A 42,930-nucleotide genomic window follows, 5' to 3' on the forward strand; every position below is an offset into this window, starting at 1 on the left:
GCCCGTGTTCTTCTTGCCAATGGGCGTGCCCTGCGGGCGAGCCGCAATATCAGGCACAGCGAAGCCGATGCTGCCAGGGCCCTCGGACAGTCCCCGGACCCGGGTCTGCTGCCAGACCCTCGCGCCCGGTTACGCATCCTGCCCCCACCTGCGGCGGTAAAGCCAATCCGGCACCCTGGCGGGTCACACGGAAAGCGTCAGCGCCCCGGTCGGCGTGACGTTCCGCACCCGTAACCGCTCGGAGCCCGCCACGCGCGGTGGCCGGCCGATTGCCGTCCGCCACCCTAGGGGCCACCCGACGCAGCCCGTCCGCGACGCGCCGTGCCCGGGAGGCCCCGTGGGGCGTCAGAGCGCCGTGGCGGCCGTCACAGTCGCGCCCCCGGCCTTCGCCGCGTCCTTCACCGCATCGGCCACGGCACCCGCGACCTTGTCGTGGAAGACGCTCGGGATGATGTAGTTCGGGTTGACCTCGTCCTCCTGGACGACGCCGGCGAGGGCGCGGGCGGCGGCCAGCATCATCTCGGTGTTCACCGTACGGGACTGGGCGTCCAGCAGGCCGCGGAAGACGCCGGGGAAGACCAGCACGTTGTTGATCTGGTTGGGGAAGTCGGAACGGCCGGTGGCCACGACGGCGGCGGTCTGCCGGGCGATGGCCGGGTCGACCTCCGGGTCGGGGTTGGCCAGCGCGAAGACGATCGCACCGTCGGCCATCTTCGCGACGTCGTCGCCGTCCAGGACGTTCGGGGCGGAGACGCCGATGAAGACGTCCGCGCCGACGACGGCGTCCTTGAGGGTGCCGGTGACGCCCTCGGGGTTGGTGTTGTCGGCGATCCAGCGCAGCGGGGAGTCCGGGTCGGCGGAGACCAGGTCCTCGCGGCCCGCGTCGACGACGCCGTGGATGTCGGCGACGACGGCGTGCTTGACCCCGGCGGCGATCAGCAGCTTGAGGATGGCGGTACCGGCGGCACCCGCACCGGACATGACGACGCGGACGTCCCCGATGTCCTTGCCGACCACGCGCAGCGCGTTGGTCAGGGCGGCGAGCACGACGATGGCGGTGCCGTGCTGGTCGTCGTGGAAGACCGGGATGTCGAGGGCCTCGCGCAGCCGGGCCTCGATCTCGAAGCAGCGGGGCGCGGAGATGTCCTCCAGGTTGATGCCCGCGAAGCCCGGCGCGATGGCCTTGACGATCTCCACGATGGCGTCGGAGTCCTGGGTGTCCAGGCAGATCGGCCAGGCGTCGATCCCGGCGAACCGCTTGAACAGGGCCGCCTTGCCCTCCATGACCGGCAGCGCGGCCTTGGGGCCGATGTTGCCGAGACCGAGGACGGCGGAGCCGTCGGTGACCACCGCGACGCTGTTGCGCTTGATGGTCAGACGGCGGGCGTCCTCGGGGTTGTCCGCGATGGCCTGGCAGACGCGGGCGACGCCGGGCGTGTAGACCATGGAGAGGTCGTCACGGTTGCGGATGGGGTGCTTCGACGACATCTCGATCTTGCCGCCGAGGTGCATCAGGAACGTACGGTCGGAAACCTTGCCGAGCGAGACGCCCTCGATGCCGCGCAGCTTTCCGACGATCTCGTCGGCGTGCGCGGTGGACGTCGCGGCGATGGTGACGTCGATCCGGAGTTTTTCGTGGCCGGAGGCGGTCACGTCGAGGCCGGTGACCGACCCGCCGGAGGACTCCACGGCCGTGGTGAGCTGGCTGACGGCGGTGCCGCTCGCGGGAACTTCCAGTCGCACCGTCATCGAATACGAGACGCTAGGCGCCGTTGCCATGGCCGACTTCCTCTGCTTTCCCTTGTTGCCTATGCGCTGTCCCAGGAGCTCGGATGCCCTGCGCATCGTCCGATCGTCCCACCTACCAGCCGGTAGACGGTAACCAGCCCCGCCTTACGGAAAGATTCTTCCACCGTACGAGAGGGTGAGGGCGGGTGGAAGTCCCGTCGGGCGGGCGCCGCTCGGGGAGCGGTGCGGCGTGTGTCACTCGCCGGGAGCGCCCCGGGAACGGCAACGGGCGCCCCTCCCGGAGGAGGAGCGCCCGTCACTGCGGTCTGAGACACCGACCCGCCATGCTCGCCTCGCGGCAAGTGGTCGCTCGTAGCGACGATGGTTGGGCCCGGGGGCTTGGATCGAGCCGGTGCCACGGACAAGGCTAACAAACCCTCCCCGGAAGCGAATCCCGTGGCCCGCCACCTTTTTCCGGTACGGCCCGGACCACCCGGGCGGCGGTCAGTCGCGCAGCAGGTCGGGGACCCCGTCGGCGTCCGGCTCGTCGCGGTGGCCGGAGAGCACCGTCAGCCGCTGGGTGGCGCGGGTCAGGGCGACGTAGAGCACCCGCAGCCCGGCCGGGGACTCGTCGGCGATCTCGGCGGGCGCCACCACCAGCGCCGCGTCGTACTCCAGCCCCTTCGCCTCCAGAGAGCCGAGGGCGACCACCCGGTCGCCGAGACCGGCCAGCCAGGCGCGGGCCTGCTCGCGGCGGGCCATCGCCACGATCACGCCGACGGTGCCGTCCGCCTCGGCCAGCAGCCGCCGGGCCTCCTCGACCGTGGCGGCGGCCAGCGCCTCCCCGACGGCCGCGGCATCCCGGCCGTCCGGGGACGCCACCGCGAACCGCGGCCGCAGGCCCGTCGAACGGACCGCGTCCGGCGCCGTCATCCCGGGCATCGCCAGCGCCAGGACCTTGGCGGACAGCTCGGCGATCTCGGCCGGGTTGCGGTAGTTGACGGTGAGCGAGAAGCGGCGGCGCGGGCGGGCGCCCAGCGCCTCGTCGCGCGCCTCGGCGGCCTCGTCCGGGTCGGACCACGACGACTGCGCCGGGTCGCCGACGACCGTCCAGGTGGCGTGGCGGCCGCGGCGGCCGACCATCCGCCACTGCATCGGCGTGAGGTCCTGCGCCTCGTCGACGATCACATGGGCGTAGTCGGTGCGCTCCTCCTCCAGGCGCTCGCGGCGGCTGCGGCCCGAGGAGGCGCGGTCGGCGGCCGTGGTCAGCTCGTCCAGGCCGGTGAGCTGGTCCAGTGGATCGGCCTCGCGGGGGCGCGCCGGACGGGCCGGGGCGCCGAGGATCAGCTGGAGCTCGTCGAGGAGCGCCACGTCGTGGACGGAGAGCGGGCCCTGCCCCCGGGCGTCGAGGCGGCCGAGCGACCGGGCCAGCCGCCGCACCTCGCGCGGGTTGAGGACGCGGCGCGCCCAGCGGCCGAGGGTGCGTTCGTCGGCCATCGCGGCGAGCACCCCGCGCGGGGTCAGCTCCGGCCACCAGGCGTCCAGGAACTCCTGGAAGACCGGTTCGGTGCTGACGTCCTCGTCGAAGCCCTGGCGCGCCTCGGCGGCCAGCTCCGGGTCGTGGTAGCGGCGGCCGGCCCCGGACTTCGTCCACAGGGCGTCCAGGAGGAGCCGCCGGGCGCGGGGGCGGAGCAGGTTGACGGGCGCGGTGCCGCCGAGGGCGATGCGGCGGATGCGGCTCAGGTCGGACGCGTCCAGCTCGATGCGGCCTCCGAAGGCCACCACGCGGAGCCGGTCCGGCGGGCCGGACGGTGCGGGGGCGGCGTCCTCGTCCAGGAAGGAGAGCTGGGTGTCGCGCTCCGGCGCCGGGGTGGCGGGGCCGGCCGCGTCCAGGGCGCCGCGGGCCGCCTTGCGCAGCAGCTTCTGCATCCGGCTGGAGCCCTTGACCCGGGCCACGTCCGGCGGGTCGTAGGCCCCGCCGTCTCCCGGCCGCCGCCCCTCATCGAGGCCCTTCGGGCCGCCCCCGCTCGTGGCCTCCGCGCCGTCGACGAGGGAGCCGAGCGCGCGGATCGCGACCTGCCCCTCCTCGCCCAGGGACGGCAGGACGCCCTCGGTGTAGGCGACCAGCAGCGGGGTGGGCGAGACGATGAGGATGCCGCCCGCGTAGCGGCGGCGGTCCTGGTAGAGGAGGTAGGCGGCGCGGTGCAGGGCGACGGCGGTCTTGCCGGTGCCGGGGCCGCCCTCGACCTCGGTGACGGACGCGGCGGGCGCCCGGACGACCAGGTCCTGCTCGGCCTGGATGGAGGCGACGATGTCGCGCATGGTGTGGCTGCGGGCCCGGCCCAGCGCGGCCATCAGGGCACCGTCACCGATGGCGGGCAGCTCGTCACCGTCGAGGGTGGCGGTGACGTCGGGGCGCATCAGGTCGTCCTCGACGCCCAGGACCCGGCGGCCCTTGGAGCGGATGACGCGGCGGCGTACCACGCGGCCCGGTGCGACGGGCGTGGCCCGGTAGAAGGGGGCGGCGGCCGGGGCGCGCCAGTCGATGACCAGCGGGGAGTAGTCCGCGTCGAGGACGCCGAGGCGGCCGATGTGCAGCGTCTCGGCGATGGTGGCGCGGCCGTCGGTGACGGCTCCGTCGGCGGGCTCGACGGAGGTGAAGGCGCCGTCGAGCCCCTTCTTGCCGTCCTTGCCTGGGAGCAGGTCGATGCGGCCGAAGAGGAAGTCCTCGTACTCGGAGTTGAGCCGGTTGAGGTGGACGCCCGCCTGGAAGACCTGGGCGTCCCGCTCGGCGAACGCGCCGGGCGTGCCGACCTGGCCGCGCTTGGCGGCATCGTCCATGAGGAACTCCGCCTCGTGGATCTTCTCCTCCAGGCGCCGGTAGACCCGGTCCAGGTGCGTCTGCTCCGCGGCGATCTCCCGCTCGCGGAGTCCGGCGGGCACGGCGGCGGAGCCGGAGTCCGTGGCGGGCTCCGGGGCGACGGCGTCCGAAGAAGTGTGCTCCGGTGTGTGATCCGGTGCGTGCGTGGCGTTCTGCGCGGCCACCCAGGCCCCCTTCTGGTGTGCGTAGGGCAGCCGTCAACCGTACGCGAATCGGGCACCGTACGCATCCGATCCCCCGCGCGACGGGGCGGGGAAGGGCTGGTGGGGACGGGCGAGGGGGCCGTTGGGGTGGGGTCGTGGGACGCCTGGAGGGCGCCCGCTCGGTGCGCCGAGGGCGGTCGCTCGGGGTACGGGGCCGGGCCGGGGCCGAGCCGGACCCGGTCAGGTGTGCGGGGTGGCGCCCGGGGCGTCGGGGGGCCGGCGGGCGCCGGGCTCGTCGGGCGCCGGGGACACGCCGGGCGCCGGGGACGCGCCGGGCTCGTCGGGCGCCCGGGGCTCGTCGGGCGCCCGGGACGCGCCGGGCACCGGGAACGCGCCGGGCTCGTCAGGCGGCGGGCCCGCCGACCCGGGCCCGCCGGCCCCCGGCGGCGACACCCCCGCCGCTCCCCCGTCCCGATCCGCCGCCGCCCGTTTGCGATGGCGGGCGACCCGCTCACGGTTCCCGCAGACGCCGCTGGAGCACCAGCGACGGCGTCGGCCGCGGGAGGTGTCCAGGAAGAGGAGGCGGCAGCGGGCGCCCTCGCAGCGGCGGAGCCGGTCGCGGGTGGCGTGGTCGGTGAGCAGGTCGACGGCGTCGCGGGCGACGGCGGCGAGCAGCGCCGCGCGGTCGGCCGGGCGGGCGAGCCGCGGGGCGAGCGCGCCGTCCGGGCCCCGGACCGCCTCGACGGCGGGCGGACCGGCGGCCGCGGCGGTGGCGTTGAGCAGGTCCAGGTCGATCACGGCCTCGCCGCCGGACAGCTCGGCATGGAGCACCCGGCGCACCACCTCGCGCAGCCCCCGGAAGCGCACCACCCAGCGGCCGTTGACCCCGTCCAGCGCGGTGTCCGGGGGCACCGCCCCGGACCCGGCCAGCCAGCTTCTCAACTGCTCGGGTCCGGTGAGGAGTTCACCCGGCGGACCGGAGGTGGCCAGCAGGTCCAGGCAGATCCGCCCGCAGTCGAACCGCAGGCCCTCATCAGGCGCCGCCATGCTCCTGATCACTCCTTCGGAATCGAGGATGCGACACCAGAGTGCCCGCCACGGCGGGCCGCCGTCACCTCCCGCGCCCGCGCGACCACTCCCCGCCCGGCAGGCCCGGTCCGCGGCCCGCCCCTTCCCCGTACCGGCGAACGGATCCCGTAGGTAAGGCCGTTGACGCCCATCCTTCCTGCTCGTCGCCGGACGCGCCCCATCTATACATTCCGCGTATACAGCTGATGTACAGTCCGGCCGTGGCGCCGCGGAGGGCCCCGCCTCCGCCCGGCCCGGCGTGCCGTGTCGCCCACCGGCGCCCGCCCTGCCCGCCCGCACCCGAAGGACGAAGGTCACCTATGTCGCGCACCACTTTGCACACCAACCGGTCGAGCCTGTCCCACAAGGTCGGCTACGCGGTCCGCAACCCGGCGAAGATCGCCCCGTACGTCCGGCGCACCGCGCGCGACACCTGGCTGCGGCTGCGCCACCCCGGACACGTCGCCTACTACCGCGCCGTGATGGCGTCCGACGCGGGCCGCAACCCCGAGGCCGCGGTGGGCAGCCACACACACGAACGCTGGCTGGCGCTGGGGCAGATGCAGTTCGACTACCTCATGGAGCACGGGCTGACGCCGAGGCACCGGATGCTCGACATAGGCTGCGGCAACCTCCGGGCCGGCTGGCGCTTCATCGCCCACCTCGACCCGGGCCACTACTACGGCATCGACATCTCGCCCGACATCCTGATCTCCGCGAAGAAGACCCTGACCACCTACGAACTCCAGGACAAGCTGCCGCACCTGACGATCACCCAGGACCTGAAGCTGGAATTCCTGCCGTCCGGCCACTTCGACGTCGTCCACGCGCACAGCGTCTTCTCCCACTCGCCGCTCCCCGTCATCGACGAGTGCTTCGCGCACGTCGGCCGCATCCTCGCACCCGGCGGCTTCTTCGACTTCACCTTCGACCGCACCGAGGGCACCGAACACCAGGTGCTGCGCGAGGACTTCTACTACCGCACCGAAACGCTGATCCGCCTCGCCGAGAAGCACGGCCTCCAGGCCCGCTTCATGGACGACTGGGAGACCCGCAAGCACGGCCAGTCCAAGATCCGGGTGACGAACGCGGAATGAGGCCGGGAGCACGCCCCGGGGTGTGTGCCGGGGCGCGCCCGGGGGTGTCGGGGCGTGCCCTTACGGGTGGTCGGCGCTGCCCGTAAGGGGCGCTCCTGATGCCTTACGGGGCCGATGCCGGTCCCGTAAGGGACGCCCCCCGATCCCGTACGGGAGGGAGTCCGGGGCCGGGCGGGCCGGGCGGGCCGGGCGGGCCGAGCCGGGCCGGGCCCTACGCTCCCCCGTACCTGTCCGTGTCCGCCCGCGGGTCGAGCGCCAGGCGATATCCCCGTTTCACGACCGTATGGATCAGCTTCGGGTCGCCCATCGCCGTCCGCAGCCGGGCCATCGCCGTCTCGACCGCGTGCTCGTCCCGCCCGGCGCCGGGCAGCGCGCGCAACAGGTCGGCTCGGGAGACCACCCAGCCCGGGCGCCGGGCCAGCGCCCGCAGCAGCGCCATCCCGGCCAGGGGCACCGGCCGCAGCGCGCCGTCGACCAGCACCGCCCGCCCGCGGATCTCCAGCCGCCGCCCGGCCACCGGCAACCTCCGCGCCCGGCCCGGCAGTTCCCGGCACAGCAGCTGCACCAGCGGCCCGATCCGGAAGCGCTCGGGCTGGAGGGTGGGGATGCCGTACGCCTGGAGCGGCAGCGCGGTGACCGGCCCCACGCACGCCGCCGGGACCTCCCGCCCCAGCGCCGCCACCACCGCGTCGCGCATCCCGCGCCCGGCCGCCCGGCGCAGCAGCGAACTGGCCGCCGGTGCGCTGGTGAACGTCACCGCGTCCAGCCCGTGCCCGGTCAGCGCGTCCAGCAGCCGGTCCACCGGGCCCAGGTCCGCCGGCGGCAGCCAGCGGTAGACCGGCACCCCGACGACCTCCGCACCGGCCGCCCGCAGCGCCTCGACGAACCCGGGCAGCGGCTCGCCGTGCAGCTGGACCGCGATCCGCTGCCCGCGCACCCCGTCCGCCAGCAGCCGGTCGAGGACCTCCGCCATGGACTCGGACGCCGGTGACCACTTCTCGGTCAGCCCGGCGGCCCGGATCGCGCCGCGCACCTTGGGCCCGCGCGCCAGCAGCTCCACCCGGGCCAGCCGGTCGAGCAGTTCCTCGCCCAGGCCCCAGCCCTCGGCTGCCTCGATCCAGCCGCGGAACCCGATGCCCGTGGTGGCGACGACGACGTCCGGCAGGCGCGCGAGCAGACCGCGGGTGGCGGACAGCAGCTCGGAGTCGTCGGAGAGCGGCACGATGCGCAGCGCCGGTGCGTACACCACCTGCGCCCCGCGCCGCTCCAGCAGTGCCCCCAGCTCCTGCGCCCGCCGCGCCGCGGTCACCCCTACGGTGAACCCGGCCAGCGGCGGCACCTCGCCCGTCCCGTAGGGGTCGTTCCGTCCGGCACCCGCGTCGGCCGCCCCGCCCGGCCGCCCGGCGTCCGCGCCCGCATCGGCGTCCGGCCCCGTCCCCGTGTCCCGCTGTGCCTCGTCCATGGTCGTCGTCCCGCTCCGCCCCGCGTGGTGTGGTGCCCCCGTCCGCCCCCGGACCGCCACGGCTCGGGCGGTACCGGAACACCGAGTCTGCCAACGTCCCGTGTCGGCCACGGACCACCGGGATTTCCCACCTGTTACGGGACGATTGCCGCAACCGGCACCGCTACCCCTCCCCCGCCCCGCGTCCGGGCCCGGCCGCCCCCCGGACACCGCGCCGGACGTATACGACCCGCCTCCCCGCGGCATCCGCCCGGGAGGCAGGCAACAAGACATCAATTCACCCGAAAACAACGGATATTTGGGGACGGGCGGCGAAGGGGACGGCCGGTAGACTCCCTCCCCGGCCGGACCGGCCCATAGGACCAGCCGGTCGGACCAGCCGGTCGGACCGGCCGGTCGGATCCGCACCCTGGGGGAAGCACATGAAGTGGTGGGAGTGGGCGCTCTGCGGTCTCGCCCTGGTGATCCTCGGCTGGTTCGCCGTCGGGCATCTCGTCCGGTCGGTGCGGCACACGGCCGGTTCGCTGACCGACACCTACCGCAGGCTCCGCGAACTGTTCCGCTGATCCGCTGATCCGCCACGTCCCGTAGGGGACACGTCCGAGAGAAATCAGGGGGACGCGTGATTCCGTTTCTGGGGATCTTCCTCGTCGGTCTGGGCGTGGTGAGCGCCTTCCAGCTGCTGCGCGCGAGGAAGCGCGTCCGCACCATGATCACCACCGAGACGCTGTCGGCGCAGGAGCTGTCGCAGCTGCACCGGGCGGCGCTCGACGCGGTCGGACCGGGCGCGTTCCGGCAGATCGCCGAGGTCGCCGGCGTCGCCCGCCCGTCCGCCGCGGGCCCGCTGACCTCGCAGCTCACCAAGACCGAGTGCGTCTGGTACCGCACCCGCATCACCCGCAGGTTCGAGACCCGCGGCAGCCGGCCCCAGCAGCGGCGGCGGCGCAGCGAGGTGGTGTCGGACTTCCTCAGCCCGACCCCGTTCCTCGTCGAGGACGCCTCGGGCCGCACCACCGTGCTGCCCGGGGACGCGCTGATCGACCACGCCCCGAAGACCCACCACCGCTTCGAGGTCTACGGGCCCGGCCACGACGAGCCGCTCGGCCTGATCGACATCCCCGGCATCACCCGCAACGAGCGCACCCTCGGCTTCCAGCAGGAGGAGTGGACGGTCGCCGCCGGGTCCCGCTTCTACGCACGCGGCGAGGCCCGCGACGACGAGCGCGGCGAGCTGGCGGTCGGCGCCCCCGAGGACGGCAGCCCGTTCCTGATGGCCGCCGTGTCCGAGCAGGACCTCCTCGCCGCCGAACGCCGCAAGGCCACCGTCTTCCGCGCCCTGACCCTCTCCTGCATCCCGGTCGGCGCCGTGCTGCTCGGCCTGGCGTACGCGCTGTAGCGGACGGTCGCCGCAGACCTCGCGGAGGGCGGGCGCCCCGGAATTCCCGGGCGCGCGCCCTTCCCGTTTCCCCAGCGCCCGCCCTCCTCGCGCGCGCCGGCCCCGTCTCGCGCGCGCCGGCCCCGTCTCGCTGCGCTGGCCCCGTCTCGCATGCGCTGGCCCCGTCTCGAATGCGTCGGCCCCGTCTCGAATGCGTCGGCCCCGTCTCGCGCGCGCCGGCCCCGGGGCCGTGCCGACCTCTCCCGCGGCCGTGCCCACCGTCCGGCCCCGGCGCCCCGAACCGCCGCGCAGGGGCCCGCCCCCGCCGTCCGGCCGCAGGACCCGCCGCCGGGCACCCGACTACCCCCGCACCGAACCGCCCGTCGCCGCCCCCGCCCCGGCCGGCGGCCGCCCGGCCCGCGCCCCGCTCCGTACGCCGGGCCTGCCGCCGCTGCTGGCGGTCTTCGTCGCCACCGGCGCGGTCTTCGGCTCGATGGAGGTGGTCACCGTCGCGTACGCCGACGGGCACGGCGCACGGTCCGCCGCCGGGGCGATGCTCGCGCTCCAGGCGGCCGGGTCCTGCGTCGCGGGGCTGCTGTGCGGGCTGCGGCCGCCCGCCGGGAATCCCCGCCGGCGCCTGGTGGCCGCGCTCACCGCGATGGCCGCGCTGCTGGTGGCGGTGGAGCTCGCCGCCGCCACCGGACGGCTGCCGCTCGTCGCCGGGGCGCTCCTCGTCGCCGGGCTGGCCACCGCCCCCGCCATGATCGCCGGAATGGCACTGTTGACTGCCCGGACGCCCGCGGAACGGCTGAACGAGGGGATGACGCTGGCGGTGACGGCGCTGCTGACCGGCATCGCGGCCGGTTCGGGACCGGCGGCCGCACCGTGGACCTGCTGCCGCCCGGCGCCGCGGGCCCGTACGCCGTGCCCGTCGCGGCGGCCACGCTCGCCCTCGCGGTGGTGCCGGTGACGATGCGGCGCCCGGCAGTGGCCGACGCGGCCCCGGAAACGACTCAGGCCCCGGCGTCCTGACGGACATCCGGGGCCTGGGCCTCACATGGGAACTGTGGAGATGGCGGGAATCGAACCCGCGTCCAACGGTGCGGAATCAGGGCTTCTCCGAGTGCAGTCCGCTGCGATTTTCTCGGCCCCGGAGATCACGCGGACAAGTCTCCGACGGGCTCAGTCACTGTTTGATTTCCTTCTGAACCCCGTGACCGGGATCAGAAGTTTAGTCCCCTAGCTGATGCCAGGATCCGGGTCGGGAACATCCCCGGGCTGACACTTCGCAGGTCGCTACTTAGGCAGCGAGGGCGAAGGAATCGCGCTTGGTATTGGCGATTATTGGTTGCGACACATGGTTAACGAGATCATTGCCGCTTCCTCGACTCGCTTCCCCTGCTTCGACATCCGCTGTCGAAACCGATCATCCCCATGTTGTTTTTTCAAAAGCACCGCAACCCGCCCGACGGAAGCCGGACAACGGTCACGGGACCGCACACCCTCCCTGGGGTGCATGGCCATCGTACGTGAACAACGCACGACGGTGCCAGCGTATTCCGGGGCCAGCGGCGGGTGGCCGGCCCGGGACGTCAACCGCGCTGGCGGCGGCGTACCGCGGAGACCGCGCGGTCCGTCTCGCGGCGGTCCTGCTGCTCGCGGAGCGTCTGCCGCTTGTCGTACTCCTTCTTGCCCTTGGCGAGCGCGATCTCGACCTTCGCCCGGCCGTCCTTGTTGAAGTAGAGCGCCAGCGGCACGACCGTATGACCGGATTCCTGGCTCTTCGCCTCCAGCTTGTCGATCTCCGCGCGGTGCATCAGCAGCTTCCGCTTCCGGCGGGCCGCGTGGTTGGTCCAGGTGCCCTGTGCGTATTCGGGAATGTGCACGTTGTGCAGCCACGCCTCGTTACCGTCGATGTGGACGAAACCGTCGACGAGCGACGCGCGGCCCTGCCGGAGCGACTTCACCTCGGTGCCGCTCAGCACCAGACCGCACTCGTAGGTGTCCAGAATGTGGTAATCATGGCGCGCTTTCTTGTGCTGCGCGACGAGCTTGCGCCCGGGATCCTTGTCCTTGCCCTTTTGCTTAGCCATAGTGCAGCCATTTTCGCACTACGTCCCGGTGCCCAGGCCACTCAATACCGTGACGGCCCGCGCGGTCGCCCCGTCCTCGACGGTGAGATCCGGGGTGATGCCGTGCCCGTCGACCGTCCGCCCGGCCGGAGTGCGGTAATGGCCGACGGTCAGCTCCGCGACCGAACCGTCCGGCAGCGTGCTGGGCATCTGCACCGACCCCTTCCCGAAGGTCGGCGAACCGACGACCACCGCCCGGCCCCGGTCCTGAAGCGCCCCGGCCAGCAGCTCGGCCGCGCTCATCGTGCCGCCGTCGACCAGCACCACCAGCGGCACCCGGGTGTTCCCGCCGTCGCCCGCGTACAGCGCCCGCTGGCGGCCGTGCACGTCGTACGTGGCGACCAGACCGCCGTCGAGGAACGCGGAGGCGGCGGTGACGGCCTCGTCGACCAGGCCGCCGGTGTTGCCGCGCAGGTCCAGCAGGAGACCGGCGTCCGGCGGCGCGGCGCGCACCGCGTCCCGGATCGCCGCGCCGCTGCCCTTCGTGAACGCCTCGGCCCGGATCCGGACCGGGCCGGACGCCCCGGCCGGGCGGTCCGTGGTGACGTCCTGGCTGCGCAGCCGGGCGCGGTGGACGACGGCGCTCCACCTCCGGGCGCCGCGCTGGAACGCCAGCTCCACGGGGGTACCGGCGCGGCCCCGGCCGGCCTCGTCGTCGCCGCGCAGCAGGGCCACGACCTCGGTGACCGGGCGGCCCCGGACCGGGCGGCCGTCGACCGCCACGAGCCGGTCACCCCGGGCCGTCCCGGCGCGGGCCGCCGGGCCGCCCGGCCGCACCCGCGAGACCTCCATCCGGCCGCCGCGCGCCTGCCGCAGCCAGAGCCCGACGCCGACGTAGCCCCCGTCGAGCTGCCGCTGGAAGTCCTCGAACTCCCCGGCAGTGTAGATCGTCGACCAGCGGTCGCCGCTGCGGCTGACCACCTCGGCCGCCGCCTGCGCCCCGGACTTCCCGGCGGCCATCGCCTCGGCCGCCGCCCTCTCGACCGCCGCCCGGTCGGCCGTACGGCTGCCGGACGCGGCGGACGGTTCGGGGCGGGGACGCGCGGTGTGACCGGCGTGCCAGCTGCCCGCCGCGGCACCGGTCGCCAGGACGGTCGCGAGGGTCAACGTCAGCGCCGTCCCACGGCGGATGCGGCGGGGCCTGACGGACAGACACGGGCGCGACATGGCGGTGAGTCTAGGCGACACAAAGGCGCCGCACGGTGAGTTGACCGTACGGCGCCTGTTGTCAGGGGTGGGCGGGTGTCACACCTTGAGGTACTTACGCAAGGCGAAGAACGCGGCGAAGGCGGGCATCACCAGACCGATGAGGAGGATCAGCGGCAGCACGGAGACGACCGAATCCCAGCCGATGAAGTCGACGACCTTGATCTTCTCCGCCAGCCAGTTGTTGATCAGGGCGTACTTGCCGCCGATGATCAGCACACAGGCGAACGCGGCACCGATCAGGCCCGCGATGGCCGCCTCCATGATGAACGGCATCTGGATGTAGAAACTGGAGGCGCCGACCAGCCGCATGATGCCGGTCTCGCGACGACGGCTGAACGCCGACACCCGCACGGTGTTGACGATCAGCAGCAGCGCCACGATGAGCATCAGCCCCATGACGCAGAGCGCCGCGATGCGCATACCGTCGAGGAGGTTGAACAGCGGCTCGACGGTGTCGCGTTGGTCCTGGACCTCCTGGACACCGGGCCGCTCGGAGAACGCCGACTTGATGACCTCGTACTTCGTCGGGTCCTTGAGCTTGACCCGGAAGGACTCCGGCAGTTGGTCGGGCGTGACCAGACCGGCGACGGGCGTGTCGCCGAACTGCTCCTTGTAGTGCTTGTACGCCTGGTCGCTGGACTCGTAGAGGACCGGCTTCTGCACGATCGGCAGCCGCTCCAGGTCCGCTTTGATCTCCGCCTTCTGCTGCTCGGTCGCGGCACCCTTGGCGCAGTTGGCGCCGGAGGTGTCGTTCTTGTTGCAGAAGAAGATGGAAACGTTGACCTTGTCGTACCAGTAGCCCTTCATGGTGTCGACCTGGTCGCTCATCAGGAGCGAGGCGCCGAACAGACCGAGCGAGAGGGCTACGGAGACGATGACGGCGAAGGTCATCGTGAGGTTACGGCGGAGACCGACGCCGATCTCCGACAGGACGAACTGGGCGCGCATGGCGTCCTTTCAGTGCTGGTAGCCGTACACGCCGCGCGACTGGTCGCGTACGAGCCGGCCCTTCTCTAGTTCCATGACCCGCTTACGCATCTGGTCGACGATCTGCTGATCGTGGGTGGCCATGACCACCGTCGTACCGGTCCTGTTGATCCGGTCCAGCAGCTTCATGATGCCGACGGAGGTCTGCGGGTCGAGGTTGCCGGTCGGCTCGTCCGCGATGAGGAGCATGGGGCGGTTGACGAAGGCGCGCGCGATGGCGACGCGCTGCTGCTCACCACCGGACAGCTCGCCCGGCATGCGGTCCTCCTTGCCCCCCAGACCGACGAGTTCGAGGACTTCGGGGACCGTCTTGCGGATCTGGCCGCGCGGCTTGCCGATGACTTCGAGGGCGAACGCGACGTTCTGGCCGACCGTCTTGTTGGGGAGGAGCCGGAAGTCCTGGAAGACGGTGCCCAACTGGCGGCGCATCTGCGGCACCTTCCAGTTGGACAGCTTCGCGAGGTCCTTCCCCAGCACGTGCACGGCACCGTGGCTGGCGCATTCCTCGCGCAACAGCAGCCGCAGGAAGGTGGACTTACCGGAGCCCGAGGAGCCCACCAGGAAGACGAACTCGCCACGCTCGATCTCCAGGGAGACATCCCTGAGTGCGGGGCGGTTCTGCTTCGGGTAAGTCTTGGAGACGTTGTCGAATCGGATCACTGAGACACCACGGTCGACCTGGATAGGGGCACGGGTTGCCGGGCTGCGGCTCCCGTCGGTGTGCGTGACCCTACGCGAACCTCATACGGCGGCGTAGTCGGCATCCGCGGTTGGTGCGTTTGCTCACGGCGCCTACGGGACAAAACCAGTCCATTCCGGCAGGGCGCGCCGTTCCGTGACCGAGCTGGCACAGTGGTAGAGGGAACACTCACGCCCCCCGGAACGTTGGGGCGGAGGAGAAGGAGGTCGCATGACGTACGACCGATTGGTGTGCGCCAACTGCGCGGCCCCTGTGAACGAGGGCCGCTGCCCCGTGTGCCGCGCCAGCAGGGAGCGGCTCCAGCAGCAGGGCCTGTTCGCCCAGGTCAACCCGGCACTGCTGGTGGCGCTGCTGGTGGCCCTCGTCGCGGTGGGGCTGCTGCTGCACCAGGCCGTCTGAGGCGGCGCGCCCGCGCCCCCATGGGCGGTGACGCCGGGTGAGGTGTCCGATACGGCCCGAGGGGGGCGGGGGGGGGGGGCGGGGGGCCGCGGGGGCGGGGGGGGGGGGGCGGGGGCGCGGGGTGGGGGGGGGGGCCCGCCCGCCGGGGGGGGGGGGGGGGGGGGGGGGGCGGCGCGCGGGGGGGGGGGGGCGGGGGGGCCCCCCCCCCCCCGGGCCCTCGGTCGTGGTGCGACGGGTCGGCGTCAGGCCGCGGCCGCGCCGCCACCGTTCTTGTTGATCAGGCGGGGCATCAGACGGAAGCCGATACCACCGGCGATCATCGTCGCGGCGCCCACGAGCAGGAAGGTCGTGCCGGAGGCACCGGTCTCGGCCAGCTCGCCGCCCTTGGGCTGCTGCCTGGCGGCACCCGGGGTGTCCCCGATCTGCTCCCTGGCCTGGCCCGGCTGCTCGATCGGCTTGCTGCCGGCGTTGTCGGTGCCGGTGCCGTCGCCGGTGGAACCACCGGTGCCGTGACCACCGGTGCTGCCACCGTTACCGTGGCCACCGGTGGAGCCGCCGTTGCCGTGACCGCCGGTGTTGCCACCGTTGCCGTGACCACCGTCGGTGCCGCCGTTGTCCTGGCCGCCATTGGTCGTACCACCATCGGTGGTGCCGCCATTGGTCGTACCACCGTCAGTGGTGCCGCCATCGGTCGTACCACCGTCAGTGGTGCCGCCATCGGTCGTACCACCGTCAGTGGTGCCGCCATCGGTCGTACCACCGTCAGTGGTGCCGCCGTCCGTGGTGCCGCCGCTGTCCTGGCCACCGTCGGTGGCGCCGCCGTCGGTACCGGCGATCGAGCCGCCATCAGTACCGGCGATGGAGCCGCCGTCGGTACCCGCGATGGAGCCACCGTCGGTACCGCCGTTGTCCTCACCGCCGGTGGTGCCGCCGTTGTCGCCGCAGAACCAGTGCAGCGGGTCCAGCGGGCTGCACTGCTCGGGCTTGTCCGCACCCGCGGGCGTCGCCGCGGAGGCCGCACCGGCGGCCGTGAGCGACGCACCGGCCGCGATCACCGCACTGGCCGCAATGCGCGCCACGCGCAGCCGTGTCTTCTTGGTCATATGTCTGCTACCCCCAGTAGCTGAACTCGTCATGGGAGCACCGCTGTACGGGGGTGCGGACCGGGGCGTACGTCCTGGCACCGCTCTCGGGCGGGCCCGCCGTTTCCCCGTTCGACGCACGCCCCGGACAGACGCATGCCGCGTCCAGCCTTCCGAGTTCTCCCGGCATCGTCAAGGTCGAATAAAGTACCGACGCCCGAAAGAGTGGGAATTGTGCGTTACATGGACGTACGACTGTGACCTAACCGCCCAAAGCAAAAACAACTGCCCTCCGGGGAGGAGCAGTTGTTTCCGCGTCACAACGGGAGGGAGCAGGCGGAAGCCGATGGATGCGGCGACGCCGGCGAACGGGGCGCGGGCGCCCTACTTCCCGGCCTCCTGCTCCTGCTGCTTGCGCCAGCGGATGCCCGCCTCCAGGAAGCCGTCGATGTCACCGTCGAGGACGCCCGTCGGGTTGCCGACCTCGAACTCCGTCCGCAGGTCCTTGACCATCTGGTACGGGTGCAGGACGTACGAACGCATCTGGTTGCCCCAGGAGTTGCCGCCGTCGCCCTTGAGCGCGTCCATCTTCGCCTGCTCCTCCTGGCGGCGGCGCTCAAGGAGCTTGGCCTGGAGGACGTTCATCGCGGTCGCCTTGTTCTGGATCTGCGAGCGCTCGTTCTGGCAGGAGACGACGATGCCGGTGGGGAGGTGCGTCAGGCGGACCGCGGAGTCCGTGGTGTTGACGCCCTGGCCGCCGGGGCCGGAGGAGCGGTAGACGTCGACGCGCAGCTCGGACTCGTCGATCTCGATGTGGTCGGTCTGCTCGACGACCGGCAGCACCTCGACACCGGCGAACGACGTCTGGCGGCGGCCCTGGTTGTCGAACGGCGAGATACGCACCAGGCGGTGGGTGCCCTGCTCGACCGAGAGGGTGCCGTAGGCGTACGGGACGTTGACCGCGAAGGTGGTCGACTTGATGCCGGCCTCTTCGGCGTACGACGTTTCGTACAGCTCGGTCTTGTAGCCGTGGCGCTCGGCCCAGCGGAGGTACATGCGCTGGAGCTTCTCCGCGAAGTCCGCGGCGTCCACGCCGCCGGCCTCGGCACGGATGTTGACCAGGGCCTCACGGGAGTCGTACTCGCCGGAGAGCAGGGTGCGGACCTCCAGCTCGTCGACCGCCTTGCGGACGGCGGTCAGCTCGCTCTCGGCCTCGGCGCGGGTGTCCTCGTCGCCCTCGTCCTCGGCCAGCTCGAAGAGGACCTCCAGGTCGTCGACGCGGCCGCGCAGCTCCTCGGCGCGGCGCAGCTGGCCCTGGAGGTACGAGAGCCGGCTGGTGATCTTCTGTGCGCTCTCCGGGTCGTCCCACAGGGACGGGGCCGCGGCCTGCTCCTCAAGCACGGCGATATCGGCCCTCATCTTGTCGAGGTCCAGGACGGCCTCGATCGACCCCATGGTCGAGGAGAGGGACTTCAGCTCTTCGGAAACATCGACGACTGCCACGCACCCAGCCTAACGGCTGCCGCCGAGAGTGTGCCCCGGCCCCGTCAGGGAGCGGCGGGATCGGGCTGCTCGATCCCGGGACCGGCATCGCCCGGATCGCCCTCGCCCGAGGCCAGCCAGGTGCCCAGGCCCACCGCGAGGAGCAGGGCGGCGGCCGCGGTGCCGAGCCGGACCCGACGGCGGCGCACCACCTCCGGTGACGACCGGTGACGGGCCGACCCCGCACGGCGCTCGCCCGCCGCCCGGGGGGCGCGCGCCGTGCCGTGCGCGCCGCCGGCCAGCTCGTCCGGGCCGGGGACCCGCATGCTGGTGTGCGTCTCGCGGTTCGAGTCGGGCGCCGCGCCCTGGACGAGCGCCACGGAGCCGCGCGGCGGGGTGACCTCGCCCACGGCGGACGGCCCGGCGTCGGCGTCCTTGGGGGCGGCCTCGGCCTCGGCCACGCCGTCCGGGCCCTCCTCGTCGTCCGGCTCGTCGATGTCGAGGGGCGGCATCCCGGCCAGCCCCGGGAGCAGCTCGCGCAGCCGGGCGGCCAGCTCGGGGGCGCGCAGCCGGGAGGCGGGCGCCTTCGCGAGGCACTGCAGGAGCAGCTGCCACAGCTCGTCCGGGATGCCGGGCAGCGGCGCCACCCGCTCGGTGACATGGCGCCGCAGCACGGCGCCGGGGTGCCCGCCGCCGAACGGCGTGAACCCGGCCAGCAGCTCGTACAGGACGGTGGCCAACGCGTAGACGTCGACGGAGGCGCGCGGCGGGAGGCCCTCGATGATCTCGGGGGCGAGGTAGTCGGGGGTACCGATGACCTTGGTCGAGCGGAGCGTGGCGGCCCCGCCCCCGGTGGGGGGCTGGGGCAGGCGGCGCGGGGAGTCGACGAGGCGGGCGATGCCGAAGTCGGTGAGCAGCGCGGGGTGCGCTCCCCCGGGGCCGAGGGGGCCCTGCATGTCCAGGAGGACGTTCTCCGGCTTGACGTCGCGGTGGACGATCCGGGCGGCGTGCGCGGCGGCGAGGGCGTCGGCGACGTCGGCGGCGATGGCGACGGCGGCCTCCGGGGCCAGCCGCCGTTCGCGCTCCAGCCGGGTGCGCAGGTCGGTGCCGCGGACGAGGTCCATGACCAGGGCCAGGTCGTTGCCGTCGACCACCAGGTCGCGTACGCCGACGACCCGCGGGTGGTCCAGGCTCAGCAGCGCCGCCCGTTCCTGGACGAAGCGGCCCACCAGCTCCTGGTCGGAGGCGAGGTCCTCACGCAACAGCTTGATGGCCACGGCCCCTTCGGGGCCCTCGCCCAGCCATACCGTGCCCGCACTGCCGCGTCCCAGGATCTGGTGGGCGGTGTACCGGCTGCCGATCTTCCGTGCCAAGACTGCTCCGACGTGTCGGGCCCCCGAGCGTCCTGCGGGGGCTGAGGTTGACGTCAAAGCTACGCGGACGGCGGGGTGTTCCGTGCCCGGGACGGTGGCAACCTTCCGTTCTGGGGGAGAAATCACCGCCGGAAGTCGATAAATCCACCGGATGACCCGGGGTGCGGTCAGCGGAAAGGCCGGTGCCCCGGGCGCGTCACCCGGGGCACCGGCCTCGTCAGATCCCGTTGATGAAGTGTTCGACGTCGTGGTAGATCGAGTTGATCTGCTCGAAGAAGCCCTTGGTCGTGCCGATCCACTCCTGGGGGATCATCTGCCAGATCAGCCAGGCGGCGACGAAGAGGATCACGAGGGTGAACAGGCAGCCCTTGAGGCAGCCGAGGCCCGGGATCCGCATCGGGTTGGCGCTGCGGCGGCGCGGCTCCCGGGGCTCGCGGGCCGGCGGGCGCTCCGGTTCGTAGCGCTGCGGCGGCGGCTCCTGGCGGCGCTGCGGGGCCGGCGGGCGCTGCTGCTGCGGGGGCTGCTGCTGGGCGTACGGCACCGGCACGGGCTGCGGGTGGTACGGCTGCTGGTGCTGCGGCGGCTGCTGCGGGGCCGGGCGGCGCTGCGGGCGGCGGCGCAGCGGGTCCTCGCTCGGGTCGAGGTACTGCACCTGCGTCTGGTCGTTGCGGTCGCGCGCGGCCCGCATCTGGGACTCCCAGGGGTGCGGCCCATCGGGCTCCTGGGGGCCGCCCACGGGGGGCACGCCGGGCATCGGCGGCACGGGCGGCATGGCGCGCGTCGGGGCGGGCCCGCCGGGGGCGCCGGTCGAGGGCAGCACGCTGGTGGCGGCGGCCGGGTCGACGGCGGCGGCACCGGTGGGCAGCACCTGGGTGGGTTCCGCGTCGCCGCTGCCGCCGGCGTCCGTGCCGGGGACCTGCGCCGGGGACGGGTCGGGGGCGAGCAGCGCGGCGACGCCGAGCGCCGCCTCGGCCTGCTCCGGGGTGGCGTGCGCGCCGACGCCGGCGGCGACGGCGCGCAGCGCGCGGGCGAGGTTCTCGGCGCTCGGCCGCTCCTCGGGGCGCTTGCGCAGACAGCGCTCGATGACCGTCCACAAGGGCTCGGGGACGGACCCGGGGCGCTGCGGCTCCTCGCTGAGGTGGCGGTGCAGCACCTCCAGGGCGGTCGATCCGGCGAACGGCGGGCGGCCGGTGACCAGTTCGTACAGCAGGATCCCGGCGCCGTAGATGTCGACGGCGGAGGTCTGCGGGCGGCCCTCGGCGGACTCCGGGGCGACGTAGGCGGGGGTGCCGACGAACTCGTGGGTGCGGGTCAGGCCCGGGGAGTCGGCGAGGCGGGCGATGCCGAAGTCGGTCAGCATCGGGTGCATCTCGCCGTCGCCGTCGGACCCGGAGAGCAGGACGTTGGCGGGCTTGAGGTCGCGGTGGACGACGCCGTCGGCGTGGCTGGCGGCGAGGGCGTCGGCGATCTGCGCGGTGAGCAGCGAGGCGGCCACCGGGCTGAGCGGACCGTTGTCCCGGAGGTAACGGTGCAGGTCGGGGCCGTCGACGAGGTCCATGACCAGGGCCAGCAGATCGCCTTCGACCACGAGGTCGCGGGTGCGGACGATGTTGGGGTGGGTCAGGCGCAGCAGGACGGAACGCTCCCGCAGGAAGCGCATCACCACGTCCGCGTCGTTCGCCAGCTCCTCCTTGAGGACCTTGATCGCGACCGTCTCGCCGGGCTCACCGGCGACGGCCGCCTCGGCGCCCGCCGTCTCCCGCTGGCGCGCACGCCAGACGGTGCCCGTGGCGCCGCGTCCCAGCGGCTCGTCGAGCAGGTACTTGCTGCCTACCGGCCGCACGTCATGCGCTCCCTGGTCGGTGATCAACTGTTGCCGGTCCGCTGGGTCGTCCGCGGCCCGTCGCCCCACTGTAGTTGCCGTGGCTCCCGCCGTCGGCGTTGCGCTGCCGCGCCGCCCGGGGTGGCCGGCCGTCGGTGGTGGCTCGTGGGGAAGACGCGAGGTGCGGACGGATGGTTGCGCGGGGTGTCCGCGCCGCGGCGGGGGCGGTTTTCGGCCGGACCGGGCGAACGGGGCAGGGACGGAGCCCGCCGTCATCCCCCGCCCACACGGCGTCACGGGCCCCGAGCAAGATCATTACGCCCCGGTCGGCGGACGGGTTGTCAGCGGCAGGTGCGAGGATGCACCCAGCACACGTGCCGTGGGGGACGTTCCGGCCCGCGGCGTGACAGGTGGGACTTGTACGAGCCGATGCGCTCGGGCGCGGTGGGGGGTTGAGCGGACCCGTCGCCGAACTCCCCGGGCAGAAGGGACCGTTGACGGTGATGCAGATCCGGCTGACCGTCCTGGGGCCGCGCGGCGGCCACCCCGCACGCGCCTGTGACGTGCTCGTGACGGCCCCCGCCGGGACCGCGCTCGCGGCGGTGGCCGGTTCGCTCGCGGCAGCGGTCGCCGGGCCCGGCGCGGACGCCGGTGGCCCGGTCGTGCTGTACGCCGGGGCCGAGCGTCTCGACCCGCAGCGGGCGGCGCTCGGCGAGCCGCCGCTGATCGACGGCGTGGTCCTCTCCCTCCAGTCCCCCGGCCCCGACCCCGCGCACGGCCTGCCGCACGGTCCGGCGCGGCTGCGGGTGGTCTCCGGGCCGGACGCGGGCGGCGTCCATCTGCTGCACGGCGGCCAGATCCGCGTCGGCCGCTCCGCCGACGCCGATGTACCGCTGGACGACCCGGACGTCTCCCGGATGCACTGCGCGGTGACGGTCGAGCCGGACGGCGCGGTCTTCGTCGCCGATCTGCGCTCCACCAACGGCACGACGGTGGACGGCGCCGAGATCTCCGGCGGGCCCGCACGGCTGGGCCCGGGCGCCCTGCTGCGCGTCGGCGAGTCGGCGCTGCGCCTCCAGCCCCCGGCCGGCGCGCCGGATCCGGCGCTGGCGACGACCCCGGACGGCGAGGGCCATCTGCGGCTGCGCCCGGGCGCGCCGTCCGGGCCCGCCGGTTCCGCCCCGGGCGAGGACGGCCCCGTTCTCCCGGGGGGCGCCACGGCCCCGACGGTGTACGGCCGGGGCGCGGGCACGCCCGGTCACGGCGGGCAGGGCGCCCCGGAGGTGTTCGTGCCCGACAGCCGCCACCCGGAGCCGTTGCCGCCCGCCGCCCCGGTGCCGCCCGCCCACGCGGACGGCGCCCCGGCCGCGTACGACTACGACGCGTACGGCGCGCACCACCCCTACGGCACGGCGCCCGGGGACGGGCCGGAGCGGGCCCGGCAGCGGCGGGACACCCCGCTGCACGGCACCCGCCCGGACGCCTTCGACCCCTCGGACGCCACCTCGTCCGGGGAGGGCACGCACGGCGGGCAGCTGTCGCTGGCCCCGCCCGACGAGGCGGCGCGGCGGGCCGGGCGGCGCGGCGGGATCGGCGCCTGGGCGCGGCGGCTCGCGGGCGGCCGCCCGGCGGTGGATGGCCCGGAGGAGCCCGACGCCCCGGAGCCGCTGGCGGGGGCCGAGGCCGCGGCGGGCCCGGTGCCCGCGGATCCCGGTGCGGCGGAGCGGTGGCCGGACGCCGCCGCGGTGCTGCTGACGGCGCTCGGCCCCGGCCCGCGCCTGTGGGAGCGCGACCGGGGCCATCCGGATGCGCTGACCGTCCGCCTCGGGACGGCGTCGCGCGCCGGTGGCCGGGTGGCGGAGCCGGTCGCCGTGGAGCTGCGGCGGGCCGGTTCCCTGGGGCTGGCCGGTCCGCGGGAGCGGCTGGCCGGGCTGGCACGTTCGGCCCTCGCCCAGCTGGCCGCGCTGCACGCCCCCGGCAGCCTGGAGATCGTACTGCTCAGTACGGACCGGACGCGCACCGCCGAGGAACGGGTCGCCGACTGGTCGTGGCTGGGCTGGCTGCCGCACGTCCGCCCGGCCCATGGGCAGGACTGCCGGTTGCTGCTGGCGTACGACAAGGAGCAGGCGGCGGCGCGTACGGCGGAGCTGGTGCGGCGGCTCGACGACGGGCCGCTGGGCCCGGGCTGGGCGAGCGCCGAGCGGGCGGAGATCGCCGCGGCGGCCGCGCAGCACCAGGGGCCGTTCACCGTCGTGCTGGTCGACGGCGATCTCGGGTCGTCGGCGCTGCGGGAGACCGCGGCGCGGCTGGCGGCCGGGGGGCCGGCGGCCGGTATCCATCTGCTGTGTCTGGCCGAGACGCCCGCGGCGTCCCCGGCGTTCCCGCTGGCCGCGACGTACGAGGCGGCCAGGGTGGCGTCGCCCGCGTTCGGGGAGTGCGGGGCGGTCGCGGTGCTCAGCGGTGATGTGGCGACGGCGCTGCGGGTGGTGCAGCCCGGTTCGGGGCCCAACGGCACGGTCGCCACGCTGGACGCGGTCTCCGGCGCGTGGGCGGAGCGCTTCGCGCGGGCGCTGGCGCCGCTGCGCGAGACGGACGCGGCGGGCGGTGGCCGGGCGGCGCCCCGGGTGGTGGCACCGCTGCCCGGCTCCTCCCGTCTGCTGGACGAGTTGGGGCTGGCCCGCGCCACCCCGGCGTCGCTGATGGCCCGGTGGGCGGCGGCGCTCGACGGCGGGGCGTCCGGGGCGGCGGCCGTGCTCGGCGCCGGGCCGCACGGTCCGCTCGCCGCCGATCTCGCCGTCGACGGCAGCCATCTGCTGCTGGAGGGCGCGCCCGGTACGGGCAAGACGGAGCTGCTGCGGTCGCTGGCCGCCTCGCTGGCCGCCGCCGACCGGCCCGATCTGCAGTCGCTGGTGCTGGTGGACGGCGGCGGCACCGAGCGCGGCGAGGGCCTGCGGCTCTGCACCGAGCTGCCGCATGTCACGACGTATCTGGCGGCGTCGGACCCGGTTCGGATGCGGGAGTTCGCGCAGGCACTGTCGTCGGAGCTGAAGCGGCGCGCGGAGGTCCTGGGCGGTACGCCGTTCGCCGAGTGGCGGGCGAAGCACCTGCCCGCGCCGCGGATCGTCGCGCAGCGCCGCACGCCCGAGGGCGCCGAGCCGGACCCGTCGAGCACCGGCACGCTGCGGTTGCGCTCGCGCGGCGGGGCGCCGTCCGGGGAGGCGGCGGCGCCGGACGTGGTGCCGATGCCCCGGCTGTTCGTGCTGGTCGACGACTTCGACGCGCTGGTCGCGCCCGCGCTGGGCAGTACGGGCCGTCCGTCGGCGGGTTCGGTGGTGCGGGCCCTGGAGGCGGTGGCGCGGGGCGGCGCGGAGCTGGGCGTCCATCTGATCGCCGCGACCGGCCACCCGGAGCGGACCGCGGAGACGGCGACCAGCGAACGGGCCGGACTGCGGGCCGTGCTGGGGGAGCCGGACGATCCGTCGGAGCCGGTCCCGCCGGGCCGGGGCGTGCTGCACCGCGCCCGGGACGGCGCGTCGACCCCGTTCCAGGCGGGCCGGGTGACCGGCCGGATACCGCGGACGGCCACGCTCCGCCCGACGGTCGTCCCCCTGGAGTGGTCCCGGATGGGCGACCCGCCGACCCGCCGCCCGCTGCGCGAACTGGGCAACGGCCCCACGGACCTGGCCCTCCTGGCCAGCGCCCTGCAACGCGCCGCGCAGTCGTCGGGGGCGGCGGCGGGGCCACCGCTGGTGTGAGGGGGCGGGCGGGGGCTGCCTTCGCCCTGCCCGGGACCGGCCGCTACGGGGCCCGCGCCGCGTACGGTCGATGCGGCCGGGGGCGCAATCCTGCGACGACGGGCGGCCCAAGCGGGCCGACGTGCATCAACTCCCTTGTGTATCACCGGAGTTGAAGGCAAACCGAGGGGCGCCGAGCCCCGCCCCGAGAATCCGCGCGCCTACGCGCCCGCGCCACCGGGGGCGGTCCCGTCCCGCCCGGCTCGCGATGCCCTCCGGGCGAACGACGGGGCGTTACGCCCCCCCGGCGCACGTGGCCGCCCGCGCGCCCCGGCGGGTCCGGAGCGCGCCGTCCAGGTTCAGCCCGGCAGCCGCTCCGTCGGCACCCGCGCGGCCAGCACGAACGCGTTGGCGCCCAGGACCTTCCCGGCGGGGCGCGGCAGCGGGAACGAGTAGGTGCGGCGGACCGACAGTCCGGCGGATTCGGCGTAGGCACGCAGCAACGTGAAGTCGGTGAAACGGCCGGCACCGCGGTGGCCGGCCTCCTGCGGGGTGATCAGCACGACCCCGCCGCCCGGCCGCACGTACGGCAGATAGGCCCGCAGCAGGCCCTCGACCTGTTCGTCGTCGAGGTGCTGGAGGACCTGCGCGGACAGCAGGGTGTCGAAGCCGCCGGGCCGGGCGTGGGCGCTGGTGAGGAAGGCGTCGGCGGTGTACGCGGTCAGGCCCCGGGCGCGGCAGATGTCGGCGGAGTGCGCGTCGTGGGCGATCCCGACGCTGCCCGGCGCACAACCGGCCAGGGTGTCGCCGGTACCGCAGCCGATGTCCAGCACCCGCCCGGCGCCGATGCGGCGCAGGGCCCGGCGGTAGGGCGCGCGCGGCGGGCGCAGCCAGGGCAGCAGCGGCCGGGGGGCGTCCTGCGCGCGGGCCGGTGGACCGGTGCGGACCGGCGGGGCGGCGTCCGCGGCGAGGCGGGTGGCCGGTGTCCGGCGGGCGGCGGGAGCGGTGGGGGCGGCGGGGGTTTCGGTCCGTCCGGGCATCCCGGGCATCGAGGTCACCTTTCCCTGGGGACCCGGCGACGACCGGGCCCGCTACGGCATCGGCACCGGTCTACGGCATCGCCCCGGGCCACGGCGCACACCACGCCGACCGGCGGCGGGCGGTCCCCGGCACGGAGGCGTCGGGGGCAACGGGGCGACGGGGCGACGGGGCGACGGGGCGACGGGGGGACGGGGGGACGGGGGGCAACGGGGCAGGGGATCCGGCCCGCCCGCATGTCGCACGCGCGCCCGCCCGGTGTCGCACGCGCGCGAAACGACCGCCGCGCCGCGCGAGCGGTCGGCGTCCGGCGCGGCCGGGGCCCTGCGGAACCGCGGGCCCGGCCGCACCGGGGACACATACGCCCCGGCCACGGCGCGAGCGCCGTCCACCGGGCCGGGCCCCTCACCCTTTCAGCGCAGATCCGGTGACCGGGGCGGGGCCGGACGAGTTGTCCACCTCAGTTCCCCGCCCCGGTTCCGGCGCGGTGGTTCCGGTCCCGGAGTACCCGGCTCCGGGCCACCCGGGTTCCCCGTTCGGAAAGGCTTGGTCGCGCGCATGAAGCCACGGCTCACCGTCGTCATCCCCGTGCACCGCACCGCAGGGCCCCTGCGGCACACCGAGGAGTGCCTGGAGTCGGTCGCGGCGCAGACCCCGGCCGCGCTGGATGTGGTGATGGTGGACGGCGCGCCCGAACCGGACGGGCCCGGTGCCGCGCTGGCCCGCCGTTTCACCGCCCGCGATCCGCGCTTCCGCCTGGTCCGCGCCGCCGGGGCGGGGCCCGGCGCGGCCCGGAACGCCGGGGCCCGGCACGCCTATCCGGACACGCCGTACCTCGCCTTCCCGGGGCCCGACGACGTCCTGCTGCCGCGCGCGTACGAGGAGCTGCCGGCGCTGCTCGACGCGTCCGGCGCGGACCTGGCGACCGGGGGCGTCCGGCTGCTCGGGGCGGACGGGCGGCCCGCGGCGCGGCAACCGGACGCCCGGACCGGCGCGTCCCGTACCCACATCGCCGAGGACCGGACGCTGCTGTCCGACACGCCCGCGGCCAACAAGGTGTTCCGGCGCGCCTTCTGGGACCGTCACCACCTCGCCTTCCCCGAGGGCGGCACCTGCGACGACGCGACGGTGACGCTGCCCGCCCACTTCCTCGCCGACGCGGTGGACGTGCTGCGCGCCCCCGTCTGCCGTCTGCGGACGCCCGGCGGCGGGGACCGGCCGCTGCCGGACGAGCGGGCGGTCGGCGAACGGTTCGCGGCGCTCGCGCAGGTCGGGGAGTTCCTGGCCGATCCGGCGCGCACCCGGGGGGTGTCCTGCCGCGGGGAGTACGACCGGGCGCAGCTCACCGAGGGGCTGCACGATCTCGTCGAGGCGCTGCCCGCCGCCGCACCGGAGGTCCGCACCGCGTTCCTGGAGCACGCCCGCGCCTACCTCTCCCGGGTCGATCCGCGGCTGATGGCCGCGCTACCGGTGGAGACGCGGATGCTCTGGTACCTCGTACGGGCCGGGCGGCCGGACGATCTGCTGCGGCTGCTGGCGTACCGGCGGCGGCAGGCGACGGCATTCCTGGTGACCGGGGTGCCGCTGCGCCGCCGGGCCGCGCTGCCGCTGGACCCGCCGCTGCGGCTGCCGTCCGCCGTCACCCGGCTGGGCCGCGACGACTTCCCCGTACGGGCGCACGTCCAGGAGGCGGTGTGGCGCGACGGGCTGCTGCATCTGCGGGGCTACGCGTACATCCGCAACCTCGGCGCGCCGCACCGCCACAGCTATCTGGGGACGCTGGTGCTGGCGCAGGGGCGGCGGCGGATCGTACTGCCGCTGCGGCCGGTGGAGTCGGCCCGGGCGACCGCCGAATCCGGTCAGGAGCTGCACTGTTACGACTGGTCGGGGTTCGAGGTGACGCTCGATCCGCGGCGGCTGCGGCGGCTGGGCCGCTGGCAGGGCGGCGACTGGCGGGTCACCGTCACGCTCACCGCGGCGGGCATGGTGCGCATCTCCGGGCTGCGCCCGCCGGAGTCCGGTTCCGGCACCTCGCCGCGCACCTACGACACCGGGGAGGGCGTACGGGTCACGCCCCGGTACGCGGACGGGCTGCTGCGGCTGACCGTGGAACGGATCGGCTACCGGCTGACCGCCCGGGAGACGACGGGCGGCGCACTCTGCCTGACGGTCGCCGCCCCGCCCGGCGCCGCCGCCCCCACCGCATTGCGACTGACGGATACGGAGACCGGGGCGGTGGTGTCGTTCCCGGCGGTCCCGCCGCGGGAGGAGGTCGCGGCGGAACGTCCGGAAGGGGAGCCCGAGGGGGGCGCGCGGGAGGCCGGGGGCGCCCCTGACAGGGAGGGGGCGGGCGCCCCTGATCCGGACGCCGGGCCCACCCCCGGCCCGGACGCCGGGCCCACCCCCGGCCCGGACGCCGGGCACGAGCCGTCGCCGGAGGCCCCGCACGCCGCTGACCTGGGCTCCGGGCCCGGGCCCGAGGGCGCGGTGGTCCCGGGCCCGCAGGCCGCGGACGCCACCGCGCCGGAGGCCACCCACGCCCCGGACGCCGCTCCCCCGCCCCCGTGGAGGCCCCGCCGTCCGGCCCCCGGGCACTCCGTCCGGATCCTGCCCGACGCGCTCGCGGCAGCCCGTCCCGTACCGGGTGCCGAAGGCGGCACACACCACGGCGCCCCCGGGGCCCCGGCCCACTCCACCACCTGGACGGCCGCCCTCGCCCTCCCCGGCGGCGCCACCGCCCCCATCGCCTGTTCGCCCACGCTGGCGCCCCTCGCGCTGCCGCCGGTGCGGGGCCGGGAGCTGGTCGCCGCGGGCACCGCCGCCGGGCATCTGGTGGTGCACGACCGCGTCCCGCAGCCGTACGCCGACCGCGTCGTATGGCGGGTCGACGGGACGTTGCTGCTGGCCGGGACGCTGCCCGCCGCCGCGCCGCCCGCCACCGAGCTGGTCCTCTCCCACACCGCGCACGCCGCCGAGTGGGCCTTCCCCGTCACGCACGACGGGGAGCGTTTCCACTGCGCGCTGCCGCTGGCCGCGCTGCCCTCCCCCGGGGGGCCGCTGCCGTTGCCCGCCGGGCACTGGGCGCTGCGGCTGCGGGCGGTGGGCGGCGCCACCCCGGACGTGCCGGTCCGGTTCGCACCGTCCGTCCTCGACGGGCTGCCCGCCTCCCGCGCGGTCCGCGGCAAGCCGTTCACCCTCGACCGGCGCGACCACGACGAGGTGTTCCTCGCCACCGGGGCGACGCTGCCGGTCACCGACCGGGGACCGTACCGGCGGCGGGTGCTGCGCGAGACGCACTACCCGCTGCACCGCGGCCGCCCGCTGCGCGACGCGATCCTCTACAGCAGCTTCGGCGGCCGCGCCTACGGCGACTCGCCGCGCGCCGTCCACGAGGAGCTGGTCCGCCGGGGCATCGGCGCGGAGCACCTGTGGGCGGTACGCGACGGGCAGACCGCCGTGCCGGACACCGCGCGCGCCGTCGTCGTGGGCAGCGCCGAGTGGCACGGCGCGCTGGCGCACAGCCGCTGGGTGGTCGCCAACACCCAGCTGCCGGGCTTCTTCCGCCGCCGTCAGGGCCAGCTCGTCGTCCAGACCTGGCACGGCACACCGCTCAAGCGGATCGGCGCGGAGCCGTCGGGCTCCCACGTGCCGTCGGACCCGGGGGCGGCCCGCCAGTGGAGCGTGCTGCTGTCGCCCAACGCGCACAGCACGCCCGTCCTGCGGGAGGCGCTCGGCTTCCCCGGGGAGCCGCTGGAGAGCGGGCTGCCGCGCACCGACGCGTTCTTCGCGCCGGACCGCGCGGAGCGCGCCGCGGCGGTCCGCGCCCGGCTCGGCGTCGACGACGGCCGCAGGGTCGTCCTGTACGCCCCGACCGTCCGCGGCCACCTCGCGTACGACCGCCACCACCACCGGCTGCATCTGCCGCTGGACCTGGATGCGGCCCGGCGGGCGCTCGGCGACGACCACGCGCTGCTGGTCCACGGGCATCCGATGGTCGCCGACCGGCTCCCGGCCCGCCACGCGCCCTTCGCCGTCGACGTCACCGCGTACCCGGACGCCACCGATCTGCTGCTCGTCGCGGATGTGCTGGTCACCGACTACTCGTCGCTCGCCGCCGACTTCGCGAACACCGGCCGCCCGATGCTGTTCCTCACCCCCGACCTGCCGTACTACCGCGACACGCTGCGCGGGTTCACCGTCGACTTCGAGGCGGTGGCGCCCGGACCGCAGCTCGGCTCCACCGGTGAGCTGATCGACGCGCTGGGCGATCTGGACGCGATCGCGCGGGCGGGCGCCGGGGCGTACGGGCGGTTCCGGGAGGCGTTCTGCCACCGCGACGACGGGGCGGCCGCGGCACGCGCCGCGGACCTGGTGCTGCCGTGAGCGGAGGTGTCCGGCGATGGTCGGGCCGATGAAGGTTTGGCGGGTACCGGCATCGGACGGCGGGGCTCGTCGTTACCTCGATACGGGCGCTCCGCCCGCGCCAAGCGCCCGCCAACACCGGATGTCCCACCCGTTAACGGACGGCAATGACACGGAAAACCACGGCGGCGGGCGCAACCACGCGGCGGGATTCCCCCTCTGAAGCAGAGACAGAGGACCGGAGCCCGCTCGCACACAGAGATGCCGTCGACACGGAATGTAGATGTAGTGACTGTGAAAGAAGCCCTTGAGCCATCGCCGGGGCCCACCCTCACTCCGGCAGCGCAGATCAGCATCGTCGTCATCGCCTTCAACGATGTCGCCCATGTCGACCAGGCCGTACGCTCCGCGCTGGCCCAGGAGACGGCCGGCGCCGCCGTCGAGGTGATCGCGGTGGACGACGCCTCCACCGACGGCACCGGCGCCGCCCTGGACGCCCTGGCCCGGGAGCATCCGCGGCTGCGGGTGCTGCACCGCGCCGAGAACAGCGGCGGCTGCGGCACCCCCCGCAACGACGGGCTGCGCGCCGCCACCGGCCGCTTCGTGATGTTCCTGGACAGCGACGACGTGCTGCCGCCGGGCGCCGGCCCGGCGCTGCTGCGCGCCGCGCTCGCCGAGGACGCGCCGGTGGCGTCCGGCGCCTGCGTCCGCCGGGAGCTCCCGGCCCGCCGCGATGTGCCCTGGCAACCGGCGCTCTACCGCGACCGCGCCGTGCACACCGCGCCGGGCGCCAGCCCCCAGCTGGTGCGCGACACCCTGTGCGTCAACAAGCTCTACGACCGGGCGTTCCTCGCCGAGCACGCCATCGTCTTCCCCGAGGGCCACTTCACGTACGAGGACTTCGTCTTCACCGCGCGGGTCCTGGCGGTCGCGCCGCGGCTGGTGACGATCCCCGACAGCGTCTACATCTGGCATGTCCGCCGCACCGCCACCCGCCAGTCGATCTCCCTGGACCGCAAGGCCGTCACCAACTGGCAGGCCCGCATCGACGCGCACCGCGACAGCGTGGCGATCCTCCGCGACGCCGGGCGCGAGGAGCTGGCGCGGGCCGCGCGGACCAAGTTCCTCGACCACGACCTGCGGATGTACGTCCGCGAGCTGCACACCCGGGACGCCGCCTACCGCGCGGAGTGGTGGCGGCTGACCCGCGCCTACCTGGACGGTTTCGACGAGGCCGAGCTGCTGGCGGCGCGGGCGCCCGCCCGCTGGCTGGCCCGGGTCGTCCTGGCGACGCCGGAGCCCCCGGCGGACCTGGACCGGCTGACGCAGCTGGCGGCGCGTCCCGGCCGGCTGCTGCCGCCGTACGCCCGGGACGGTGCCGGGCGCCCGGTGTGGTCGCCGGAGCTGGAGCAGGTCGAGCTGGACGCGCTCGACTCCAAGCCCACCCACCGGCTGCCGGTGACGATCGACGCGGAGCCGGTCATCGGCCGCCGTGGCGTGCTGCGGCTGCGGGTGCACGAGATGTACGGGCGGCTGGCCGCGGCCGGACCGGTCTCCGTCGACGTGGAGTGGCGGCGCCGGGCCGACGACCGGCGTGGCCCGGTGCAGACCGCCACGCTGGCGCCCGGCCCGGAGGAGACCTGGACCGCCGAGGTGGCCCTGGATCTGACGGCGCTCGCCGACCGCGCGCCGGTCGCCGACACCGGGCCGGTGGCCTGGGACGTGAGGGCGCAGGTGCACTGCGCCGACGGCTCCGGCTTCCGCGCCTCGCTCCGCGCGAGCGGCCCGGGGCTGCGCCGCCGGGTGCTGCCCAGCCGCCGCCACGCCGTGCTGCTGGTGCAGCCGTACGCGACGACCGGCGGGGCGCTGGCGCTGCGGGTCGCGGCCGGGGTGCGCAGCGTGTGGCGGATCGCGGCGGCCCGGCTGCGCCGCTGAGCTCCCCCGATCTTTCCCCTTCCCTCTCTAGGATTGGCGCCATGACTTACTTGATCACGGGCGGTGCCGGATACATCGGCGCCCACGTCGTACGGGCCCTGCGGCAGGCCGGGGGATCCGCCGGGCGGCCTCGCGTGGTCGTGCTGGACGACCTGACGACGGGGGTCCCCGCCCGGCTCCCCGAGGACGTGCCGCTGATCGTCGGCTCGACCCTGGACCGGGCACTGCTGGACCGCACCATCGCCGAGCACGGCGTAACGGATGTGGTGCATCTGGCGGCGAAGAAGCAGGTCGCCGAGTCGGTGGAGATGCCGCTGCACTACTACCGCGAGAACGTCCACGGTCTGCAGACGCTGCTGGAGGCGATGGCCGCCGGGGGCGTGGGCCGTCTGGTGTTCTCCTCGTCCGCCGCGGTGTACGGCATGCCGGACGTCGACCTCGTCACCGAGGACACGCCGTGCGTGCCGATCAACCCGTACGGCGAGACGAAGCTCGTCGGGGAGTGGATGGTCCGCGCGGCAGGCAAGGCGCACGGCATCAGCACGGCGTGCCTGCGGTACTTCAACGTCGCGGGCGCGGCCACCCCGGAGCTGGCCGACACCGGGGTCTTCAACATCGTGCCGATGGTGTTCGAGAAGCTCACCGAGGGCGCCGCGCCGCGGATCTTCGGCGACGACTACGACACCCCGGACGGCACCTGCATCCGCGACTACATCCATGTCGCGGACCTCGCCGACGCGCATGTCGTGGCCGCGCAGAAGCTCGCCGAGCGCGGCCCGGTGCGGGACCTGACGTTCAACATCGGCCGCGGTGAGGGCGTGTCGGTGCGCGAGATGGTCGATCTGCTCACGGAGCTGACCGGGCACTCCGGGGTCACCGCCGAGGTGACGCCGCGGCGGCCCGGCGACCCGGCGCGGGTGGTCGCCGCCGCCGACCGGATCGCCGCCGAGCTGGGCTGGAAGGCGCACCACGACGTCCGCGACATGATCACGTCGGCGTGGGCGGGGTGGCAGCACCACCACCCCGAGGCGCGCTGACCGACGCTCCACGTACGAGGCGCCCCGCACCGGAACGAACCGGTGTGGGGCGCCTCGTCGTACGGGCCCGCTCAGCGCTCCAGGAAGGCGAAGAGATCTTCCCAGCGGCGGGTGATGCGGTCGGTGGAGTAGCGCTGGACGTTCTCCCGGGCGGCGGTGCCGAGCCGGTCGCGCAGCTCCTGGTCGGTCAGCAGGGTCTCCAGGTGGGCGGCGAGTTCGTTGATGTTGCCGGGCTGGGCCAGCAGACCGTCCTCGCCGTCGCCGACGATCTCGTGGACGCCGGGCGCGCAGTCGAACGCCACGCACGGCACCGCGGCGGCCATCGCCTCCATCAGCGACAGCGGGAAGCCCTCGGCGCGCGACGACTGGGCGAAGACCGCGGCGCCGCGCAGCGCCTCCGGCACATCGTCGGTGCGGCCCATGAACTCCACCGACCGCTCCAGGCCCAGCGCCTCCCGCTGCTTGAGCAGCAGCTCCTCGTCCTCGCCGGAGCCGTAGATGCGCAGCAGCCAGTCCGGGTGGCGGGGCGCGACCAGGGCCCAGGTGTCGAGCAGCAGGTCGACGCCCTTCTCGTCGGAGAGCCGCCCGATGCTGGCGACGACCTTCTCCGTACGGGCCGAGGGGACGTCCGGCATGACGGGCAGCGGATTCGGCATGAAGTCGGCGTTGTCCATTCCGGCCCGGATCCACAGGTCGGCGTCCTCACGGGTGAGGGCCAGCAGCCGGTCGACGTCGGCGTAGTACCGCTGGACGCGGCCGAAGCGGGAGGAGGCGCGGCAGGCGGTGAACGACTCGTGGCTCATGCCGATCACCGGCATCCCGGCGGTGTCGGCGAGCGTCACCCACTCCATGGCCCACACCTGGGTGCAGATGACGATGCCGCCGGGGCGGGCGGTGGCGAAGCGGGCGGAGAGCCGGTCGGCCGCCTCCCGCATCCCGGCCTCCTTCATGGCGCGGCGGCGCCGCTCGGCGAGGTTGAGGCGGCCCTTGAGGCCGCGCGCCGGGCCGGTCTTCGGCGGGTGCTCGGTGTAGAGGGTTTCGGTGGGGTAGGGCAGCTCGCCGAGGTCGGCGCGGAGTTCCGGGGCTGCCGGGACGATGCCGATGATGTGCGGCCGGTGGCCGCGCTCCGCGAAGAGGCGGGCCATCTGGTGGGTCCAGGTGGTCACCCCGCCCATCTCGTCGGTGTTGTTGCAGACGAAGTAGATGTCGCGGCCGGTCACTTGGCGTCTCCTTCGCGCTCCGCGGTGCCGAAGAACCGGTCGACGACGCGGCGGGCCGCGTCCCCCCGGTCGTACTCGCCGTAGGTGGCGGTGAACCGCTGCCGGGCCTCGCGGTGTTCGGCGTCCGCGGACTTGAGGCGGTCGAGGGCGTCGAAGAGTTCGTCCTCGGTCTTGGCGAACGGGCCGGGTGCGGTGGCCTTGAGGTCGAAGTAGGTGCCGCGGGCCTCGTTCGCGTACTCGTCGTAGTCGTGGGCGTAGAAGACCATCGGCCGGTCGAGGAGGGCGTAGTCGAACATCACCGAGGAGTAGTCGGTGATGAGGCCGTCGGCCAGCTCCATCAGCGGGGTGATGTCGTGGTGGCCGGTGACGTCGATGACGGTGCCGCGCACGGACGGCGGCAGCACCACGTGGTTGAGGTAGTGCGACCGGATCAGCAGGACGTAGCGGTCGCCGAAGCGGGCCGCGAACTCGTCGACGTCGAAGGGGAGTTCAAAGCCCTTGACCTGGCCGTTCGGGGTGGCGCGGAAGGTCGGGGCGTAGAGCAGGACCGTCTTGTCGGCGGGGATGCCCAGCGCGGCGGCGAGCGGACCGCGGGTGCGGGTGCCGGACGCCTCCTCGGCGCGGCGGGCGGCGACCAGCGCGTCGTTGCGCGGGTAGCCGGTGCGCAGCAGCACCTCGGGGCGGAGCCGGAAGGCGCGGGCGAGGGTGCGCTCGTCGTGTTCGGAGCGGATCAGGAAGTGGTCGAAGCGGTCGAGGGCCTGCTGGTACTCGTCCTTCGCGGCGCGCGGCTGGAGCCGCAGCCGGGGCTCGTCGAAGCCCATCCGCTTGAGCGCCGAGCCGTGCCAGGTCTGGACGTAGGTGGTCTCGGGGCGCTTGGTGAGCTTGAGCGGGTAGCCCTGGTTGTCGATCCAGAACTCCGCCTGGGCCAGGGCCCGCAGATACGGCCAGCTCCAGCGCTTGACGAGGGTGGCGTCCTCGGGGAAGCCGTCGGGCTTCTTCCCCGCGTAGCTCCACACCGCCTCGCACTCGACGCCCTGGCGGCGCATCTCCTCGTAGATCGCGCGGGGGCTGTCGCTGTACTGCTTGCCGAGGTGGCTCTCGAAGACGACGAGGCCCTTGCGGAGCGGGAGCTTGCTGAACACCTCGTGGTAGACGCGGAGTTTGGTCTCGCCCGAGCTGAGCTCCCGCTTGGCCTTGCGGGCCTTGCGGATACCGGTCTTGGCGAGGGCCGCGGCGGGGCTGCGCAGCGCCTCGCCCAGCAGCTTCTGGGTGGAGCGGGTGGCGCGGCTCTCGGCGCGCAGCACGAAGGTGAGGTGGCCGCGCTTGGAGGGGGCGGGCTCGACGCGGTCGGAGACGAGGCGGGTCAGCCGGGGCCGGACGCGCAGCGCGTGCGCCGCGTCGAGGTCGACGCCGCCGACGGTCAGCCGGGTGCGGGTGATCTCGCCGTCGGCGTCCAGGATCAGCCGGACGTCCCAGACCGCGTCGATCACGCCGAGCGGGCGCAGCCTGCGGGCGAGGTCCAGCTCGGCGTCCCAGACGACCTGGTCGCCGTCGAGCCGCAGGGTGCGCAGCGGGAAGGAGAAGGTCTGCAGGCTGCGGCGGCGGGCCTTCAGCTCGATGCGGCCGCGCAGCGGGGTGGCGGGGGTCAGCGCCCCGAGCGGGTTGACGACGGAGCCGGACAGCTCGACGGTGCCGCGGCCGTCGTCGGTGTAGCCGGTGAGCTGGTTGCGGAGGAAGAGCTTGCCGAGCGGGCGGGTGTGGTACCCGGCGTCGGTGACGTCGAGGACGCGGCGGCCCTCGGGGTCGTCGAGGTGGCGGTCGGTCCAGTAGACACGGCCGTCACGCTCGGTGAGCGGGGTGGAGAGCTTGTCGCGGTTGATGAGGGTGTCGACGGCGGGCATCAGCGCCGTCCAGTCCTCCTTGCCGAGGAGGTAGGCGCAGATGGCCTGTATCGGCTGGACGCGCTCGTACGCCTCGGGGGCGATCCCGGCGAGGTAGCCGTTGGCCATCTCGGCGAATTCGCGGCGGTAGCCCTCGTCGAGCAGCGGCAGATCCCGCAGGTGCAGCACGAGATCGTGCTTGAGGAATTTGACGTCCTTGTGGAACTTCAGGTCGTCCAGGCCCTGTTCGGCGAGGAGTTCGTCGACGCGCCGGTGGATTTCCATGCGGTGCGCGAAGTTGGCGATTTCATGGCGCCGGTTGCTGATCGACTTCGTGGCCGCCTTCTCGAAGACGTTCCAGAAGTAGACGTGATTGGGGATCAGCGTGATGCAGCGGGCGGCGACGTATGCCTGCGCGGAGAAGAGCAGATCCTCGTAGTGGATGCCGACGGGGAATTCCAGTCCGGCTTCGCGGAGGAATGCGCGGCGGTAGCACTTGTTGGTCGACAGGGTGTCGAAGACCAGCAGATCGGGGAGTTCGGAGATCGATTCGAGGGTGCGGGTCCGGGCGTAGAGCCACGGGTACCACTCGACGGTCTTCTTGGTGCGGGTGTCGGCGTGGACCCGCACGCACATTCCGGAGACCAGGTCGGCGCCGGTGCGCTCGGCGGCGTCGAGCATGTTGCGGCAGGCGTGGGGCTCCAGGACGTCGTCGCTGTCGAGGAACATCACGTACGTGCCGCGGGCGTGCGCGACGCCGTGGTTGCGCGGGGCGCCGCAGCCGCCGCTGTTCTCCGGCAGCTGGAGCGCACGGACCTTGCCGGGGTGGGCGGCCGCCAGTTCCTGCGCGACGGCGAACGATCTGTCCGTGCTGCAGTCGTCGACGATGACCACTTCGACACCGTGCAACGTCTGGTCCACGGCGGACTGGACGGCGGTCGGCAGTCGTTCTGCGTCGTTGTAGACGATCACGACTACGGAGACGTCAGGCACGGGCACCCCTATCCTCTGTTTCCTTTGCCGTACGAGCCATCAAAACTACCGCGCCGGGCCGCTCACGCCGTGGCACACGGGACGGGCGACGGCAGTAATTCCTGCGGTTATTCGTGCGCCGGACCACCCGTCCGTGGCATGACCACGGGCGGATCACCCGACGGCGGCGTCCCCGATGGGCGGATCTCTCCGCGCCCCGGGCGCCCCGGCACCTCTTCTGTGTAGAGGTGCGCCGCACCGGTCCGGTTCCGCCGCCCGCCGTGAGGTGGCCCACGCGCGCGGGCGCCCGTACGCGCACACCGACGGCGTTCGACGACTACGTACGGCGGTTCCGCGAAACTGCCGACATGCCCGCTCTTCACCCCATATGCAATAAGAGCCACAGAACGGTAACGGACAGCAACCCTTTCCGGTGAACTCCAGTCATACAACTGGCGTCGAAATGCCTTCCGCAGAGACATTTCCCGCTTTCCGTGCTCGGCCCGTCACAAGGAGTAGCTGCATGTCCGAGGAAGCCATCGGTTCCGCACCCCGCTTCAGCGTCATCGTGCCCGTGTACAAGGTGCAGGGTTACCTGCGGGAGTGTCTGGATTCGGTGCTGTCGCAGGATTTCGCCGACTTCGAGGTGATCGCGGTCGACGACCGCTCGCCCGACGGCTGCGGCGCGATCCTGGACGAGTACGCGGCCCGCGACGCGCGGGTGACGGCCGTGCACCGCGCGGAGAACGGCGGCATCGGCCAGGCGCGCAACACCGGTGTGGAGCGGGCCCGCGGCGACTATCTGCTCTTCCTCGACAGCGACGACACCTTCACGCCCGGCGCGTTCCGGGCGATGGCCGACCGCCTCGCGGAGACCTCGGACCCGGAGATCCTGCTCTTCGACCACGTCCGTACGTACTGGTGGGACAAGGTCCAGCCGAGCGCCAGCGGTGAGCTGCTGGCGCAGGCGGGCACCGAGACCTTCCGCCCGGCCGACCGCCTGGAGTCCCTCAACCTCTTCGCAGTCGTCTGGAACCGCGCCTTCCGCCGCGACTTCTTCACCGGCAACGGCTTCGCCTTCACCGACGGCGTCTACGAGGACGCGCTCATGGTGTACACGACGATGCTGACCGCCGGGACCGTCGCCTGCCTGGACCAGGTCTGTGTGGAGTACCGCCAGCGCCGCCAGGGCAACTCCATGAAGACGCCGGGCCGCGCCCACTTCACCATCTTCGAGCAGTACCGCCGCCTCTTCGCCTTCCTCGGCACCCGCCCGGACCTCGACCGCGTCCGCCCGCTGATGTTCGAGCGGATGGTGAGCCACTTCCTCTTCACCTTCGCCCGCGAGAACCGCGTCACCCCGGCCGACCGCCCGGAGTTCTTCCACCGCGCCGCCGCGATGTACCGGTATCTGGAACCCGCCGGTTTCGTGGTGCCGCCCGGCCTCGACGGCGCGAAGTACCAGGCGCTGCGGCGCGGCTCGTACCCCGCCTTCCAGGCGCTGAAGCTCGTCAACGGCGCCCGCATCTCGGGGCGCGACCGGCTGCGCAGGACCCGCCGCACCCTGGGCAAGCAGGCGTACCAGCGCTTCTACCAGCTCCAGCTGCGCCGCCCGGTGGACGAGAACCTCGCGGTCTACTCCGCGTACTGGAACCGCACCCCCGCCTGCAACCCGCTCGCCGTCTACGAGAAGGCGAAGGAACTGGCGCCGCACGTGCACGGCGTCTGGGTGATCCGTAAGGGCGCGGAGGACACCGTCCCCGCCGGGGTGGATTTCGTCGTGGCGAACTCCCCGCGCTACTGGGAGGTGATAGCCCGCGCCAAGTACCTGATCAACAACGTCAACTTCGCCGGGGAGATCGTCAAGCGCCCCGAGCAGGTGCATCTCCAGACCCACCACGGCACGCCGCTGAAGCGGATGGGCATCGACCAGCAGAAGTACCCGGCCGCCGCCAAGGGCATGAGCATGCGCAAGCTCCTGGAGCGCGCCGACCGCTGGGACCTCTCCCTTACCTCCAACCAGCACTCCGCCGAGCAGTGGGAGCGGGTCTACCCGTGCGCCTTCCGCTCGCTCGACGCCGGCTACCCGCGCAACGACGTCTACTACCGCGCCACCGCCGAGGACGTCCTCGCGATCCGTGACCGCCTGGGCATCGCCCCCGGCCGCACCGCGGTGCTCTACGCGCCGACGATCCGCGACTACCAGGCCGGTTACGTGCCGCGGATGGACCTGGAGCGCGTCACCCGCGAGCTGGGCGAGGACGTCGTCCTACTGGTGCGCACCCACTACTTCTACGGCGCGGACCCCCGGCTCGCGGAACTCCAGGAGCGCGGCGCGCTGATCGACGTCTCCACGTACCCGGTCGTCGAGGACCTGTGCCTGGCCGCCGACGCGCTGATCACGGACTACTCGTCGATCATGTTCGACTACGCCAACCTCGACCGGCCGATCCTCACCTACGCCGACGACTGGGACGTCTACGTCCGCTCCCGCGGCGTCACCTTCGACCTGCTGTCCGGCGAGCCGGGCGAGACGCCGGGCGTCATCGCCACGAACGAGGACGAGCTGATCGACGCGTTCCGCAGCGGCCGCTGGGACGGCGCCGAGGCCACCGCGCTGCGCGCCGCCTTCCGCGCCCGCTTCTGCCAGTGGGACGACGAGCACGCGGCGGAACGCGTGGTACGCGCGCTCTTCCTGGGCCAGGGCCCGACGCCCGCGGCGCTGCCGCTCGCCGAGCGCACGGTGGCGCCTTCGCCGCGGGCGGCGGTCGCCGCGGCGCCGGGGGCGGTCAGCGTGCCGACGGCTGAGGTCTCGGCTGCGGATGTGGAGTTGGCCGGCTGAGCTTTCGCCGGGGGAGGTCCGGCTGAGCTTTCGCCGAGGGAGGCAGGGGAGGCGGCGCCCCTACCTCCCTCCGCCCAACGCCCCCGTCACCGCAGCCGCCAGCTCGTCCAGATAGCCGTCCGGCAACTCGTCGCGGGCGACCACCAACCGCCAGTACAGCGGCCCCGTCATCAGGTCCAGCGCCAGCCGTCCGTCGGCGTCCGCGGGCAGTTCGCCGCGCTCGACCGCGCGGGCCACCATCGCCGCCGCCATGCCCTCCTGGCTGTCGTGGAGCGCGGCCTTCAGCGCGTCCGCCAGCTCCGGGCTGCGGGCCGCCTCGGCCAGCAGGTCCGGGATGATCTGCGAGGCCATCGGGTGGCGCAGCGCCCGCGCGGCCACCTCCAGCAGCATCCGCACATCGCCGCGGAGCGTGCCCGTGTCGGGCGTCGGCAGCCCCTCGGCGGCCAGCGCCGAGACCACGTCCAGCACCAGATGGAGCTTGGAGCGCCACCGCCGGTAGACGGCCGTCTTGCCGACCCCGGCCCGCCGCGCGATGCCCTCGATGGACATCCGGGCGAACCCCACCGCGGCCAGCTCCGCGAAGACCGCGGCCCGGATCGCGGCGGTCTTGTCCTCCCGTAGCACGGCCGCCCCGGCCGGGGCCCGGCGTGCCGTCGCGGACGCGTGGTCGCTGCCGTTCTTTGCCATGGCTTGAGCATAGCGTCACGACGCTACGGTTGCGTCTCGACGTCGCCTCGTCCTAGTCTCGCTCCGACGTCACGACGAAACGGTCCCGTTCCGACGTAGGCGCCGCCGTTTGCCGCCCGTCGTCCGCGGACCGCGTACGCCACCGGCAACCGGCGCCTCCGGCTCCGGACCTCCCGAACCACCCGGACCTCCCGGACTTCCCGAACCACCCGACCCTCCCCGCCGTCCGCCCGCGCACCCCGTGCGCCGGACCCCGTCGCCCCTCGGCGCGCACCGGACCCGCTCCGCGCCCGTGGGCCCCGTACGAAAGCGGCCCCATGCCCCAGACCCTCGTTCCCCCCGCACCGGCCGGACCGGACCCCGCCCGGCTCCCCGGCCCCGGCGCCGCGCCCGATCCGCAGCTGCACGATCTGGCCGCCCGCCACGGACTGACGCTCAGCGGCGCCCGCCCGGCCCTGCCGGAGTACACCCGCAGGCTCTGGGCCCGGCGCCACTTCATCGGCACCTTCGCCACCGCCCGGCTCACCGCGCTCTACACCACCGCGCGCCTGGGCCAGCTCTGGCAGGTGATGACGCCGCTGTTCAACGCCGGGGTCTACTACTTGATCTTCGGCATGCTGCTCCACACCGACCGCGGGATCCCCGACTTCATCCCGTTCCTGTGCACCGGCATCTTCGTCTTCACCTTCACCCAGTCCACCGTGCTGGCCGGTACGCGGGCGGTCTCCGGCAGCCTCGGGCTGGTCCGCGCGCTGCACTTCCCGCGCGCCTGTCTGCCGATCGCGTACACCCTGATCCAGCTCCAGCAGCTGATCTTCTCGATGGGGGTGCTCGCCGCCATCGTGCTGCTCTGCGGTGTGCCGCTGACCTGGCACTGGCTGCTGATGGTCCCCGCGCTGCTGCTCCAGTCCGTCTTCAACACCGGACTGGCGATGATCATGGCGCGGGTCGGCGCCCGCACCACCGACACCGCCCAGCTCATGCCGTTCATCCTGCGCACCTGGATGTACGTCTCGGGCGTCTTCTACAACCTCTCGGTCTTCACCCAGCACGCCCCGGCGCTCGTCGGGGCGGCCCTGAACGCCAACCCCGCACTGATCTACATCGACCTGATGCGGTACGCCCTGATCGATTCCGTCCGCGCCTCCGCGCTGCCCGCCCACGTCTGGCCGATGGCCCTGGGCTGGGCGCTGCTCTCCGGCGCCGTCGGCTATGTCTTCTTCTGGAAGGCGGAGGAGGAGTACGGCCGTGGCTGACCTCACCACGTTCCCCGACGCAACCACCGGCACGGGCGACGCCTCCGGGCGGCCCGCCACCACACCGGCCCCCGGCGCCCCCGCCCCCGCGCCCGCCGCCGGGCCCGAGGGCCGCGTCCCGACCGTCATCGCCGACAACGTCCACATCGTCTACAAGGTCCACGGCGCGGGCAGCGGCCGCGGCAACGCCGTCTCCGCGCTGCGCCGGATCGTCCGCCGCACCACCACCGCCGGGACCCGCGAGGTGCACGCCGTGCGCGGCGTCACCTTCGTCGCCCACAAGGGCGAGGCGATCGGCCTCATCGGCTCCAACGGCTCCGGAAAGTCGACGCTGCTGCGGGCCATCGCCGGGCTGCTGCCGCCCGCCTCCGGACGCGTCTACACCGACGGCCAGCCCTCGCTGCTCGGCGTCAACGCGGCGATGATGAACGACCTGACCGGCGAGAAGAACGTCATCCTCGGCGGCCTCGCCATGGGCATGAGCCGCGAGGAGGTCCGCGCCCGCTACCAGGGCATCGTCGACTTCTCCGGCATCAACGAGAAGGGCGACTTCATCTCCCTGCCGATGCGCACCTACTCCTCCGGCATGGCCGCCCGGCTGCGGTTCTCCATCGCCGCTGCCAAGAACCACGACGTACTGATGATCGACGAGGCGCTGGCCACCGGCGACCGCGCCTTCCAGAAGCGCTCCGAGGCCCGCATCCGCGAACTGCGCGAGGAGGCCGGCACCGTCTTCCTCGTCAGCCACAACAACAAGTCGATCCGCGACACCTGCGACCGCGTCCTGTGGCTGGAGAAGGGCGAACTCGTCATGGACGGCCCGACGGAGGAGGTCGTCTCGGCGTACGAGGCGCACAAGTAGCGCGCCCCTTATACGAGATACGGGATACGAGATACGGGATACGAGATACGGGATACGGCCTATACGGGCGAGGGGGCCCGGGCGGGGGGGGGCCCGGGCGGCGCCCGGGCGGCGGGGGGGGGGGCCCCCCCGCGCCCCCCGGGGGAGCGGGGGGTGCGGCACAGA

General features: G+C 74.0%; 28 protein-coding genes and 1 other RNA gene. 12 read left to right on the forward strand and 17 right to left on the reverse strand.

The genetic code is table 11. The annotated features are described in order from the left end of the window. Positions 1 to 345: 345 nt before the first annotated feature. From ACFWWQ_RS22620 to ACFWWQ_RS22630, 3 genes are all read right to left on the reverse strand, one after another. Positions 346 to 1,779: an NAD-dependent malic enzyme gene (locus tag ACFWWQ_RS22620; RefSeq protein ID WP_384598918.1), complete on the reverse strand. Its 1,434-nt coding sequence runs from the start codon at positions 1,777 to 1,779 to the stop codon at positions 346 to 348. Between the two features lie 453 nt (positions 1,780 to 2,232). After that, positions 2,233 to 4,773 carry a HelD family protein gene (locus tag ACFWWQ_RS22625; RefSeq protein ID WP_384598921.1) on the reverse strand — a complete coding sequence of 847 codons (2,541 nt, stop codon included), beginning with the start codon at positions 4,771 to 4,773 and terminating at the stop codon, positions 2,233 to 2,235. A 219-nt stretch (positions 4,774 to 4,992) separates the two neighbouring features. Next, a complete protein-coding gene (locus ACFWWQ_RS22630) occupies positions 4,993 to 5,799 on the reverse strand; it encodes a CGNR zinc finger domain-containing protein (protein WP_384598924.1) in 807 nt (268 codons plus the stop codon). 341 nt (positions 5,800 to 6,140) lie between these two features. Between ACFWWQ_RS22630 and ACFWWQ_RS22635 the strand changes: the two genes are divergently transcribed. Next, complete coding sequence (locus ACFWWQ_RS22635) at positions 6,141 to 6,917, forward strand: class I SAM-dependent methyltransferase (RefSeq protein ID WP_384598927.1); 777 nt, start codon at positions 6,141 to 6,143, stop codon at positions 6,915 to 6,917. Positions 6,918 to 7,128: 211 nt separating this feature from the next. Here the strand turns inward: ACFWWQ_RS22635 and ACFWWQ_RS22640 are convergent, their stop codons facing one another. Beyond that, positions 7,129 to 8,379: a uroporphyrinogen-III synthase gene (locus ACFWWQ_RS22640; RefSeq protein WP_384598930.1), complete on the reverse strand. Its 1,251-nt coding sequence runs from the start codon at positions 8,377 to 8,379 to the stop codon at positions 7,129 to 7,131. 422 nt (positions 8,380 to 8,801) lie between these two features. On the opposite strand from ACFWWQ_RS22640, the gene ACFWWQ_RS22645 reads away from it, so the two are divergent. From ACFWWQ_RS22645 to ACFWWQ_RS22655, 3 genes are all read left to right on the forward strand, one after another. Further along, positions 8,802 to 8,945, forward strand: coding sequence for a hypothetical protein (locus ACFWWQ_RS22645; RefSeq protein WP_384598933.1), 144 nt, complete (start codon positions 8,802 to 8,804; stop codon positions 8,943 to 8,945). Between the two features lie 56 nt (positions 8,946 to 9,001). After that, a complete protein-coding gene (locus tag ACFWWQ_RS22650) occupies positions 9,002 to 9,775 on the forward strand; it encodes a GIDE domain-containing protein (protein WP_384598936.1) in 774 nt (257 codons plus the stop codon). A 250-nt stretch (positions 9,776 to 10,025) separates the two neighbouring features. Continuing rightward, a complete protein-coding gene (locus tag ACFWWQ_RS22655; RefSeq protein WP_384598939.1) occupies positions 10,026 to 10,724 on the forward strand; it encodes an MFS transporter in 699 nt (232 codons plus the stop codon). A 94-nt stretch (positions 10,725 to 10,818) separates the two neighbouring features. Here the strand turns inward: ACFWWQ_RS22655 and ssrA are convergent. The 5 genes from ssrA to ftsE form a co-directional block, all read right to left on the reverse strand. Further along, positions 10,819 to 11,188: a transfer-messenger RNA gene (gene ssrA / locus ACFWWQ_RS22660) on the reverse strand. Between the two features lie 158 nt (positions 11,189 to 11,346). Continuing rightward, the gene (gene smpB, locus ACFWWQ_RS22665) at positions 11,347 to 11,847 is read right to left on the reverse strand and encodes an SsrA-binding protein SmpB (RefSeq protein WP_384598942.1); all 501 of its coding nucleotides are present in this window, start codon (positions 11,845 to 11,847) and stop codon (positions 11,347 to 11,349) included. Between the two features lie 18 nt (positions 11,848 to 11,865). Next, entirely contained in the window at positions 11,866 to 13,053 is a 1,188-nt protein-coding gene (locus ACFWWQ_RS22670; protein ID WP_384598946.1) for a S41 family peptidase, read from the reverse strand. A gap of 78 nt (positions 13,054 to 13,131) precedes the next feature. Then, entirely contained in the window at positions 13,132 to 14,043 is a 912-nt protein-coding gene (gene ftsX / locus ACFWWQ_RS22675; RefSeq protein WP_384598949.1) for a permease-like cell division protein FtsX, read from the reverse strand. Positions 14,044 to 14,052: 9 nt separating this feature from the next. After that, positions 14,053 to 14,742: a cell division ATP-binding protein FtsE gene (gene ftsE / locus ACFWWQ_RS22680; RefSeq protein WP_143942505.1), complete on the reverse strand. Its 690-nt coding sequence runs from the start codon at positions 14,740 to 14,742 to the stop codon at positions 14,053 to 14,055. A gap of 250 nt (positions 14,743 to 14,992) precedes the next feature. Here ftsE and ACFWWQ_RS22685 point away from each other — a divergent pair, with 250 nt between their 5' ends. Then, positions 14,993 to 15,181 carry a hypothetical protein gene (locus tag ACFWWQ_RS22685; protein ID WP_143942504.1) on the forward strand — a complete coding sequence of 63 codons (189 nt, stop codon included), beginning with the start codon at positions 14,993 to 14,995 and terminating at the stop codon, positions 15,179 to 15,181. A 242-nt stretch (positions 15,182 to 15,423) separates the two neighbouring features. On the opposite strand, the gene ACFWWQ_RS22690 is transcribed toward ACFWWQ_RS22685, so the two are convergent. The 4 genes from ACFWWQ_RS22690 to ACFWWQ_RS22705 form a co-directional block, all read right to left on the reverse strand. Beyond that, positions 15,424 to 16,284, reverse strand: a complete 861-nt coding sequence (locus tag ACFWWQ_RS22690; protein WP_384598953.1) for a hypothetical protein — start codon at positions 16,282 to 16,284, stop codon at positions 15,424 to 15,426. Positions 16,285 to 16,647: 363 nt separating this feature from the next. After that, positions 16,648 to 17,766: a peptide chain release factor 2 gene (gene prfB / locus ACFWWQ_RS22695; protein WP_143942503.1), complete on the reverse strand. Its 1,119-nt coding sequence runs from the start codon at positions 17,764 to 17,766 to the stop codon at positions 16,648 to 16,650. 44 nt (positions 17,767 to 17,810) lie between these two features. Further along, positions 17,811 to 19,118, reverse strand: coding sequence for a serine/threonine-protein kinase (locus ACFWWQ_RS22700; protein ID WP_384598956.1), 1,308 nt, complete (start codon positions 19,116 to 19,118; stop codon positions 17,811 to 17,813). 217 nt (positions 19,119 to 19,335) lie between these two features. After that, the gene (locus ACFWWQ_RS22705) at positions 19,336 to 20,961 is read right to left on the reverse strand and encodes a serine/threonine-protein kinase (RefSeq protein ID WP_384598959.1); all 1,626 of its coding nucleotides are present in this window, start codon (positions 20,959 to 20,961) and stop codon (positions 19,336 to 19,338) included. Positions 20,962 to 21,443: 482 nt separating this feature from the next. On the opposite strand from ACFWWQ_RS22705, the gene ACFWWQ_RS22710 reads away from it, so the two are divergent. Continuing rightward, positions 21,444 to 24,695, forward strand: a complete 3,252-nt coding sequence (locus ACFWWQ_RS22710; RefSeq protein ID WP_384599024.1) for an FtsK/SpoIIIE domain-containing protein — start codon at positions 21,444 to 21,446, stop codon at positions 24,693 to 24,695. 338 nt (positions 24,696 to 25,033) lie between these two features. On the opposite strand, the gene ACFWWQ_RS22715 is transcribed toward ACFWWQ_RS22710, so the two are convergent. Further along, positions 25,034 to 25,723: a class I SAM-dependent methyltransferase gene (locus ACFWWQ_RS22715; protein ID WP_384598962.1), complete on the reverse strand. Its 690-nt coding sequence runs from the start codon at positions 25,721 to 25,723 to the stop codon at positions 25,034 to 25,036. Positions 25,724 to 26,270: 547 nt separating this feature from the next. On the opposite strand from ACFWWQ_RS22715, the gene ACFWWQ_RS22720 reads away from it, so the two are divergent. The 3 genes from ACFWWQ_RS22720 to galE all read left to right on the forward strand — a co-directional run bounded on the left by ACFWWQ_RS22720 (position 26,271) and on the right by galE (position 33,046). Then, positions 26,271 to 30,095: a CDP-glycerol glycerophosphotransferase family protein gene (locus tag ACFWWQ_RS22720; RefSeq protein ID WP_384598965.1), complete on the forward strand. Its 3,825-nt coding sequence runs from the start codon at positions 26,271 to 26,273 to the stop codon at positions 30,093 to 30,095. A gap of 273 nt (positions 30,096 to 30,368) precedes the next feature. Beyond that, positions 30,369 to 32,009 carry a glycosyltransferase family 2 protein gene (locus ACFWWQ_RS22725; RefSeq protein ID WP_384599027.1) on the forward strand — a complete coding sequence of 547 codons (1,641 nt, stop codon included), beginning with the start codon at positions 30,369 to 30,371 and terminating at the stop codon, positions 32,007 to 32,009. 41 nt (positions 32,010 to 32,050) lie between these two features. Further along, positions 32,051 to 33,046: a UDP-glucose 4-epimerase GalE gene (galE, locus tag ACFWWQ_RS22730; RefSeq protein WP_384598968.1), complete on the forward strand. Its 996-nt coding sequence runs from the start codon at positions 32,051 to 32,053 to the stop codon at positions 33,044 to 33,046. Between the two features lie 71 nt (positions 33,047 to 33,117). Here galE and ACFWWQ_RS22735 read toward each other — a convergent pair whose 3' ends face one another. Continuing rightward, positions 33,118 to 34,266, reverse strand: a complete 1,149-nt coding sequence (locus ACFWWQ_RS22735) for a glycosyltransferase (RefSeq protein ID WP_384598971.1) — start codon at positions 34,264 to 34,266, stop codon at positions 33,118 to 33,120. After that, positions 34,263 to 37,145, reverse strand: a complete 2,883-nt coding sequence (locus tag ACFWWQ_RS22740) for a CDP-glycerol glycerophosphotransferase family protein (protein ID WP_384598974.1) — start codon at positions 37,143 to 37,145, stop codon at positions 34,263 to 34,265. Before ACFWWQ_RS22740 ends, ACFWWQ_RS22735 begins: the two co-directional genes overlap by 4 nt. Before the next feature lie 496 nt (positions 37,146 to 37,641). On the opposite strand from ACFWWQ_RS22740, the gene ACFWWQ_RS22745 reads away from it, so the two are divergent. Then, complete coding sequence (locus tag ACFWWQ_RS22745) at positions 37,642 to 39,960, forward strand: CDP-glycerol glycerophosphotransferase family protein (protein ID WP_384598977.1); 2,319 nt, start codon at positions 37,642 to 37,644, stop codon at positions 39,958 to 39,960. Between the two features lie 60 nt (positions 39,961 to 40,020). Here the strand turns inward: ACFWWQ_RS22745 and ACFWWQ_RS22750 are convergent, their stop codons facing one another. Beyond that, positions 40,021 to 40,647, reverse strand: coding sequence for a TetR/AcrR family transcriptional regulator (locus ACFWWQ_RS22750; RefSeq protein ID WP_384598980.1), 627 nt, complete (start codon positions 40,645 to 40,647; stop codon positions 40,021 to 40,023). Between the two features lie 317 nt (positions 40,648 to 40,964). Between ACFWWQ_RS22750 and ACFWWQ_RS22755 the strand changes: the two genes are divergently transcribed. Further along, complete coding sequence (locus tag ACFWWQ_RS22755; RefSeq protein ID WP_384598983.1) at positions 40,965 to 41,903, forward strand: ABC transporter permease; 939 nt, start codon at positions 40,965 to 40,967, stop codon at positions 41,901 to 41,903. A 127-nt stretch (positions 41,904 to 42,030) separates the two neighbouring features. Continuing rightward, the gene (locus ACFWWQ_RS22760) at positions 42,031 to 42,765 is read left to right on the forward strand and encodes an ABC transporter ATP-binding protein (RefSeq protein WP_384599030.1); all 735 of its coding nucleotides are present in this window, start codon (positions 42,031 to 42,033) and stop codon (positions 42,763 to 42,765) included. The last annotated feature ends 165 nt before the right edge of the window (positions 42,766 to 42,930 follow it).

This window comes from Streptomyces sp. NPDC059080, from assembly GCF_042739975.1.
Classification (GTDB): Bacteria; Actinomycetota; Actinomycetes; order Streptomycetales; family Streptomycetaceae; genus Streptomyces; species Streptomyces benahoarensis.

Bases quoted from the DNA above. Each gene is read 5' to 3' on its own strand.
- ACFWWQ_RS22620 (WP_384598918.1), bottom strand. From the start codon at position 1,779: ATGGCAACGGCGCCTAGCGTCTCGTATTCGATGACGGTGCGACTGGAA.
- ACFWWQ_RS22630 (WP_384598924.1), bottom strand. From the start codon at position 5,799: ATGGCGGCGCCTGATGAGGGCCTGCGGTTCGACTGCGGGCGGATCTGC.
- ACFWWQ_RS22635 (WP_384598927.1), top strand. From the start codon at position 6,141: ATGTCGCGCACCACTTTGCACACCAACCGGTCGAGCCTGTCCCACAAG.
- ACFWWQ_RS22640 (WP_384598930.1), bottom strand. From the start codon at position 8,379: ATGGACGAGGCACAGCGGGACACGGGGACGGGGCCGGACGCCGATGCG.
- ACFWWQ_RS22645 (WP_384598933.1), top strand. From the start codon at position 8,802: ATGAAGTGGTGGGAGTGGGCGCTCTGCGGTCTCGCCCTGGTGATCCTC.
- smpB (WP_384598942.1), bottom strand. From the start codon at position 11,847: ATGGCTAAGCAAAAGGGCAAGGACAAGGATCCCGGGCGCAAGCTCGTC.
- ACFWWQ_RS22670 (WP_384598946.1), bottom strand. From the start codon at position 13,053: ATGTCGCGCCCGTGTCTGTCCGTCAGGCCCCGCCGCATCCGCCGTGGG.
- ftsX (WP_384598949.1), bottom strand. From the start codon at position 14,043: ATGCGCGCCCAGTTCGTCCTGTCGGAGATCGGCGTCGGTCTCCGCCGT.
- ACFWWQ_RS22685 (WP_143942504.1), top strand. From the start codon at position 14,993: ATGACGTACGACCGATTGGTGTGCGCCAACTGCGCGGCCCCTGTGAAC.
- ACFWWQ_RS22690 (WP_384598953.1), bottom strand. From the start codon at position 16,284: ATGACCAAGAAGACACGGCTGCGCGTGGCGCGCATTGCGGCCAGTGCG.
- ACFWWQ_RS22710 (WP_384599024.1), top strand. From the start codon at position 21,444: ATGCAGATCCGGCTGACCGTCCTGGGGCCGCGCGGCGGCCACCCCGCA.
- ACFWWQ_RS22715 (WP_384598962.1), bottom strand. From the start codon at position 25,723: ATGCCCGGGATGCCCGGACGGACCGAAACCCCCGCCGCCCCCACCGCT.
- ACFWWQ_RS22720 (WP_384598965.1), top strand. From the start codon at position 26,271: ATGAAGCCACGGCTCACCGTCGTCATCCCCGTGCACCGCACCGCAGGG.
- galE (WP_384598968.1), top strand. From the start codon at position 32,051: ATGACTTACTTGATCACGGGCGGTGCCGGATACATCGGCGCCCACGTC.
- ACFWWQ_RS22745 (WP_384598977.1), top strand. From the start codon at position 37,642: ATGTCCGAGGAAGCCATCGGTTCCGCACCCCGCTTCAGCGTCATCGTG.
- ACFWWQ_RS22750 (WP_384598980.1), bottom strand. From the start codon at position 40,647: ATGGCAAAGAACGGCAGCGACCACGCGTCCGCGACGGCACGCCGGGCC.
- ACFWWQ_RS22755 (WP_384598983.1), top strand. From the start codon at position 40,965: ATGCCCCAGACCCTCGTTCCCCCCGCACCGGCCGGACCGGACCCCGCC.